The organism is Nocardia transvalensis, assembly GCF_015477765.1.
Lineage (GTDB): Bacteria > Actinomycetota > Actinomycetes > Mycobacteriales > Mycobacteriaceae > Nocardia > Nocardia transvalensis_A.
Map to the genome: position 1 here is coordinate 115,074 of NZ_JADLQQ010000006.1, position 57,671 is coordinate 172,744.

Annotated in this window: 40 protein-coding genes and 1 pseudogene (2 of these 41 cut by a window edge); 25 read left to right on the top strand and 16 right to left on the bottom strand. The window is 67.8% G+C overall.

The annotated features are described in order from the left end of the window. From IU452_RS18540 to IU452_RS18560, 5 genes are all read left to right on the top strand, one after another. Window positions 1-19,857 carry the 3' end of a non-ribosomal peptide synthase/polyketide synthase gene (locus tag IU452_RS18540; protein ID WP_228818228.1) on the top strand. The gene continues 24,150 nt to the left of window position 1, outside the view, so 19,857 of the gene's 44,007 nt are visible here — the last part of the coding sequence; its start codon lies off the left edge, out of view; the stop codon is at window positions 19,855-19,857. Between the two features lie 199 nt (window positions 19,858-20,056). Next, the gene (locus tag IU452_RS18545) at window positions 20,057-20,824 is read left to right on the top strand and encodes an ABC transporter ATP-binding protein (RefSeq protein WP_195110348.1); all 768 of its coding nucleotides are present in this window, start codon (window positions 20,057-20,059) and stop codon (window positions 20,822-20,824) included. After that, on the top strand, window positions 20,809-22,386 hold the full coding sequence (locus tag IU452_RS18550) for a hypothetical protein (RefSeq protein WP_195110349.1): 1,578 nt from the start codon (window positions 20,809-20,811) through the stop codon (window positions 22,384-22,386). Before IU452_RS18545 ends, IU452_RS18550 begins: the two co-directional genes overlap by 16 nt. A gap of 56 nt (window positions 22,387-22,442) precedes the next feature. Then, complete coding sequence (locus IU452_RS18555) at window positions 22,443-22,916, top strand: MarR family winged helix-turn-helix transcriptional regulator (protein ID WP_195110350.1); 474 nt, start codon at window positions 22,443-22,445, stop codon at window positions 22,914-22,916. Window positions 22,917-22,988: 72 nt separating this feature from the next. Continuing rightward, entirely contained in the window at window positions 22,989-23,393 is a 405-nt protein-coding gene (locus IU452_RS18560; RefSeq protein ID WP_195110351.1) for a RidA family protein, read from the top strand. Here IU452_RS18560 and IU452_RS18565 read toward each other — a convergent pair. Next, window positions 23,390-24,340 carry a helix-turn-helix transcriptional regulator gene (locus IU452_RS18565; protein WP_195110352.1) on the bottom strand — a complete coding sequence of 317 codons (951 nt, stop codon included), beginning with the start codon at window positions 24,338-24,340 and terminating at the stop codon, window positions 23,390-23,392. The genes IU452_RS18560 and IU452_RS18565 overlap by 4 nt on opposite strands. Before the next feature lie 64 nt (window positions 24,341-24,404). Here IU452_RS18565 and IU452_RS18570 point away from each other — a divergent pair, with 64 nt between their 5' ends. After that, on the top strand, window positions 24,405-25,559 hold the full coding sequence (locus tag IU452_RS18570) for an epoxide hydrolase family protein (protein WP_195110353.1): 1,155 nt from the start codon (window positions 24,405-24,407) through the stop codon (window positions 25,557-25,559). A gap of 69 nt (window positions 25,560-25,628) precedes the next feature. Further along, window positions 25,629-26,078: a GNAT family N-acetyltransferase gene (locus IU452_RS18575; RefSeq protein ID WP_195110354.1), complete on the top strand. Its 450-nt coding sequence runs from the start codon at window positions 25,629-25,631 to the stop codon at window positions 26,076-26,078. A gap of 8 nt (window positions 26,079-26,086) precedes the next feature. On the opposite strand, the gene IU452_RS18580 is transcribed toward IU452_RS18575, so the two are convergent. Then, complete coding sequence (locus IU452_RS18580; protein ID WP_324192696.1) at window positions 26,087-26,857, bottom strand: alpha/beta hydrolase; 771 nt, start codon at window positions 26,855-26,857, stop codon at window positions 26,087-26,089. A gap of 132 nt (window positions 26,858-26,989) precedes the next feature. On the opposite strand from IU452_RS18580, the gene IU452_RS18585 reads away from it, so the two are divergent. From IU452_RS18585 to IU452_RS18595, 3 genes are all read left to right on the top strand, one after another. Further along, window positions 26,990-27,793, top strand: coding sequence for an SDR family oxidoreductase (locus tag IU452_RS18585; protein WP_228818232.1), 804 nt, complete (start codon window positions 26,990-26,992; stop codon window positions 27,791-27,793). 204 nt (window positions 27,794-27,997) lie between these two features. Then, the gene (locus tag IU452_RS18590; RefSeq protein ID WP_195110357.1) at window positions 27,998-31,000 is read left to right on the top strand and encodes an alpha-mannosidase; all 3,003 of its coding nucleotides are present in this window, start codon (window positions 27,998-28,000) and stop codon (window positions 30,998-31,000) included. Between the two features lie 96 nt (window positions 31,001-31,096). Further along, window positions 31,097-32,431, top strand: coding sequence for a hypothetical protein (locus IU452_RS18595; protein ID WP_228818235.1), 1,335 nt, complete (start codon window positions 31,097-31,099; stop codon window positions 32,429-32,431). Between the two features lie 5 nt (window positions 32,432-32,436). Here the strand turns inward: IU452_RS18595 and helR are convergent, their stop codons facing one another. Both helR and IU452_RS18605 read right to left on the bottom strand, forming a co-directional pair. Next, window positions 32,437-34,629 carry an RNA polymerase recycling motor ATPase HelR gene (gene helR, locus IU452_RS18600; protein ID WP_195110358.1) on the bottom strand — a complete coding sequence of 731 codons (2,193 nt, stop codon included), beginning with the start codon at window positions 34,627-34,629 and terminating at the stop codon, window positions 32,437-32,439. Window positions 34,630-34,855: 226 nt separating this feature from the next. Next, the gene (locus IU452_RS18605; RefSeq protein ID WP_195110359.1) at window positions 34,856-35,347 is read right to left on the bottom strand and encodes a PaaI family thioesterase; all 492 of its coding nucleotides are present in this window, start codon (window positions 35,345-35,347) and stop codon (window positions 34,856-34,858) included. A 190-nt stretch (window positions 35,348-35,537) separates the two neighbouring features. On the opposite strand from IU452_RS18605, the gene IU452_RS18610 reads away from it, so the two are divergent. Continuing rightward, window positions 35,538-35,759, top strand: coding sequence for an EF-hand domain-containing protein (locus tag IU452_RS18610; RefSeq protein ID WP_195110360.1), 222 nt, complete (start codon window positions 35,538-35,540; stop codon window positions 35,757-35,759). Between the two features lie 220 nt (window positions 35,760-35,979). After that, window positions 35,980-36,054, top strand: a pseudogene (locus IU452_RS39520) (pentapeptide repeat-containing protein); the annotation flags it as partial. 33 nt (window positions 36,055-36,087) lie between these two features. Here IU452_RS39520 and IU452_RS18620 read toward each other — a convergent pair. Then, the gene (locus tag IU452_RS18620; RefSeq protein WP_195110361.1) at window positions 36,088-37,260 is read right to left on the bottom strand and encodes an epoxide hydrolase family protein; all 1,173 of its coding nucleotides are present in this window, start codon (window positions 37,258-37,260) and stop codon (window positions 36,088-36,090) included. A gap of 103 nt (window positions 37,261-37,363) precedes the next feature. On the opposite strand from IU452_RS18620, the gene IU452_RS18625 reads away from it, so the two are divergent. From IU452_RS18625 to rox, 5 genes are all read left to right on the top strand, one after another. Further along, complete coding sequence (locus IU452_RS18625; protein ID WP_195110362.1) at window positions 37,364-37,924, top strand: CGNR zinc finger domain-containing protein; 561 nt, start codon at window positions 37,364-37,366, stop codon at window positions 37,922-37,924. A gap of 200 nt (window positions 37,925-38,124) precedes the next feature. Further along, window positions 38,125-39,240 (top strand): alpha/beta hydrolase family protein, encoded by a 1,116-nt coding sequence (locus tag IU452_RS18630; RefSeq protein WP_195110363.1) that lies wholly within the window; start codon window positions 38,125-38,127, stop codon window positions 39,238-39,240. Window positions 39,241-39,551: 311 nt separating this feature from the next. Next, complete coding sequence (locus IU452_RS18635) at window positions 39,552-39,887, top strand: hypothetical protein (protein ID WP_195110364.1); 336 nt, start codon at window positions 39,552-39,554, stop codon at window positions 39,885-39,887. Window positions 39,888-40,068: 181 nt separating this feature from the next. After that, window positions 40,069-41,304: an NAD(P)/FAD-dependent oxidoreductase gene (locus tag IU452_RS18640; protein WP_267467589.1), complete on the top strand. Its 1,236-nt coding sequence runs from the start codon at window positions 40,069-40,071 to the stop codon at window positions 41,302-41,304. A 304-nt stretch (window positions 41,305-41,608) separates the two neighbouring features. Next, window positions 41,609-43,033 carry a rifampin monooxygenase gene (gene rox, locus IU452_RS18645; protein WP_195110366.1) on the top strand — a complete coding sequence of 475 codons (1,425 nt, stop codon included), beginning with the start codon at window positions 41,609-41,611 and terminating at the stop codon, window positions 43,031-43,033. A gap of 107 nt (window positions 43,034-43,140) precedes the next feature. Here the strand turns inward: rox and IU452_RS18650 are convergent, their stop codons facing one another. Both IU452_RS18650 and IU452_RS18655 read right to left on the bottom strand, forming a co-directional pair. After that, the gene (locus IU452_RS18650) at window positions 43,141-43,527 is read right to left on the bottom strand and encodes a PPOX class F420-dependent oxidoreductase (RefSeq protein ID WP_195110367.1); all 387 of its coding nucleotides are present in this window, start codon (window positions 43,525-43,527) and stop codon (window positions 43,141-43,143) included. Window positions 43,528-43,561: 34 nt separating this feature from the next. Continuing rightward, window positions 43,562-44,131 carry a phthiocerol/phthiodiolone dimycocerosyl transferase family protein gene (locus IU452_RS18655; protein ID WP_195110368.1) on the bottom strand — a complete coding sequence of 190 codons (570 nt, stop codon included), beginning with the start codon at window positions 44,129-44,131 and terminating at the stop codon, window positions 43,562-43,564. A gap of 300 nt (window positions 44,132-44,431) precedes the next feature. On the opposite strand from IU452_RS18655, the gene IU452_RS18660 reads away from it, so the two are divergent. Both IU452_RS18660 and IU452_RS18665 read left to right on the top strand, forming a co-directional pair. Further along, window positions 44,432-44,599, top strand: a complete 168-nt coding sequence (locus IU452_RS18660; protein ID WP_195110369.1) for a hypothetical protein — start codon at window positions 44,432-44,434, stop codon at window positions 44,597-44,599. Window positions 44,600-44,920: 321 nt separating this feature from the next. Next, on the top strand, window positions 44,921-46,558 hold the full coding sequence (locus IU452_RS18665) for an MFS transporter (protein WP_195110370.1): 1,638 nt from the start codon (window positions 44,921-44,923) through the stop codon (window positions 46,556-46,558). Here the strand turns inward: IU452_RS18665 and IU452_RS18670 are convergent. From IU452_RS18670 to IU452_RS18700, 7 genes are all read right to left on the bottom strand, one after another. Beyond that, window positions 46,545-46,958 (bottom strand): NUDIX hydrolase, encoded by a 414-nt coding sequence (locus tag IU452_RS18670; RefSeq protein WP_228818237.1) that lies wholly within the window; start codon window positions 46,956-46,958, stop codon window positions 46,545-46,547. The two genes, IU452_RS18665 and IU452_RS18670, sit on opposite strands and share 14 nt — an antisense overlap. A 104-nt stretch (window positions 46,959-47,062) precedes the next feature. Further along, window positions 47,063-47,593 carry a hypothetical protein gene (locus IU452_RS18675; RefSeq protein WP_195110371.1) on the bottom strand — a complete coding sequence of 177 codons (531 nt, stop codon included), beginning with the start codon at window positions 47,591-47,593 and terminating at the stop codon, window positions 47,063-47,065. A 63-nt stretch (window positions 47,594-47,656) separates the two neighbouring features. Continuing rightward, window positions 47,657-48,457, bottom strand: a complete 801-nt coding sequence (locus IU452_RS18680) for a family 1 encapsulin nanocompartment shell protein (RefSeq protein WP_195110372.1) — start codon at window positions 48,455-48,457, stop codon at window positions 47,657-47,659. Continuing rightward, on the bottom strand, window positions 48,454-49,494 hold the full coding sequence (locus IU452_RS18685; protein ID WP_195110373.1) for a Dyp-type peroxidase: 1,041 nt from the start codon (window positions 49,492-49,494) through the stop codon (window positions 48,454-48,456). Before IU452_RS18685 ends, IU452_RS18680 begins: the two co-directional genes overlap by 4 nt. An 81-nt stretch (window positions 49,495-49,575) precedes the next feature. Next, window positions 49,576-49,902, bottom strand: a complete 327-nt coding sequence (locus IU452_RS18690; RefSeq protein WP_195110374.1) for a cupin domain-containing protein — start codon at window positions 49,900-49,902, stop codon at window positions 49,576-49,578. A gap of 123 nt (window positions 49,903-50,025) precedes the next feature. Beyond that, window positions 50,026-50,508 carry a dihydrofolate reductase gene (locus tag IU452_RS18695; protein ID WP_195110375.1) on the bottom strand — a complete coding sequence of 161 codons (483 nt, stop codon included), beginning with the start codon at window positions 50,506-50,508 and terminating at the stop codon, window positions 50,026-50,028. Window positions 50,509-50,577: 69 nt separating this feature from the next. Further along, a complete protein-coding gene (locus tag IU452_RS18700; RefSeq protein WP_195110376.1) occupies window positions 50,578-51,378 on the bottom strand; it encodes a thymidylate synthase in 801 nt (266 codons plus the stop codon). Between the two features lie 20 nt (window positions 51,379-51,398). Here IU452_RS18700 and cobF point away from each other — a divergent pair, with 20 nt between their 5' ends. The 3 genes from cobF to IU452_RS18715 all read left to right on the top strand — a co-directional run bounded on the left by cobF (window position 51,399) and on the right by IU452_RS18715 (window position 54,135). Beyond that, on the top strand, window positions 51,399-52,148 hold the full coding sequence (cobF, locus tag IU452_RS18705; protein ID WP_195110377.1) for a precorrin-6A synthase (deacetylating): 750 nt from the start codon (window positions 51,399-51,401) through the stop codon (window positions 52,146-52,148). Between the two features lie 85 nt (window positions 52,149-52,233). Then, window positions 52,234-52,920 carry a hypothetical protein gene (locus tag IU452_RS18710; protein WP_195110378.1) on the top strand — a complete coding sequence of 229 codons (687 nt, stop codon included), beginning with the start codon at window positions 52,234-52,236 and terminating at the stop codon, window positions 52,918-52,920. Window positions 52,921-53,268: 348 nt separating this feature from the next. Beyond that, window positions 53,269-54,135 carry an Fpg/Nei family DNA glycosylase gene (locus tag IU452_RS18715; RefSeq protein WP_195110379.1) on the top strand — a complete coding sequence of 289 codons (867 nt, stop codon included), beginning with the start codon at window positions 53,269-53,271 and terminating at the stop codon, window positions 54,133-54,135. Window positions 54,136-54,251: 116 nt separating this feature from the next. Here IU452_RS18715 and IU452_RS18720 read toward each other — a convergent pair whose 3' ends face one another. Beyond that, window positions 54,252-55,754: a carboxylesterase/lipase family protein gene (locus IU452_RS18720; RefSeq protein ID WP_195110380.1), complete on the bottom strand. Its 1,503-nt coding sequence runs from the start codon at window positions 55,752-55,754 to the stop codon at window positions 54,252-54,254. Window positions 55,755-55,770: 16 nt separating this feature from the next. Beyond that, window positions 55,771-56,016, bottom strand: coding sequence for a DUF2630 family protein (locus IU452_RS18725; RefSeq protein ID WP_195110381.1), 246 nt, complete (start codon window positions 56,014-56,016; stop codon window positions 55,771-55,773). Window positions 56,017-56,211: 195 nt separating this feature from the next. Between IU452_RS18725 and IU452_RS18730 the strand changes: the two genes are divergently transcribed. The 3 genes in view from IU452_RS18730 to IU452_RS18740 are tightly spaced (at most 2 nt apart) and all read left to right on the top strand, a layout consistent with a single transcriptional unit that may run on beyond the window. Beyond that, entirely contained in the window at window positions 56,212-56,595 is a 384-nt protein-coding gene (locus IU452_RS18730; protein ID WP_195110382.1) for a hypothetical protein, read from the top strand. Further along, window positions 56,576-57,199 (top strand): DUF3558 domain-containing protein, encoded by a 624-nt coding sequence (locus IU452_RS18735; protein ID WP_195110383.1) that lies wholly within the window; start codon window positions 56,576-56,578, stop codon window positions 57,197-57,199. The genes IU452_RS18730 and IU452_RS18735 overlap by 20 nt, the downstream gene beginning before the upstream one ends. A 2-nt stretch (window positions 57,200-57,201) precedes the next feature. After that, window positions 57,202-57,671: the 5' end (the start) of a PPE domain-containing protein gene (locus tag IU452_RS18740; RefSeq protein WP_195110384.1), read on the top strand. The gene runs 895 nt beyond the window's last position; 470 of the gene's 1,365 nt are visible here — the first part of the coding sequence; its start codon is at window positions 57,202-57,204; the stop codon falls past the right edge of the window.

Genomic DNA, 57,671 nt, shown 5'->3' on the forward strand with positions numbered 1-57,671 from the left:
CTGGCGCAGCAGCGCATGTGGTTCCTCAACCGCTTCGATCCGGAGTCGGCGGTCGACAATATACCTGCGGCCGTGCGGCTTTCGGGCCTGCTCGATCGGCAGGCGCTGCAGATCGCGGTCGCCGACGTGCTGGCCCGACACGAATCGCTGCGCACCCGCTACCCCGAGACGGGCGGCACCCCTCATCAGCAGATCGTGCCGACCGGCAAGGTCATCCCGGACCTCACGCCGATCGACGTCACCGAGGACGAACTGCCGCGGCGGCTTTCGGAGCTGTTCCTCACCGGCTTCGATGTCACCGCCGAGGTGCCGTTCCGGGCGCGGCTGTTCGAGATCAGCCCCACCGAGCATGTGCTCGCGCTGGTGGTGCACCACATTTCGGCCGACGGCTTCTCGATGGGCCCGTTGACCCGCGATGTGATGACCGCCTACGGCGCCCGCGTCGACGGCGGCGAACCCGCCTGGCAGCCGCTGCCGGTGCAGTACGCCGACTTCGCGCTGTGGCAGCGCGGGGTGCTGGGCTCCGAGGACGACCCGGAATCGGTGATCGCCCAGCAGATCTCGTACTGGCGCGAGACGCTGCGCGGGCTGCCCGAACAGCTGGATCTGCCGTCGGATCGGCCGCGGCCGGCCGTGGCCTCGGGCCGCGGCGCGACCTACGGCTTCCGCATCGACGCCGACACCCAGGCGCGGCTGGCCGATCTCGCCCGCACCCGCGGCGCGACCCTGTTCATGGTCACCCATGCGGCGCTGGCGGTGCTGCTGGCGCGGTTGTCGGGTGAGCAGGACATCGCCATCGGCACCCCGGTCGCGGGCCGCGGTGAGCGGGCCCTGGACGACCTGATCGGCATGTTTGTCAACACCCTGGTGCTGCGGACCGAGGTCGACGCCGAGGTGACCTTCACCGATCTGCTGCGGTCGGTGCGGGCCACCGACATCGCCGCGTTCGGGCACGCCGATCTGCCGTTCGAGCGGCTGGTGGAGATCCTGAACCCGGCGCGTTCGCAGGCGCGGCATCCGCTGTTCCAGGTGATGCTGGCGTTCCAGAACCTCGGCCGGACCTCGCTCGAGCTGCCGGGCCTGACGGCCAGCGGCGTGGAGCTGCCGATCGATACCGCCAAGTTCGATCTGCAGCTGGTGCTCACCGAAGACGGCGCGGCGCAGGGCGGCATCGATGCCGAATTCATCTATGCCACCGATCTTTTCGACCAGGCGACCGTGGCGCAGTTCGCGCGTCGGTTCACCCGCCTGCTGAAGGCCATTGCGGCCACGCCGGATCGGCCGGTCGGCGACATTCCGCTGATGGATGCCCGGGAGGCGCTGCAGGAGCTGCGCGGCTGGAACGCGACGGTGCACCCGCTCGCCGCGGGTACGACCCTCGTGGAGCTGTTCGAGGCGCAGGTGCAGGCCACCCCGGACGCTGTCGCGGTGATCGACCGCGAGGCGGGGGAGATCCTGACCTACGCCGAGTTCGCGGCCCGCGTGCATCGGCTGGCCCGGCGCCTGGTGGAGGCCGGGGTCGGACCGGAAACCCTTGTCGCCCTGGGTCTGCGGCGTTCGCTGGATCTCGTGGTCGCCGCGTACGCGGTGCTGGAGGCCGGCGGTGGCTACGTGCCGCTGGATCTCGATCAGCCCGCCGAGCGCATCGGGTATGTGCTGGAGACGGCGAATCCGGTGTGCGTGCTGACCACGTCCCGCGACGATGCCGATCTCGAAACCGGTATCACCACGCTGCGCATCGACGATGTCGGGCGGGATGCCGCAACGGCGGAGGCGGCGAGCGCTCCGCTCACCGATGCCGAACGCCTTGCGCCGCTGCGCCCGTCGAACCCGGCGTACGTGATCTTCACCTCGGGTTCGACCGGCCGCCCGAAGGGTGTGGCCGTGCCGCATGCGGCGGTGGTGAACCAGATCCGCTGGATCACCGGCGAATACGGCATCGACGCCGACGATGTGGTGCTGTTCAAGACGCCCGCCACCTTCGACGTGTCGGTGTGGGAGCTGTTCGGACCGCTGTCGGTCGGTGCCCGCATGGTGATCGCGAGCCCCGACGGCCACCGCGATCCGCAGTACCTGGCGGAGGTCATTGCCGCCGAGCGGGTCACGATGACCTCGTTCGTGCCGTCGATGCTGACGGTGTTCTCCGGGAGCGTCGACGCGGACCGAATCGCCTCGCTGCGGGCGCTATTGGTGGCCGGTGAGGCGTTCACCTCCGATGCGGTGCAGCAGTTCCGGGCCGTGAGTTCCGGCGTCGCGCTGTACAACCTGTACGGCCCGACCGAATTCACCGTGCACGCCACCCACGCGCCGGTGGCCGCCGACGTGCAGGGTGCGGTGCCGATCGGTCTGCCGGTCTGGAACGCCCAGGCGTATGTGCTCGACGGCCGCCTGCACCCGGTGCCGCCGGGCGTCGCGGGTGAGCTGTACCTGGCGGGCGATCAGCTGGCGCGCGGGTACTTCGGCCGCGCGGACCTGACTGCCGATCGCTTCGTCGCGAACCCCTTCGGGGATGTGGCCGGGACCTCCGGTACCGGTTCACGCATGTACCGCACCGGTGACCTGGTGCGCCGTGCGGCCGACGGCTCGATCGTGTACCTGGGCCGCACCGACTTCCAGGTGAAGCTGCGCGGTCTGCGCATCGAACTCGGTGAGATCGAATCCGCGCTGACGAGCATGGCCGAGGTCGCCCAGGCCGTCGCCGTGGTGCGCTCCGATGCGCACACCGGCGATCGGCTGGTCGGCTATGTGGTGCCCGCCGGTGACGATGTCGACGTCGAGGCGCTGCGCACCCACCTGGCCGGACGGTTGCCGTCCTACATGGTTCCGGCCGCGATCGTGGTGCTCGACGCCATGCCGCTCAACCCGAACGGCAAGCTCGACCGCCGCGCCTTGCCCGAACCGGCCTTCGAGGCACGCGAATTCCGGGCGCCGTCGACCCCGATCGAGGAGATCGTCGCCGCCACCTTCGCCGAGGTGCTCGGCCTCGACGACCCGGTGGGCGTCGACGACGACTTCTTCGAACTCGGCGGCAACTCGCTGATCGCCACCCAGGTGGTGGCCCGCCTCGGCGCGGCGCTCGACACCCGGGTGCCGGTGCGGCTGCTGTTCGAGGCACCCTCGGTCGCCGCGCTGGCCGCCCGCGTGGAGAGCCATGCCGGTACCGGTCGCCGCCGCGAGCTGGTGGCCGGGCCGCGTCCGGAGCAGATCCCGCTGTCGCTGGCGCAGCAGCGCATGTGGTTCCTCAACCGCTTCGACACCACCAGCGCGGTCAACAACATTCCGCTGGCGGTCCGGCTCACCGGCGATCTCGATGTGGCCGCCCTGCGGGAGGCCGTGCGTGACCTCGTCGACCGGCACGAGGTGCTGCGCACCGTCTACCCGGAGACCGCGGACGGCCACGGCGTGCAGGTGATCCTGCCCGTGGGCACCGAGATCGCGGAGCTGGAACCCATTTCGGTGACCGAGGCCGAGATCGCCGAGCGCATCGGCGAAGTGGTGCTCACCGGTTTCGACGTGACCGCCGAGGTTCCGGTGCGGGCCAGGCTGTTCCACGTCACCGACACCGAACGGCCCACGCACGTCCTGGTTTTCGTGGTCCACCACATCTCCGGCGACGGCTGGTCGGTGCGCCCGCTCGCGCGCGATGTGATGATCGCCTACGCGGCGCGCTCGCGCGGTGAGGCACCGGGCTGGGCCCCGCTGCCGGTGCAGTACGCCGATTACGCGCTGTGGCAGCGCGACACGCTGGGTTCCGAGGACGATCCCGCCTCGCTGATCGCTCAGCAGGTGGCCTACTGGTCGCAGACCCTGGCCGGGCTGCCCGATCAGCTGGATCTGCCGTCGGACCGGCCGCGGCCGGCCGTGGCCTCGGGCCGTGGTGACGTGCACGAGTTCTCGATCGACGCGGACCTGCTGCGGGGGCTGCACACGCTGGCCCGCGAACACGGCGCCAGCCTGTTCATGGTGGTGCACGCGGCCTTCGCGGCACTGCTGGCGCGGCTGTCGGGTAGTGACGACATCGCCATCGGCACCGCCGTCGCGGGCCGTGGTGAGGCCGCGCTCGACGAGGCGATCGGCATGTTCGTCAACACTCTCGTGCTGCGGACGAATGTCGAGAGCTCAGCCTCTTTCACCGATCTGCTCGCCCGGACCAAGGATTCGGATCTGGCCGCCTTCGGCCAGGCGGACCTGCCGTTCGAGCGGCTGGTGGAGATCCTGAACCCGGCGCGTTCGCAGGCGCGGCATCCGCTGTTCCAGGTGATGCTGTCGTTCCAGAACACCGGCGAGGCGTCGTTCGAACTGCCCGGCCTCGAGGTGGCCGGGGTACCGCTGGATGTGGTCACCGCCAAGTTCGATCTGCATCTGAACCTCACCGAGCGGTTCGACGCGCAGGGCGTGGCCGACGGCATGACGGCCGAATTCGCCTATGCCACCGATTTGTTCGACGCCGGCACGGTCGCTGCGTTCGCGGATCGTTTGGTGCGGCTGCTGGCGACAATCGTGGCTGAGCCGACCACGCCCATCGGCGACGTAGACCTGCTCGATGCGACCGAGCGCCGCAAGGTGCTCGACAACTGGAATGCGACGGGCTACGACATCGATCGGGTGGTGCTGGGCCGTGCGGCGGGCAGCCGGGCGCTCACGCTCGCCTCGATGTTCGAACTGCAGGCCGCGCGCACTCCGGACGCGCCCGCGCTGACGTTCGAGGGGACGACTCTGTCCTACGGCGAATTCGCCGGACGGGTGAATCAGCTCGCCCGCGAGCTGATCTCGCGGGGTGTGGGTCCGGACGCGCTGGTCGCGCTGGGCATGCGGCGCTCGATCGAGCTGGTCGTCGGCATGTACGCGGTGACCGTCGCCGGTGGCGCGTATGTGCCGCTGGATCCGGATCATCCGGCCGAGCGCAATCAGTACGTCCTCGAGACGGCGCAGCCGGTGTGCGTGCTGACCACCTCGCGCGACGGGTTCCGGCCCGTCTACGACGGGGGGCGTGAAGGCGGGGTCGTTCTCGAGATCGACGGCCTGGACGTGACGGGCCACTCGACCGAGACGGTCACCGACGCGGATCGTCGTGCGCCGCTGCGTGGTTCGAATACGGCCTACGTGATCTTCACCTCCGGCTCGACCGGCCGCCCGAAGGGCGTGGCGGTGACCCATGAGGCCATCGTGAACCGCCTGGTGTGGATGCAGGACGAATACGACCTGTATGCCGACGATGTGGTGCTGCAGAAGACCCCGGCCACCTTCGACGTGTCGGTGTGGGAGTTCTTCTGGCCACTGCAGGTCGGCGCCCGCTTGGTGGTCGCCAAGCCGGACGGCCACCGCGACCCGGCCTACCTGGCCGAACTCATCGTCGCCGAGGGCGTCACCACCACGCACTTCGTGCCGTCGATGCTGTCGGTCTTCGTCGCCGAGGAAAAGACGGCGGAGTGCACCAGCCTGACCAACGTCTTCGCCTCCGGTGAGGCGCTGCCCGCCGCGACCGCGCAGCGGTTGATCGAGCTGACCGGTGCCCGCCTGCACAACCTGTACGGTCCGACCGAGGCCGCGGTCGACGTGACCTATCACGAGGTGACCGAGGCGGATACGACCTCGGTGCCGATCGGCCGCCCGGTGTTCAACACCCGGGTGTACGTGCTGGATTCGCGCCTGCACCCGGTCGCGCCGGGTGTCGCGGGTGAGCTGTATCTGGCGGGCGTGCAACTGGCCCGCGGGTACGTCGGCCGTCCGGATCTGACCGCGGATCGGTTCGTGGCCAATCCCTTCGGGGATGGCGGTGAGCGGATGTACCGCACCGGCGACCTGGTGAAGTGGTCCCCCCGCTCCGCGGGCGGAAGAGAAGTGCAGGTGCTGGAGTACCTGGGCCGCACCGACTTCCAGGTGAAGCTGCGCGGTCTGCGCATCGAACTCGGTGAGATCGAGGCGGCGCTGACGAGCCTGCCGGAGATCGCGCAGGCCGTCGTGGTGGTGCGTTCGGACGACCGCCTCGGCGATCAGCTGGTCGGATACCTGATCCCTGCCGGTTCGGGTGTCGTCGACCTCGACGCGGTTCGTACCGCGCTCGCGGAGGAACTGCCCGCCTATATGGTGCCGTCGGCCTTCGTGGTGCTGGATGCCTTCCCGCTCAACGCCTCCGGCAAGCTGGACCGCAAGGCGCTGCCCGCGCCGGTGTTCGAGGCCAAGGTGTTCCGGGCACCGGCGACGCCGATCGAGGAGATCGTCGCGGGCACCTTCGAGGATGTGCTCGGCGTGACCCGGGTGGGTGTGGACGACGACTTCTTCGAACTGGGCGGGAACTCGCTGATCGCCACCCAGGTCACCGCCCGCCTCGGCGCCGCGCTCGACATTCGGCTCGCGGTGCGCGATCTGTTCGAGGCGTCGACCGTCGCCGCGCTGGCCGCCCGGCTCGAACAGGGCGCCGGATCCGGCCGCGCCCGCCCGCGCCTGGTGGCAGGCGAACGGCCGGAACGGATTCCGCTCTCGCCCGCGCAGCAGCGGTACTGGTTCCTCAACCAGTTCGACACCGCCGCCTCCGCGGTCGACAACATTCCGCTGGCCGTGCGGCTGTCCGGCGCGCTCGATGTGGCCGCGCTGGAGCAGGCCATCGGCGACGTGTTCGCCCGCCACGAGGTGCTGCGCACCACCTATCCGGGCTCGCCGGAGGGGCCGCGGCAGGTGATCCTCCCGGCATCGCAGACCGCGCCGTCGCTCACGCCGGTGGAGGTCGACGAGGCCGAATTGCTGGACCGCGTCATCGAATTCGCGCTGACGACCTTCGATGTGACGGTCGAGGTGCCGCTGAAGGTGGCGCTGTTCCGGGTTGCCGGGGCCGATGAGCACGTCCTCGCCTTCACCGCGCACCACGTCGCCGCCGACGGCTCATCGATGGGCCCGCTGGCGCGCGATGTGATGGCCGCCTACGTGGCCCGGCTGCAGGGTGAGGCCCCGCAGTGGGCTCCGCTGCCGGTGCAGTACGCCGACTACGCGCTGTGGCAGCGCGCGGTGCTGGGTTCGGAGGAGGACCCGGAATCGCTGGCGGCCCAGCAGGTGTCGTACTGGAAGACCGCGCTGTCCGGGCTGCCCGATCAGCTGGAGCTGCCCACCGACCGGCCGCGCCCGCCCGCGCAGTCGTTCCGGGGCAAGGCGATTCGCTTCGATATCGACCCGCAGCGGCATGCACGCCTGCACGAGCTGGCACGCGCCAACAACGCGTCGCTGTTCATGGTCGTACATGCGGCGCTGGCCGTGCTGCTGGCGCGGCTGTCGGGCACCGACGACATCGCCGTCGGCACCCCGATCGCCGGCCGTGGCGAGCGCGAACTCGACGACCTGATCGGCATGTTCGTCAACACACTGGTGTTCCGCACCCGCATCGACGGCAATGCCACCTTCGCCGAGCTGCTGGCCGATGTGCGCGAACGCGACCTCGAGGCCTTCGCCAACGCCGACGTGCCGTTCGAGCGTCTGGTCGAGGTGCTCAACCCGGTGCGTTCGACCGCGCGCAATCCGCTGTTCCAGGTGGGTCTGTCGTTCCAGAACCTGGCCGAGACCACCTTCGAGCTGCCCGGCCTGTCGGTGAGCGCGGTCGACTTCGATTCGCAGCTGGCCAAGACCGATCTGCACGTCACGCTGTACGACCGGTACGACGACGACGGCACACCGGCCGAGATCGTCACCGAATTCGGTTACGCCGTCGACCTGTTCGACGAGGCCACGGTGCAGGGCTTCGCGGACCGGTTCGTGCGGGTGCTCGACGCGGTCATGGCGGACACCGCGGCGCGGGTCGGCGATATCGACCTGCTCGACGCGGACGAGAGCGCACGAATCCTGCAGGCGTGGAACGACACCGCGCATGAGCTTCCCGGCGAGGGCCGGGATCTCACCCTGGTGTCGCTGCTCGACGCGACGGTGGCGGCGCACCCGGAGGCGGTGGCACTGGTCGCCGACGAATCGGGTTCGGCCGCGCCGCAGCAGGTTCTGACCTACGCCGAGCTCGATGCCCGGGTGAACCGCCTGGCGCGGCATCTGATCGAGCGTGGCATCGGCGCGGAGGATCGGGTGGCGCTGGCCATCCGTCGTTCGGCGGATCTGGTCGTCGCCATGTACGCGGTGGCCAAGACGGGTGCCGCCTACGTGCCGATCGATCCGACCCAGCCGGCCGACCGCACCGACTACATCCTCGAGACCGCGACCCCGGCGTGCGTGCTGACCACCTCGGTGGACGGATTCGGCACCGCCGCCGCGGATGTCGTGCGCCTCGACGAACTGGACCTGTCCGGCTACGCCGAGACGCCGATCGCCGATGCCGAGCTGGTGCGTGGATTCACCGCGGCCACCACGGCCTACGTGATCTTCACCTCCGGTTCGACCGGCCGCCCCAAGGGTGTGGCCGTGCCGCACGGCGCGATCGTCAACCAGCTGCTCTGGGAGACGGACGAATTCGGGCTGACCTCGTCGGATTCGGTGCTGCTGAAGACGGCGGCCACCTTCGACCTGTCGGTCTGGGAGTTCTGGACCGCGGCCGTCTGCGGTGGCCGCTCGGTCGTGGCCGCCGCAGACGGGCACCGCGATCCGGCCTACCTGAACGAGCTCATGCGCACCACCGGAGTGACCACGCTGCACGTCGTGCCCTCGATGCTGGACGCGCTGCTCACCGACGCCGGTGGCACGCTCAGCGAGTCGCTGCGGCGCGTGCTGGCCATCGGTGAGGCGTTGCCCGCGGCGACCGCGCAGCGGGTCCGAGCTTCGAGCCCCCACCTTGCTTTGTTCAATCTGTACGGCCCGACCGAGGCGGCGGTGTCGATCACCAACCACAAGGTGACCGCCGCCGATGAGGTGTCGGTGTCGATCGGTGCACCGGAGTGGAACAGCCAGGTGTACGTGCTCGATTCGCGCCTGCGCCCGGTGCCGGTGGGCGTGCCCGGCGAGCTGTATCTGGCCGGTGCGCAGTTGGCGCGCGGCTACTTCGGTCGCCCGGACCTGACCGCGGACCGGTTCGTGGCCAACCCCTTCGGGGAACCGGGTGCTCGCATGTACCGCACCGGTGACCTGGTGGCGTGGAACGGCGACGGTGAGCTGGAGTACCGCGGCCGCACCGACTTCCAGGTGAAGATCCGCGGCTTCCGCATCGAACTGGGCGAAATCGAGGCGGCCATGCTCGCGCTGCCGGAGATCGCCCAGGCCGCCGTGCTGGCCAAGCACGACGAGCACACCGGTGACCGCCTGGTCGCGTATCTTGTCCCCGCCGACGCTCCCTCTGTTCCCCGCGACGTCCGCGCAGCGGGCGGCGCGGGGATCGACGTGACCCGCGTGAAGTCGGCCCTGTCGGAGGCCCTGCCGTCCTACATGGTCCCGTCGGCATACGTCGTCCTCGACGCCCTGCCGCTCAACGCGAACGGCAAGCTGGACCGCAAGGCGCTGCCGGAGCCGGAATTCGAGAAGGCCGTCTTCCGCGCGCCGGTGACCCCGATCGAGCAGATTGTCGCCAACACCTTCGCCGAGGTGCTGCGGCTCGAGAGCGGTACCGTCGGCCGCGACGACGACTTCTTCGCCTTCGGCGGAAACTCGCTGCTGGCAACGCAGGTCGCCGCTCGTCTCGGCGAGGCGCTGAATACGCGGGTGCCGGTGCGGCTGCTGTTCGAGGCGTCCACGGTGGCCGCGCTGGCGGTCCGGGTGGAGCAGCACGCGGGCGCGGGCGGCCGCAAGGCGCTGACCGCGGGCCCACGGCCGGAACGGATTCCGCTGTCGCTGGCACAGCAGCGCATGTGGTTCCTCAACCGCTTCGACACCCAGTCGGCCGCCTACAACGTGCCGATCGCGGTGCGACTGTCGGGCGAATTGGATATCGAGGCGCTGCGGGCCGCGATCGCGGACCTGGTGGCGCGCCACGAAATCCTGCGCACCGTCTACCCGCAGACCGCTGTGTCCGATGCCCCCAAACCCACCCTGGAGCCTGTCCAGGTGATTCTGCCTGCGGCGCAGGCGGTTCCGGAGCTCGAGATCCGCACGGTCGCCGCCGACGAGATCGAGCGGGCGGTCGTGGCGCTGACGAATACGATCTTCGACGTCACCAGCGAGGTGCCGATGAAGGTCGCGCTGTTCGAGATCGAGGGCGCACCGGGCGAATTCGTGCTGGCGATGGTGATTCATCACATCTCCGGCGACGGTTCGTCGGTCGGCCCGCTGACTCGCGACGTGATGACCGCGTATGCGGCCCGCTCGGTCGGCGAGGCACCGAACTGGGCGCCGCTGGCGGTGCAGTACGCCGACTACTCGATCTGGCAGCGCGAACTGCTCGGCGACGAGGACGATCCGGAATCGCTGGCCACCAAGCAGGTCGAGTACTGGAAGCAGGCGCTGGCCGGGCTGCCCGATCAGCTGGATCTGCCGTCGGATCGGCCGCGCCCGCCGGTGCAGTCGTTCGCCGGTGGCAAGGTCGAGGTGCGCATCGACGCCGACACCCACCGCGCGCTGGCCGAGTTGGCGCGCACCGAGGGTGCGACGCTGTTCATGGTCGTGCACACGGCCCTGGCGGTGCTGCTGGCGCGGCTGTCGGGCACCGACGACATCGCGATCGGCACCCCGATGGCCGGGCGCGGCGAGGCCGTGCTCGACGATCTGATCGGCATGTTCGTCAACACCCTGGTGTTCCGCACCCAGGTCGACGCCGCCGAACCGTTCGCGGATCTGCTGGCCCGCCAGCGCGAGACCGACATTCAGGCGTTCGCCAACGCCGACGTGCCGTTCGAGCGGCTGGTCGAGGTGCTGAACCCGGTCCGCTCGACCGCGCGGCACCCGCTGTTCCAGGTGGGTCTGTCGTTCCAGAACCTGGCCCGGGCCAGCCTGGAACTGCCCGGTCTGCGGGTGGCGGGCCTGGACTTCGACACCCAGATCTCGCAGTTCGATCTGCATCTGATCGCCACCGACCGCTACGGGGCGGGCGGGGAGCCCGAGGGCATCACCGGGTTCTTCACCTACGCCACCGACATGTTCGAGCGGGAGACGGTGCAGGGCTTCGTCGACCGGTTCGTGCGACTGCTCGGCGAGATCGTCGCCGCGCCGCGCACGCCGGTCGGGGACTTCGCGCTGCTGGATCCGGCCGAACGTGCCGCCGTGCTCGAGGGCCGCAACGCCACCGCGCACGCGCTTCCCACGGCTTCCGCCGAGGCGACCCTGGCCGCGCGGCTGGCCGCCACCGTGGCCGCGAATCCGACTGCCGTCGCGCTGATCGGTCCCGACGGTGCGGTGGTCACCTATGCCGAATTGGGCCGTCGGGTGAATCGCCTGGCGCGGCACCTGATCTCGCTGGGTGTGGGTCCGGAGTCGCGGGTGGCATTGGCCTTGCGCCGGTCGGTGGACCTCGTGGTCGCCATGTACGCGGTCTCGGCCGCGGGCGGTGCGTACGTGCCGGTGGATCCGGATCAACCGGCCGAGCGGACCGGCTACATCCTCGAGACGGCGGCGCCGGTGTGCGTGCTGACCAATGCCGCCTCCGATTTCGATACCGCCGCCGCACCGGTTGTCCGGATCGACGATTTCGGCCGAAAGCATGCCGGAATCATCGAAGGGGACAGCGCGGCGGCGATCACCGACGCCGAACGGCTGGCGCCGCTGCGGCCGGAGAACACCGCGTACGTGATCTTCACCTCGGGTTCGACCGGCCGCCCCAAGGGTGTCGCCGTGCCGCATGCGGCCGTGGTCAACCAGTTGCAGTGGAAGACGGCCGAATTCGGGCTGACCCCCGCGGACACCGTCTTGTTGAAGACCGCGGCGACGTTCGACCTGTCGGTCTGGGAGTTCTGGTCGGCCATCGTCTCCGGTGGCCGCCTGGTGATCGCCACGCCGGACGGGCACCGCGACCCGGCGTACCTGAACGAGCTGATGGCTCGCGAGGGTGTGACGACGCTGCACGTGGTGCCGTCGATGCTGGACGCACTGCTGGTGGAATCCGGTGGGGCGCTGCCGCGTTCGCTGCGGCGGGGGCTGGCCATCGGTGAGGCGCTGCCCGCGGCGACCGCGCAGCGGTTCCGCCGCAACAACGCCGCCGACCTGTTCAACCTGTACGGCCCGACCGAGGCAGCGGTGTCGATCACCAGTCACAAGGTGACCGGTGCCGACCGGCTCTCGGTGTCTATCGGTGCGCCGGAGTGGAACAGCCAGGTCTACGTCCTGGATTCCCGCCTGCACCCGGTCCCCGACGGCGTCTCCGGCGAGCTGTACCTCGCGGGCGCGCAGCTGGCCCGCGGCTACTTCGGCCGCCCGGACCTGACCGCGGACCGCTTCGTGGCCAACCCCTTCGGGGAACCGGGCGCTCGCATGTACCGCACCGGCGATCTGGTGGCCTGGAACGCCGACGGCGAACTGGAGTACCGCGGCCGCACCGACTTCCAGGTGAAGATCCGCGGCTTCCGCATCGAACTCGGCGAGATCGAGGCGGCACTGCTCGCGCTGCCGGAGATCGCTCAGGTCGCCGTGCTCGCCAAGCACGACGACCACATCGGCGACCGCCTCGTCGCCTACCTCGTCCCCGGTGACGCGGAACTCGATGTGGCCCAGGTGAAATCCGCACTGTCGGAGGCTTTGCCGTCCTACATGGTGCCGTCGGCCTTCGTTGTCCTCGAGGCGCTGCCGTTGAACGTGAACGGCAAGCTCGATCGCAAGGCGTTGCCGGAGCCGGAATTCGAGTCCACGACCTTCCGGGCTCCGTCGACTCCGATCGAGGAGGTCGTGGCCTCGGTCTACGCCGATGTCCTCGGTGTCGAGCGGGTCGGTGCCGACGACGACTTCTTCGCGCTCGGCGGTAACTCGCTGCTGGCCACGCAGGTGGCTGCCCGGATCGGCGCGATGCTGGACACCCGGGTTCCCGTGCGCGCGGTGTTCGAGGCGTCGACGGTTGCGGGTTTGGCCGCCAAGGCCGAACAGCAGGCCGGTGTCGGCGGCCGTCCGCCGCTGGTGGCCGGACCGCGGCCGGACCGGGTGCCGCTGTCGCTGGCCCAGCACCGGATGTGGTTCCTCAACCAGTTCGACACCTCGTCGTCGGTGGAGAACATCCCGGTCGCCATCCGGCTCTCCGGTGAGCTGAATGCGGCCGCGTTGCAGCAGGCGGTCACCGATCTGGTTGCGCGGCACGAGATTCTGCGGACCATCTATCCGGAGACTCCCGAAGGCCCGGTGCAACAGGTGCTGTCGCCTGCCGAGGTGCCGGTCGACCTGGAGCCGGTGCGCATCGGTGAGGATCGGGTGCTGCAGGAGGTGGCGGCGCTGGTCTCCGGCGGCTTCGACGTCACCACCGAGATCCCGTTCCACATCCGGCTGTTCCAGATCACCGCGACCGAATACGTCCTGGTGTTCGTGGCCCACCACATCAGTGCCGACGGCTGGTCGATGGGCCCGCTGACCCGGGACCTGATGGTGGCCTACGTGTCGCGCACCGGCGGCGAGGCACCCGCCTGGGCGCCGCTGCCGGTCCAGTACGCCGACTACTCCATCTGGCAACGCAATCTGCTGGGCTCCCAGGACGATCCGCAGAGCCTGCTGTCGACCCAGGCCGAATACTGGCGCAAGGCGCTGGCCGGTATTCCGGACGAGTTGAACCTGCCGACCGATCGTCCGCGGCCGACGGTGCAGTCGTTCGCCGGTGGACGCGTGGTCTTCCCGATCGGCACCGATCTGCACCAGGGTCTGCAGCGGGTCGCCCGCGAGCAGAACGCGACGCTGTTCATGGTCGTGCACACCGCCCTGGCGGTATTCCTGGCGCGCATGTCGGGCACCGACGACATCGCGATCGGCACCCCGATCGCGGGCCGCGGCGAGGCCGAACTCGACGACCTGATCGGCATGTTCGTCAACACGCTGGTGCTGCGCACCCACGTGCAGGGACAGCTGACCTTCGACGAACTGCTGGCCTACACCAAGGACGCGGACCTGCAGGCGTTCGCGCACGCCGACATTCCGTTCGAACGGCTGGTGGATCTGCTCGAGCCGGAGCGGTCCACGGCGCGGCATCCGCTGTTCCAGGTGGCGCTGTCGTTCGAGAACCTGCCGGAGAGCTCGTTCGAGCTGCCCGGATTGCGGGTGGAGGCCGTCGATTTCGATGTCGACACCGCCAAGTTCGATCTGTCGCTGACGATTCGGGAGTCCGCGGACGAGGCCAACGGCATGTACGCCGAGTTCTCCTTCGCCCGTGACCTGTTCGACGATGCGACGGTCGAGGTGTTCGCGCAGCGATTCACCCGCCTGCTGGAAAGCATCGTGGGCCGGAGCCGGACACCGGTCGGTGATCTGCCGATGCTGTCGCCGGACGAGTACGAGTTGCTCACCCACGTGCACGGTGACGAGGTCATGGCCACCGGCCTGCTGCCGGACCTGATGACCAACGGCCTGCGCCTGGGCGCCGAGCGGATCGCGGTCCGCTACAACGGCCGTTCGATCACCTACGGCGAGCTCGACGAGCAGTCCTCGCGGCTGGCACGGGTGCTCATCGAGCGCGGCGTCGGCCCGGAAAAGCTGGTGGCCGTGTCGTTCCCGCGCTCCTACGAGATGGTGCTGGCGGTCCTGGCGATCACCAAGGCCGGCGGCGCGCACGTGCCGGTCGACCCGACCTATCCCGAGGATCGGGTGCGGCACATGCTCACCGATTCGGCCGCGGTGCTCGGCATCACGGGGACGGCCTACGTCGAGGACCTGCCCGACGACGTGAACTGGCTGGTGCTCGACGATCCGGCGACCGACGAGCTGTGTGCGGCGCGGTCGGCCGATCCGGTCACCGACGCGGATCGGCTGGAGCCGCTGCGGATGTCGCATCCGGCGTATGTCATCTACACGTCGGGTTCGACCGGTAAGCCCAAGGGTGTCACCGTGACCCACGCGGGTCTGGGCGGCCTGGCCGACGTGGCGACCGGCCTGTACGGGCTGGAGCCGCAGCACCGGTTCCTGCACATCTGCTCGCCGAGCTTCGACCCGTCGGTGCTGGAATGGGTGTGCGCCTTCTACATCGGCGCGACCCTGGTGATCGTGCCGTCGCAGATCATCGGCGGCCCGGACCTGGCGGAGCTGTTGCGCACCGAGCAGGTGACGCACACCATCATCACCCCGGCGGTGCTGGGCACGATGGATCCGGCCGGGCAGGAGCAGCTGCTGGTCACCTCCGTCGGCGGTGACGTCACCACGCCGGAACTGCTGGCGAAGTGGCAGCCGGGCCGGAAGTACTTCAACGCCTACGGCCCGACCGAGACGACGATCATCTCCTCGTATGCGCGGCTGTTCCCGGGCCGGCACATCACCATCGGCACGCCGGTGCACGGGATGTCGGCGCTGGTGCTGGACTCGCGGCTGAACCCGGTCCCGCCGGGGGTGGCCGGTGAGCTGTACCTGGCCGGTGGTGCGGTGGCCCGTGGCTACCAGAACCGGACCGGGCTGACCGCCGAGCGGTTCGTCGCCAACCCGTGGGGTGCACCGGGCAGCCGCATGTACCGCACCGGTGACGTGGTGCGCTGGTACGCCGAACCCGAAGAGCGCCAGGGCAATCTGGCCTCGCCGTCGGTGCACTGGGAGCTCGACTACGTCGGCCGCTCCGACTTCCAGGTGAAGATCCGCGGCTTCCGCATCGAACTCGGCGAGATCGACGCGGTGCTCGGCAAGCATCCCGACGTCGAGTTCGCCTTCACCATGGGGCGCGAAACCGCCGCGGGTGCGACGATTCTGGTGTCGTACGTGCTGGGCGTGCCCGGCCGTGCGGCGGATCCGGCCCGGCTGACCGAGCATGTGGCGCGCATCCTGCCGCCGCATATGGTGCCGTCGGCGATCGTGGTGCTCGACGAGATTCCGCTGACGCCGGTGGGCAAGCTGGACCGCAAGGCGTTGCCGGAACCCGAGCTGACGCCGCGCGAATTCCGGGCGCCCGCCAGCGAGCTGGAGACGATCATCGCCGAGGTCTTCGCCCAGGTGCTGGGCGTGGAGCAGGTCGGTCTGGACGACTCGTTCTTCGCGCTCGGCGGCGATTCGATCCTGTCGATCCAGCTGGTGTCGCGGGCCAAGGCGCGCGGTGTCGTCTTCACTCCGCGCGACGTGTTCGAGCGGCGCAGTGTGGCCGCGCTGGCCGAGATCGCCACCCTCGGTGGGGAATCGGAGCGGCAGCGGTTGGCCGAACTGCCCGGCGGCGGGGTCGGCGAGATCCCGCTGACGCCGATCATGACGTCGATCCTGGCCAGTGGCTCGTCGTACCAGCGGTTCTCGCAGTCGATGGCGCTGCGGCTGCCCGACGGTATCGGCCGGGAGACTCTGATCGCGACTCTCGGCGCGGTGTTCGATCACCACGATGTGCTGCGGGCCCGATTGCGCGCCGCCCCGGCGGAGGCGACGAGCCCGGAGGCGGCAGGCTGGAAGTTCGAGGCGTTGCCGCGCGGTGCCGTCGACGTGGATGCCCTTGTGCATCGGGTCGAGGTGCCCGGCGACATCGACGACGCCGAGCTGTCGCGCGTGGCCAGTGCCGAATACGATGCGGCGCTGGGCCGACTCGATCCGGCGAATGCCGCGATGCTGCAGTTCGTGTGGTTCGCCTTCGACGGTGAAGGCCACCGGCACGATGTGCTTTTGATCGTGGCGCACCACTTCGTGGTCGACGGTGTGTCCTGGCGCATTCTGATTCCGGATCTGGCAGTGGCCTGGTCGCAGCTGGCCGCGGGCCAGTCGGTGTCCTTGCCCGCCAACGGGACCTCGATGCGGCGGTGGGCGAACGCCCTCGTCGACGCGGCGAAACAACCGGAACGGATCGCGGAACTGCCCTTCTGGCAACAGGTTTCGGCTACCCCCGACCCGCTGCTGGGTGCGCGCGAATTCGATCCCGCCGTCGACACCTTCGCCACCGTCGAACGGGTCGAGGTGACCGTCCCGGCCGAGGTGACCGATGCGGTGCTGACCGCCATCCCGGGCCTGTACCGCGGCGGCGTCAATGACGGCCTGCTGTCGGCGCTGGCGCTGGCGGTGAGCAAGTGGCGCGGTGCAACCTCCGGCGGGGCAGCCCTGGTCAAGCTCGAGGGCCACGGCCGCGAAGAGGATGTGGTCGCGGGCGCGGATCTGTCGCGCACGGTCGGCTGGTTCACCAGCGCCTATCCGGTGCGGCTGGATCTGTCCGGGGCCGATCTGGACGAGGCGTTCGCGGGCGGTAAGGCCGTGGGCGAGGTCGTGAAATCGGTGAAGGAGCAGCTGCTCGCCGTGCCCGACAAGGGTCTCGGCTACGGCCTGCTGCGCTACCTGAACTCCGAGACCGCGACGCAGCTCGGTGGTGCGGGCCAGATCAGCTTCAACTATCTGGGCCGAATTACCACTGGCGCGGGCTCTACATCAGACGGCAGCGATCTTGCTTCCCAGTTCGCAGAACTGGGGTGGGTGCCCGTCGCGGATCTGGGGCAGCTGGATGCCGATATGGATCCGGACATGCCCGCCAACGCGACCCTCGATATCAACGCGATCGTCACCGACGGCGCGGACGGACCCCAGCTGGGCGCCTCGTTCGCCTACCCGTCGGGCCTGCTGACCCGCGAGCGGGTGCAGGAGTTCGCCGACCTGTTCGTGGCGGCGCTCACCGCGCTGGCCGAACACGCCGGGCGTCCGGACGCGGGTGGTCTGACACCGTCGGATCTGCCGCTGGTCCGCGTCGACCAGTCGGATATCGAGGTGTGGGAACGGGATTACGCGCCGCTGGGTGATGTGTGGCCGCTGTCGCCGCTGCAGTCGGGTCTGTTGTTCCACGCCCTGATGACGCAGGCGACGGTCGACGTCTACACCATGCAGGCCGTGGTCGACCTCGGCGGTGCGCTGGATGTGGCGCGGTTGCGGGCGGCGGCGCAGGGCATCCTGGATCGCTATCCGAACCTGCGGACCGCCTTCGTCACCGACGCCGACGGCAATTCCGTGCAGGTGGTGCTGGACCGGGTCGAGGCGCCGTGGCGCGAGGTGGATCTGACGCATCTGCCGCAGGAGCAGCGGCTCGCGGAGCTGCAGCGACTGGTGGACGTGGATCGCCGGACCCACTTCGATATGGCCACGCCGCCGCTGATGCGGTTCACCCTGTACCGCACCGCGGAAGACCAGTGGCACCTGGGGATCACGACCCACCACATCCTGCTCGACGGCTGGTCCATGCCGCTGCTGATGCGGGATATGTTGGTGCTGTACGCGGTTCGCGGTGATCAGGCCGCGCTGCCGCGGGTGACGTCCTACCGCAACTTCCTGGGCTGGCTGGCCGGCCGGGACCGGGAGGCGTCGCTGCGGGCGTGGGCCAAGGCGCTGTCGGGTGTGGACGAGCCGACCGCTCTGGCGCCGGTGCAAAGAGGGGATGAAGGGTACGAGATCGGCAAGCTGATCACCGAGATCGACGCCGATCGCACCCGCCGCCTCACCAAGCACGCCGCCGAACTCGGCGTCACGGTGAATACGCTGGTGCAGGCGGCGTGGGGCATCCTGCTCGGCCGGCTCACCGGCCGCGGCGATGTGGTGTTCGGTGCCACCGTGTCCGGACGCCCGGCGGAGCTGCCCGGTGTGGAGTCGATGGTCGGTCTGTTCATCAACACCCTGCCGGTGCGGGTGCGCGTGGACGATCGGCTCACCATTCACGATCTGCTGCAGCGGCTGCAGCACGATCAGGCCGATCTGCTCGACCACCACTACGTGGGGCTCACCGATATCCAGCGGATCGCCGGTGCCGGAGCACAATTCGACACGCTGCTGGTGTTCGAGTCGTATCCGATGGACAAGGAGGCGATCGCCGCCGCCAGCTCCATCGACGGCATGTCGGTGACCGGTGTGGGCACCACCGACGCCACCCACTACCCGCTGACCCTGCTGGTGACCGCGGAGTCGACGATCGAGCTGACCTGGAAGTATCTGGGCAGCCGGTTCACCGCCGACGAGGTGGAGACCCTGTCCGGGCGGATGCTGCGGGTGCTCGAGGCGCTGCTCGGTGACCCGGACGCGCTCGTCGGTGATATCGACATCCTCGATCACACCGAACGCGCCCGTATCCTCGCCGAATCCGGCGTGGTGCCCGCCGCTGCCGCGTCGGGGACTGGAGGGGCGGCAGCCGGGGTAACCGGAGGGACGGCGGCGGCCCGGGTCGGTGCGCGGACGGTCGCCAAGACGCTGGGTGAGGTGGTCGAGGAGGATCCGCAGGCGCCCGCGGTGCTCGCCGATGGTGCCGAAATCCCGTACCACGTGGTGGATTCGCGCTCCTCGCAGCTGGCGCGGGTGCTGATCAGCCGGGGTGTGGGACCGGGCGATATCGTCGCCGTCGCGCTGCCGCGCTCGCTCGATGCGGTGGTGGCGCTGTGGGCGGTGCAGAAGGCCGGTGCCGCGGCGTTGTTCGCCGACGGGCTGTCCTTCGGCGAGATCGTCTCGGCCGGAGCCGGTTTCGGTATCGCCCTGGAACCGGCGGCCAAGTCGGTGCGCTGGCTGGTGCCGACCGATCCGAAGGTCCGGGCCGACCTCGCCGCCGCCCCGACCCACCCGGTCTCCTACGCCGACCGCGTCCGCCCGCTGCACGAAGACCACCCGGCCTTCGTCCTGCGCGACGCCGACGGCACCTGGTTCACCCTGACCCAGGACCAGGCCCTCGACCGCGCCCACACCCTGCGCGAAGTCAACGAGATCGACTACGAGTCGACCACGTACACCACGGCTTCCGCAGGCCCCGCGGCCCTGGCCGAATTCCTGGCCAGCGCCACGGCGGGCGCCCTGTCGGTCTTGCCCAGCGGGGAGGTCGCCGACGACCTGGGTGACGGAGAGGTCACCCACTGGTTCGTGACGGCCGACGAGGCGGTCCAATCGGGTGACGACGAGATCCGTGTGATCGTGGCGGAGTAGTGGATCCCCGCCTCCGGCCGCCCTGGGGGCGTCCGGAGGCGGGCACTCTCCGTTCGAGTTCGCCATCGACCCGATCGCCCGCTCCGCGCTGACGTCGCCTTTGTACTGGTGGGGTCGACACGCGGATCGTAGGTCCGGACGGGGAGATCGATTCCGTATGGTGGGCGGATGTCGTACGGTGGGTCGGAGGAGGGGAGTAATGGATATTGAGAGTTCCCCGGCGCTGCGGTTGACCGGGTTGTACAAGCGGTTCGGCGGGCCCTGGGTTGTCGACGGGGTGGACTTGGTGGTGCCGCCGGGGTCGTTCTTCGGACTGGTCGGTCCCAATGGGGCCGGTAAGACGACGACGCTGTCGATGGCCGTGGGGTTGTTGCGGCCCGATGCGGGGCAGTCGCATATCTTCGGGTTCGACGTGTGGTCGGACCCGGTGCATGCCAAGACCATCGTCGGCGTGCTGCCCGATGGCCTGGCGCTGCCGGAGCGGCTCACCGGGCGCGAATTGCTCACCTACACAGGGCTTTTGCGTGGAATGGCGCCCGCGACAGTGGCCGAGCGGACCGAGGAACTGCTGGCGGTCCTCGAGCTCACCGAGGCCGAGAACACCTTGGTAGTCGACTATTCCGCCGGTATGCGCAAGAAGATCGGCCTGGCCACCGCCCTGCTGCACGCGCCGAAGCTGCTGGTGCTGGACGAACCGCTGGAGGCCGTGGATCCGGTGTCGGCCAGGACGATTCGCACCATTCTGCAGCGCTTCGTCGCCGCCGGCGGGTCGGTGGTGCTGTCCAGTCACGTGATGGCCCTGGTGGAGAACCTGTGCGACAGGCTCGCGGTGATCAACCGCGGCCAGGTGGTCGCCGCGGGCACCGTCGCCGAGATCCGCGGCGAGGGCGCCCTGGAGGAGGCATTCGTCCGGCTGGTCGGTGGCCGGATCGGCGGCGACGAGGGGCTGGCGTGGTTGGCGTCCTGATCCGCATGCGATGGCGGCTCACCGTGCGCTCGATGAGCAGCGGCCGGGCCTCGGTGGCGTTCTGGCTCGGCCTCGTCCTCGGGCTGGCCGCCGCGATCATCACCGCACTGCTCATGGCGCTGGCCGGAGCCCACTGGGATGTGCGCGCCGCGACCAATGCCACCGCCGCGCTGTATGCCGTCTGGACACTGGGCTGGATCTGCGGCCCCGTCCTCGCCGGTAGCAGCGACGAAACCCTGCAGCCCGAACATTTTCGGCTGCTGCCACTGAGCTATCGCGAGCTGGCCGCGGGGCTGCTGGCCGCCGCCTTCGCGGGCCCGTCGGCGGTCGTGAACCTGATCGCCTTCGGCGGCCTGGTCCTGGTGGGCCTCCAATTCGGAGTTCTGCCAACCCTTTTCGCGGTAGTCGGCGCCATCCTGCAGCTGGCTTTCGTGGTCGTGCTCTCGCGCGTGCTGCTGGCCTGGATCGGCGCGGCCATGCGCTCGCGCCGCGGTAAGGATCTCGGGGTGGTGCTGGCCGCGATGACCGGTCTGGCGTACTACCCGCTGCAACTGCTGGTGACCTTCGTGGCGCCCCGGTTGCAGCATGCGTCGCGACCGGTGGAGTTGGCGCTGCGGATTCCGCCGTCGGGCTGGGCGCCGTATGCCGTCGAGGCCGCCGCGCGCGGCCGGTGGTGGTTCGGCCTGCTCGCCCTGGCCGGGCTGGTCGTGTTGTCGGTCGCGCTCTGGCAGGCGTGGGCGATCTTGCTGCGTCGGCGGCTCACCACCCCCGAGGCCGCCGCCGGACAGGTGCGCGGCCGCGTCGGCGAGGGTCTGCTGGATAGATTCATTCCGGCCGACCCGCTGGGTGCGGTGATCGTCAAGGAACTGCGCACCTGGTGGCGGGACGGCCGCCGCCGCGCCGCGCTGCTGCCGCTGATGTTGATCGGCGTCGTGCTGCCGATGTTCTGGGCGATACAGGGCAACGGGGGAGCCCTGCCGTTCACGGGTGCGTTCGTCGTGTGGGTGGCGGCGATGGCCAGCGCCAATATGTACGCCTTCGACGGCACGGCACTGTGGCAGACGCTGGTCACCCCCGGAGCGACCCGAGCCGACGTGCGCGGTCGGATGCTGGCGTGGCTGTTGATCGTCGGGCCGTTCGGGTTGCTGCTCACGCTGGTCCTGCCCGTCGTGGTCGGCCTGCCCAAGCTGTATCCGTGGGGTCTGTCGATCTTGCCGGTGGTGCTCGGTGTCGGTATCGGCACCGCCATGCTGCTGTCGCTGTACGCGGCGTATCCGCTTCCGCAGCAACGGGGCAACCCGTTCGCCGGTGGCGGGGGCAATCCCGGTTGTTCCCGCGGGCTGGTGCAGTTGGCGGTCGGCTTCGGTCAGCTGCTGCTGGGCGTGCCGGTCTTCGCGATCCTGGGAGTCGGTGCCTACCTGCACAATTGGCTGGTGCAGTGGTGCGCGGTGCCGGTCGGTATCGCCATCGGTCTCGCCACCGCGGCGGTGGCCGCCCGGCAAGCCGAGAAGCGCCTCGACGCTCGGGGACCGGAGTTGCTCGCCGAGGTCAAGCCGCGCTGAAGGTAGTATTCCGCGTGTCAACTATCCTCGCGGCAAGGGATTGTTAGAGTGCTCACATGCACGATGCGGATCTGTTCGACGACCCTCGGCTCACCGAGGTCGGACTGCTGTTCGAGGCCGGCCGAGGACTGCGGATGAAACTCGAGACGACGTGGACGGCGAACGGCCTGTCGCTGCTGGACTTCACCGCGCTGATGCGGCTGAGCCGTTCGCCGGGCACGCGGCTGCGCATGACCGATCTTGCTGCGCAGAGCCAGCTTTCGACCAGCGGCGTGACCCGCATGGTCGATCGTCTCGAACGCAACGGGCTGGCGCGGCGCGAGCCCGATCCCACCGATCGCCGCAGCTCCTATGCGGTCCTCACACATGCCGGGGCCGCCCGCATCGCCAAGGTGCTGCCCGAATACCTGGATGTGGTGGATCAGTGGTTCAACGGCTTGCTCACCACGCAGCAGCGCGCGGACCTCGTCGCGGGGCTGCGGATCATTCGCGACGCCACCGTTCCCGAGGCGGCGCGCGTCTCCGGCTGACACGTGCCGAAACCGTTGCCCCCCGCCTCGAACTCCGCGAACGCCACCGGCGCGAGCGGTTAGGGTGCGCCCATGACGGTTGCGACCTACTTCAATCCCGGCAATTTACCGACCAACCCGGCCTACACGCAGGTGGTGCGGGTCTCGGCCGGGGCGGACACCATCTACGTCGGCGGGCAGAACGGTGTCGACGGTGCCGGTCGGCTCGTCGGGACCGACCTGAAAAGCCAAGCCCGCCAGGCGTTCACCAATGTGCAGAGCTGCCTGCGGGCGGCCGGGGCGAGCATCGAGCACGTGGTGAAGTGGACGATCCTGGTGCAGGAAGGGGAGCCGCTGCAGGACGGTTTCGCGGCATACCGGGAGGTATGGGGGCAGCGTCCGAATCCGCCCGCCCTCACTGTCGCCCGGGTGTCGGGTCTGGCGGTACCCGGCGCCCTGGTCGAGATCGACGCCGTCGCCGCCGTTCCGGCGAGCTAATCGATCGCCGCGCTGAGGCGCTGGATCAGCCCCCGCAGGTGATCGACGAGTTCGGGTGGCTCGTGGACGCGGAACGGAAAGCCGAAAAGCCCGACGTAGACGGCAATTTCGTCCAGTGAGTTCGATCCGGTGTGCAGCAGGCAGCTGTGCTCGTCGACCGCCTCGATGACGCCGATGGTGGGTGGGATGCTGTCGGCCGCCACCGCCGCCGGCACCTCGAGGATGATGCGCGCCTGATAGCGATACGGAGCCGTGCTGATTCCCCGCGAGACGAAACCGGCCACATCGATATCGGGTGTCTCGCGCGGGGTGAACCGCGGCCCGTTGGGAATTCGCGGATGCAACCGGTCGACGCGGTAGGTGCGCCAGTCCTCGCGTTCGACGTCCCAGCCCACGAGATACCAGTGCCTGCCGGTGTGTACGAGTCGATGCGGTTCCGCGGTGCGGCGAATCTCGGCCCCGTTGTGGGTGCGGTAGTCGAACCGCACTTGCTCACGGTCGCGGATGGCGGCGGCGATCGCGGTCAGCACCTCCGGATCGACGGCCGGGGTTCCGGCCGACATCGGCACCGTCGCGGTCTGTAATGCCGAGACCCGGCTGCGCAGCCGGGTGGGCAGGATCTGCTCCAGTTTGGCGAGCGCGCGCAGCGAGCTCTCCTCGATCCCGGCGATGGTGCCGCCCGCGGCCGTGCGCAATCCGAGGGCGACGGCGACCGCCTCCTCGTCGTTCAGCAGCAGGGGCGGCAATTTCGTGCCCGCACCCAACCGGTATCCGGCCACGCCCGCGACGGCATGGACGGGATAGCCGAGGTTGCGCAGTTTATCGATGTCCCGGCGGACCGTGCGCACGTCGACGTCGAGGCGCTGGGCCAGTTCGGCGCCGGTCCAGTCCCGGGGCGTCTGCAGCAGTGACAAGAGTTCGAGTAGTCGCGCCGAGGTCTCCAACACACCGCGCATTCTGCCTCAGCGCCTAGGGCAGTAATCGTCCTAGGTCCTTCCTACCGTCGTTCTCATGAGCACAGAGATCAGCCCCTTCCGGATCGACATCCCGCAGCAGCAACTCGACGACCTGCGTGCGCGGCTCGACAGCGTGCGCTGGCCCGAGGCGTTGCCGGGCGACGATTGGGACACGGGCGTGCCGACGCACTGGCTGCGCGAACTGGTCGAATACTGGCGCACCGACTACGACTGGCGCGCGGCCGAGGCACAGGTGAATTCCTTCCCGCAGTTCACGACCGAGATCGACGGGCAGCGCGTCCACTTCCTGCACGTGCGCTCGGCCGAGCCGGATGCCGTGCCGCTGCTGCTGACCCACGGCTGGCCGGGATCGATCGTCGAATTCCTCGATGTGATCGGCCCGTTGACCGATCCGGTCGCGCACGGCGGCCAGGCCGCGGACGCCTTCCACGTGGTGATTCCGTCGCTGCCGGGGTTCGGATTCTCCGGTCCCACCAAGGATTCCGGCTGGACCGCCGAACGCATCGCGCGCGCCTGGGCCGAACTGATGCGGCGGCTGGGTTACGAGCGCTACGGCGTGCAGGGCGGTGACATCGGTGCGGGGGTGAGTCCGGCGGTGGGTCGGGTCGCACCCGAACAGGTGATCGGCGTGCACGTCAACGGTGGGCTCGACCAGATTACGCAGGTGCCGCTGCCGGAGGAGGAGTTGGCCCAGCTCACCGACCTCGAGCGTGACAGGGTGCGCCGAATCGAGGCATTCATGCGGGAGGAGTTCGGCTACATCGCGATCCAGTCGACCCGTCCGCAGACCCTGGCCTACGGTCTGGTGGATTCGCCGGTCGGTCAGCTGGCCTGGATCATGGACAAGTTCCGGGAGTGGACCCACCCGCGGAATGTCCTGCCGGACAAGATCATCGACCGCGATCGGCTGCTGACCAACGTGATGATCTACTGGCTCACCGGCACGGCCGGATCGGCGGCCTACGTCGGCTACGCGCAAGCCGAGGGCTGGGGCATGCAGCCCGCGAATTCCGGCGTGCCGACCGGCGCGATCGTCTTCGCCCACGACGTAGGCATCCGTCGTTACGCCGAAGCCGCCAACACCATCACGCACTGGGTGGATGTCGATCGCGGCGGCCACTTCGCGGCCCTCGAGGAGCCGGACCTGCTGATCGCCGACGTCCGCGAATTCTTCCGCGGCCTGCGTTGAGCAGTCGCAGCGCGGCGGCCGAACCGCTCGGCCGCCGCGCATGATCGACTGAGCGGCAAGACTGTAGGGATGACGATCCGCATCCGGCAAGCGCATCCGAACGACACTGCGGCAGTGTCGAAATTGGTCCGCACGGCCTACGCCCACTACGTCGAACGAATGGGCCGGGAACCGACGCCGATGACCGCGGATTACGCCCGGCTGATCGAGGCGGGCGAGGTGTGGGTGGCCGAGCAGGCGAATGTCATCGTAGGCATTCTCGTGCTCGAGGTGCACCCGGACCATCTGCTGCTGGAGAACATCGCGGTATCGCGGGATGTCCGCGGCACGGGCCTCGGTCGCCGACTACTCGAGTTCACCGAAAGCTTTGCGCGACAGCATAACCTGAGCGAAATCAGGCTCTACACCAACGAGGCCATGACCGAGAACATTGCCTACTACCCCCGCCGCGGATACGTCGAGACCCACCGCGCGATCGAAAACGGCCGCCGCAGAGTGTTCTTCACCAAACACCTGTGACGATCCGCTCACCCCGCACAGCGCTCCAACGCCGACACCACGGCGGGCCAGGCGGTCGAGGCGGGTTCGATCAGTTCCCGGTGTGCGATACCGGGAAGTTCGATCAGTTCGGCGCCGGTCCTCGCGCAATAGGACCGGGCTATGTCGATAGGCACGTCCTCGTCCTGATCGCCGTGGACGACGAGGGCACGGGCGGCGAGGGAACCCAGGACGGCCGGATCGGCGGCGGCGTATCGGTCCGGAAACTCTTCCGGACCGCCGCCGATCAACGCGGCCGCGGCCCCTCTGCCGCAACCCAAGCGATGGGTCATCGCCAGATCGGCGGCCGGAGCCAGCCCGAGAACGCCGGTGACCCGCGGCGGCGCCTCGGTCCGCCACGGCGCATCCGCGGGCAGGTGATGGCGGGCGGCGGCCCACAAGGCGAGGTGTCCGCCCGCCGAATGTCCGGCGTAGACGATACGTCCGGGATCGATGCGGCCGGGCAGCTCGTGGTCGATCAGATCGGGCAGCGTGTCGGCGGCCTGAGCCACATCGGTGAAGGTCAGTGGCCACCCACCGCTGTCTCCGATGCGCCGGTATTCGACGTTGGCCACCACATAGCCGAGCGGGGCGAGCGCCTCCGCGACCGGTTCGGTGATCTTCCGGTCGTAGGTGCCCGCATACCAGAAGCCGCCGTGCAGCAACAGCACCAGCGGGGCCGCGCCCGCGTCGGCGGGCAGATAGACGTCGGCGACGTTATCGGCGTCCGAGCCGTAGGAGAATGTCCTGGTAGGCGGCACGTTCCGATTATTCAAGATCATTGAGGTGATCGGGTATAACGACGCTCACATCCTCGCTGTCAGGAGTAGATATTCTCCTTTTCTTTCTCGACTGAATTCTGTTGGCTATCGGCTATGTCGTACTCACGCGATTTGTCCGGACGTGTTGCCGTCGTCACCGGGGTAAGTCGGCGACGGGGGATCGGTTTCGCGGTCGCCCGTCGACTGGCGGCGATGGGCGCACAGCTCTACATCACCCACTGGGTTCCCCACGACGAGGCCCAGCCGTGGGGCGCCGACGACATCGACTCGGTACGGCAGGAACTATCGGCGGCACCTCGGCTGATCGACCGCGGCATCGATTACGCCGATCCCGCCGCGCCCCAACGCGTCATCGACGACGCGGTCGCGGAGTTCGGGCACGTCGACATCCTGGTCGCCAACCACGCTCGCAGTGGTGGCGACGGGTCGTTGTTCGATATCGATGCGGCGATGCTCGACGGTCACTGGGCCGTTGATGCGCGCTCGGTGTTGCTGCTGACCCAGGCCTTCGCCAAGCAGTACCGCGCCGACCGCGGCGAGGTGCCGGACAGGGGCCGCGTGATCTGGATGACGTCGGGCCAGCATCTGGGCCCGATGCGGACGGAAGTGGCCTACGGGTCCGCGAAGTCGGTACTGGCAGGAATGACCGCAACGATCGCCGCGGAGTTGATCGATCGGGGCATCGTTCTCAACACCGTCAACCCCGGTCCGGTCGACACCGGATTCCTCTCGGCCGACACCACCGACCGCGATCTCGCAGTGATCGAGGAAGTCCGCGCGGCGTTTCCGCGTGGTCGGGTGGGACAGCCGGACGATCCGGCACGCTTGATCGCCTGGCTGGTATCGGACGATGCGCGCTGGGTCGTAGGCCAGGTCATCGACTCCGAGGGCGGATTCCGCAGGAGCCGATGGTAGGACCCCGATGCCTTGCCGGTGATCGCCGCCCACCCGAAGGCGCCGAGCACAATGGTCCCGATCAGGCGATTCCGCGCTTCCTGGATTTCATCGGCAACCACGATCGGATTCGAGCCTGAGCATGTCGGCTGGGGTGGCCGTCGGCACGGCGCGGAGAATGGGGGTAATTCGTCGATCACGACCGGGCCGATGGGAGCTGCCGCTATGCATGATGATCGTCGGTTGGTCGAGGACCGTCTCGGGCGGGTGCTCGGGCGGATCACTCCGGCGATCTATCCGGAGTCGGTGCCGCTGAGCACGTCCATCTGGGTTGCGCCGGATGAGCCGGTGCCGATTGCCGAGGGGTTGGCCGCGCCCCGGACGCCGATCCGGTCCGGCGACAGGTGGGGCGCGCCGTGGGGGACCAGCTGGCTCACGGTCGAGGGGACGGTGCCTGCCGCGTGGGCGGGCAGGACGGTCGAGGCGATCATCGACCTCGGTTTCGATCAGAACATGACGGGGTTCCAGTGCGAGGGACTGGTTTACCGGCCGGACGGGTCGCCGGTGAAGGGGCTGCATCCGCGTAGTCCGTGGGTGCGGGTGGCCTCACCGGCGGTCGGCGGCGAGCACGTGGTGTTGCACGTCGAGGCGGCGTCGAACCCGGTCATTCCCTTCTTCTCGCCGACCGGGCTCGGCGACAAGGCCACTGCCGGAACCGAGCCGCAGTACCGGTTCGGCCGGCTGGATCTGGCGGTCTTCGACGAAGAGGTCTGGCAGCTGGTGCAGGATCTGGAGGTGCTCGGCGAGCTGATGCACGAGATGCCCGAGGATTCGGCCCGCCGCTACGACATCGTGCGTGCGATCGAGCGCGCACTCGACGCCGTGGATCTGCAGAACGTGAACGCCACCGCCGCGGCGGCGCGCTCCCACCTGGTCGACGTACTGGCCAAGCCTGCGGTGCCGTCCGCGCACAGAATCTCCGCGGTCGGGCACGCGCACATCGACTCGGCGTGGCTGTGGCCGCTGCGTGAGACGGTGCGCAAGGTCGCGCGCACCACCGCGAATATCACCGCGCTGCTGGCCGACGAGCCCGAGTTCATCTTCGCGATGTCCCAAGCGGCACAATACGACTTCATCAAACGGCACCGGCCCGAGGTCTACGCGAAGGTGAAGCAGGCGGTGTCGGAGGGACGGTTCGTGCCGACCGGCGGCATGTGGGTCGAGTCCGATACGAATATGCCGGGCTCCGAGGCGATGGCGCGGCAATTCGTGCACGGTAAGCGGTTCTTCCTGGAGGAGTTCGGTATCGACAACCGGGAGGTATGGCTGCCCGACACCTTCGGATTCGCCGCCGGGCTGCCGCAGATCATCAAGGCCGCCGGATCCGAATGGCTACTGACACAGAAGATCTCCTGGAGCCAGATCAACCGGTTCCCGCACCACACCTTCCTCTGGGAGGGGATCGACGGAACCCGGATCTTCACCCATTTTCCGCCGGTCGACACCTACAACTGCTCCATGCATGGCCGCGAGATCGCGCATGCCGCAAGGAATTTCAAGGACAAGGGCCGCGCATCGATGTCGCTGGCGCCGACCGGCTGGGGCGACGGCGGCGGCGGGACGACGCGGGAGATGGTGGCCAAGGCCGCCAGGATGAAGAACCTCGAGGGCTCGCCGAAGGTGTCGTGGGACAAACCCGCCGACTTCTTCGCCCGCGCCGAGGCCGAGTACCGGAATCCGCCGGTGTGGGTGGGGGAGCTGTACCTCGAGTTGCATCGCGCCACATTGACGAGTCAGGCGAAGACCAAACAGGGTAACCGCCGCAGTGAGCACCTGCTGCGGGAAGCCGAGCTGTGGGCCGCGACGGCGGCGGTGCGCACGGGCGTCGAGTACCCCTACGCGGAACTGGACCGGATGTGGAAGACGGTGCTGCTGAACCAGTTTCACGACATCCTGCCGGGCTCGTCGATCGCGTGGGTGCATCGGGAAGCGGAGCAGACGTACGCGGCGGTGGCCGAGGAGCTGACGGCGATCATCGAGCGGGCCCAGTGGGTGCTCGGCGGTGAGCGGGTGGGACCCAACATCTTCAATCCGACGCCGCACACGTGGCGATCGGTTCCCGCCGGTGGAGCCGCGCCGGCGGAGCCGGACACACCGTGCTCGGTGGCCGAACGGGTCGACGGCGGGTTCGTCCTCGACAACGGCCTGGTGCGGGTCGAAGTGGATGCGCGTGGGCTCGTCGTGTCGGTGTTCGACCTCGTCGACGAGCGTGAGACGCTGCCGCCGGATTCGGCCGCGAACCTGCTGCAACTGCACCAGGACCTCCCCAATTCCTGGGACGCATGGGATGTCGACCTGTTCTATCGAAACCGGGTCACCGACCTCGACGAAGCGGATTTCGTTGTAGCGGAGCATGATTCGTCCGCGGTCCGGATCGGCCGCTCGTTCGGGTCCTCCAAAATCGAACAGACCCTGGCGCTGCGGGCGGGAGAGCGCAGCCTCGATATCGAGACCACTGTCGACTGGCACGAGACCGAGAAGTTCCTCAAACTGGCCTTCCCCCTCGACATCCACGCCGACCGCTATGCCTCCGAGACCCAGTTCGGACATCTGTTCCGGCCCACCCACACCAACACCAGCTGGGAGTACGCGAAGTTCGAAGCCTGCAACCACCGGTTCGTCCACTTCGCCGAGCCGGGCTGGGGTGTGGCGCTGGTCAACGATTCCACCTATGGCCACGACGTCACCCGCACCGTCCGGGCCGATGGCGGGACGACGACGACACTGCGGGCTTCGCTGTTGCGGGCGCCCCGATTTCCCGATCCGAAAACCGATCACGGGACGCATCATTTCCGGCATTCGCTGGTCCCGGGCGCCTCGATCGGGGACGCCGTGCGTGCCGGGTACCGCATCAACCTCACACCGCTGCGACCGGGTGTCGCCGAAGCCGTCGAGCCGCTGTTCACCATCGATAACGATGCCGTGGTGACCAGCGCTGTCAAACTCGCCGACGACGGCAGCGGCGATGTCGTGCTCCGCGTCTACGAGGCGCACGGTGGCCGGGCCTCGGCGCTGGTGGCGCCCGGTTTCGAGGTCGACGGGTTCCAGGTCTGCGATTTGCTGGAACGGCCGTTGCCCGGGGACGGCGCCGCGGTCCCGGAGGGCACGGGAGTTCGTTTGCGGCTGCGGCCTTTCCAGCTTGTCACACTCCGGTTCACCCGTCGATAACGGCAGTGACAAATACTTCCGTCTGGTAGATCTGACGTATGCGTTGGGCCACGTTGTGGCCGAGCTGGGTTCGTTGATGCGCTGGGAGGAACGTCGTTGCTGAGCACTATCCGCAGGAGACTGGCGACTGTTGTCATACCGCTGATCGCGATGGGTGTGCTCGGCGGGCCCGCGGCAGCCGTGTCGGCCGGTGGCGACGGCACCATGGAACCGGTCCCCACGGCTGACTGCATCGATGAGTCGATCCCGCTCGGTCCGGAGGAAGCGCGGCTGCACAGGCCCGAGCCGGGTGAGCTGATCGAAGGCGGTGGCTTCACGGACCTCGTGCGGTCGTTCGTGTCGGATCTTTGCGCGACGACGGACTATGCTTCGGCGCTCGAACTGGCCACCACCGATGCGGGACGGCTGTGGCGCCACGCGGTGGACCGGGCCCAGGGCAGGGTTCCGAGCGGCTCATTGTCCGCCAGCGATGATCGGCCCCTGTATTGGGCGCGGCTGGCCGAAGTGGCAGCGGTGCAGCAGTGGCAGTCCTCGTTCGGATTGTCCCCACGCCAACGCGCCGATCTCGTCGCGGCCATCGACCGAACCGGCCGCGGCCGGGATGCCATTGCCTTCTCGACACCCCGCTCGACCACCCGGCACGTCCTGGTCACCGGCTTCGACCCCTTCAAGCTGGACGCGGACATCAGAAATGGAAACCCGTCGGGTGCGGCAGCTTTGGCGCTGGACGGCCGAGTCGTCGAAACCGACCAGGGCCGAGTCGAATTCGCCACCGCGCTGTTCCCGGTCCGCTGGCGCGACTTCGGCAACGGCATCGTCGAGCAGACCCTGCGGCCGTGGCTGACCGACGGCCCCGACCAGGTCGACCTCTTCGCCACGGTCAGCGTAGGCAGCCCGGGCGAATTCGACCTCGAGCAGACCAACGGAGCCTGGCGCGGCGGAAAGGTCGACAACGAATCCGCCTGCTACCTGGGCCAGATCCCCAACACCGCGGCTGCCGCGGGCGCGGAACCGCAATGGACGCGATCGACATTGCCGCTGCCCGACATGGCGGCCGTTCCCGGCCCGTTCGTGGTCAAGGTGAACACCACTGTGGATATCGCCCCACCCTTCTTCCCTCCACTGCCGGTCATCACGACCTGTGACTTCCCCGCCTTGCCGAGCATCCCCATGCCCGACGGCCCGCCGCCGGGCTCGATCGCCCGAGCGGGCGGCGGCGGTACTTATCTCTCCAACGAAATCGCTTACCGCGCAACTCTCTTACGCGATGTGGAAGCGGCCCCCATCCCCGGCGGCCACATCCACGTCCCGGTCCTCCAGGGCCTCCCCGAATTCGGCCTGACCGGGCCGGAATTCGACAACAACCGCGACGCGATCATCACCCAGCTCACCACCCTCCTCACCACCGCCGCGGACTTCAACAGAACCTGAATCGCTCACACCGACCGTCGATTCCCGGCGTGGGCGGGTGTGCCGGTTTCGATGAGGCCGGTGAGGCAGGAGGGCAGCGGGTTTCGGTGCAGGACGCCGAGGCGTTGGGTGGCGCGGGTGAGGGCGACGTAGAGTTCGGCGGCGCCGCGGGGGCCGTCGGCGAGGATTCGTTCCGGCTCGACGACGAGGACCGCGTCGAACTCCAGGCCCTTGGTCTCCGATGCGGTCACCGTGCCCGGCATACCCGGCGGGCCGATCACGATGCTGGTGCCTTCGCGGTCGGCCTCGTCGCGGACGAATTCCTCGATGGCCGTGGGTAGTTCGTCCTCGGTGACCCGTCTGGACCAGGGCTGGACGCCGCAGGCGCGGACCGACTCCGGTGGGTGGACTCCCGGGGCGAATTCGGCGAGCAGGGCGGCGGCGACGGTCATGATCTCGGCGGGGGTGCGGTAGTTCACCGACAGTGAGCGGTAGAGCCAGCGGCCGGGCACATACGGGTCCAGCATCGTGCCCCATGATGGTGCTCCGGCCACCGATCGGCGTTGGGCGAGGTCGCCGACGACCGTGAAGGATCGGCTGGGGCAGCGGCGCATCAGCACCCGCCAGTCCATTTCCGATAGCTCCTGCGCCTCGTCGACGACGATATGCCGATAGGTCCAATCACGGTCTGCGGCAGCGCGTTCGGCGAGTTCACGGGTGTCGCGCTCGAGGAAGCGGTCGGCCAGGTCCTCGGCGTAGAGCAGGTCCTGGGCGAACAGGTGGTCCTCGTCGTCCATCATGTCCTCGCGGCCGACCATGAGGTCCAGCACGCCCGCGGCGTACTCGGCCTGGGCCGTGCGCTCCCGCTCGGCGCTCTGGTCGGCCGGCTTGTCGCGGCCCAGCAGATCGACGAGTTCGTCGAGCAGCGGCACGTCCGAGACCGTCCAAGCGTTGCCGTCGGCGCGGTACAGAGCCCGGTCGGCACCCGCCGCGCGCAGCCGCTCAGGAGACGAATACAACTGTGCCAGGAGCGTTTCCGGCGTCAGTATCGGCCAGAGTTGGTCGAGCGCGGCGGTGAACTCGTGGTTGTCCGCGAGTTCCTCGAGCAGGTCCGCCCGCAGCTGTTCCCAGGCCTCGCGGTCCGCCCGGGTCAGCCAGCCCCGGCCGATCCGGGCTATCGCCCGTTCGGTGAGTACGTAGGTGACGATCTCGCGGAACACCGCGCGGGCCTCGTTGTGCGGGAGCCCGCTCGCGCGCGCCTCCTCCCTGGCCCACTCCGCGGTGTCGGCGTCGATCCGCAGCGTAAGGTCCGCCAGTTCGATCGGCAGCGGATGCTCCGGTAGCCGCTGCCGATCGGCGACCGCCGCCGCGAGTACGTCCAGGATCTTCAGCGAGCCCTTGAGACGTGCGGCATCGGGAGTGTCCTCGGCGGTGACGCGCAGACCGGGCACGAAGTCGCCGGGGGTCATGAACACCACATTGGACTCGCCCAGCGACGGCAGCACGCGATCGATGTGGTTCAGGAATGCCGGATTGGGCCCGACCACCAGGACACCATGGCGTTCCATCTGCTTGCGCCGGGTGTAGAGCAGGTACGCGACGCGGTGCAGCGCCACCACGGTCTTCCCGGTACCCGGGCCACCCTCGATCACCAGCACCCCTGGATGATCGAGCCGGATGATCTCGTCCTGTTCGGCCTGGATCGTCGCCACGATGTCGCGCATCCCCTCGCCGCGTGGCGCATCGACCGCCGCGAGCAGGGCCGCATCGCCCCGCTCGCCCCCGCCGGGGCGGCCGAGCACCTCGTCGGTGAAATCGACCAATCGTCGTCCGCGGGTGTGAAATTGGCGGCGGCGGCGCATGTTCTCCGGGCTCGCGGCGGTGGCGACGTAGAACGCGCGCGCCGCCGGTGCCCGCCAATCGAGCAATAACGGTTCGAACTCGTTCTCCTCGTCGAAGATGCCGATCCGGCCGATGTAGGAGCGTTCGCCCGACACGGTGTCCAATCGGCCGAAGCACAGCCCGTTGTCGGCCACGTCGAGCCGCTTCACCTCCTTGGCCAGGGCACGCACCTCGGCATCTCGTTCCACGAGCGCCGCGTTGCCTCGCAGCGCCGCGCTGTACCTGCCCTTCACTCGCGCGCGCTCGGCGTCGAGGCGGGCGTAGAGCCCGGCCACGTAGCTCCGCTCGGACCGCAATTCGTTTTCGTAAGCCGACATATGCCCCTCCCGTCCGTGGTTCGCGGATCCCGTGTGATTCATGACTCCCATTTCCGCAGGTTCAGGCTTCGGCCAGCGATTTTGCGCCATGACCCGGGTCTTGCCGCAAGCCCCCGGGTGCGCTATATGTTGAAAGGGAAAGGAGTAGGTACTCCTTTCCCTTTCTTTTTCCGGGCTGCTGAACCCGAGATTCGGGAGTTTCCCGCATTCGGCGGGGAGTGGGAACCTATGTGGCGCGCTGCCGCTGCATCAGGTCGGCGACGGCGCGGTCGGGTGTGATCGTCGCGGTGGCTTGGGCGGCCAGGGTGCCGTCGGGATCGAACAGTCGGCCGTTGGCCACCATCCGGCGCTGCCCGGGGTGGACGAGCTCGCCGTGCGCGCGGTAGGTGCGGCCGAGACGGACCGGCTTCAGATAGTCGATATTCAGGCTCAGCGTGAGCATGGGGTAGCAGCGGTCGGCCTGGCTGGCGCCCGCACTACAGCAGAGTTGATCGAAAACCATTGCGATATAACCGCCGTCGACTCCGCCGACGGCGTTGCGCACCGCATCGGTTGGCTCCCAGTCCATCTCGATTCGCCCGGGTTCCGCACCACGAATACGCAGACCGAGTAGGTCGTATTGCTCTCGGAACCAGAATGGGATACGGCCATCGACCACAGCCCGGAGCATCTCCGCGCCGGACAGCTCGTTCCACAGGGCGAGCACTTCGTCCGGCATGGCAAAAAGTGTTCCGACTTCCGTCATGGTCTCCTCCGTCTCGTCGACCGGCAGAGCCAATGATCAGCCCGCCTTCCCCTTCGGTCGATTACGCGTGGAGTAATTGCCCTCGAACTGCTGCTGCGCGCGAACGGATGGCCTGCGATCTGCCATACTCCGAACTTTGCAGGCTCGAAGAGGGGAGTAGCAGATGGCTGCCGATCACGACTATGAGACGGTTTTCCGGATCTTCGATCGTGACGGGAGCGGCTCTGTCGACCGGAGTGAGCTCGAGGCCATGCTGCGAGCGCTCGGAGCGCAGGGGCCCGACGCCGAGCGGCTCATGGCCGAGAGGGACCTCGATCGGAACGGCAAGCTCACCTTCTCGGAGTTTGCGAGCGTGTGCAAAGAGCTGTTCTCGTCCGATTCGTAGGCTGGATCTCCCGCGCGATGGACTGGAGACAGAGGTGGACGCGGCGACGGTGGCCGAGGTGATGGCCGAGCTCGCGCGGTCGTCTCTCTCAATGCGGATCGCAGGAACGGGCCGATCCCTGCGCAGGCCCGAACCCGTTCGCCGATGTCGTGGGCGATGTTGCGCCGCCCGATCACCGTGATCGCGGTTTGCGCATCGTATTCCAGTCGGCCACGCCAATCTGACCGGCGCGACCCTCGAACGGGCGAACCTGTCGAATGCCCGCCCGGACGAGGCGGACCTCACCGGCGCAAACCTGCTGGGCGCGGCGCCCAAATCGACAATTGGGCTACGGATTAGCGGCCAGCACTGCCGCGAGGCCTTCTTGCAGGTCCTTGACGAAATACTCGGGAACCTCCAGCGACGGGAAATGTCCCCCCTTTTCGGGCGACCTCCATCGGACGATCTGTCGGTACCGCTCCTGTGCCCAGGGGCGCGGGCACTTCTCGACGTCGCGGGGATACATAGTGAGTGCTGACGGGACGTCGACCCGAAGTTCGGGGTCGAGCGAGTTGTGGCTTTCGTAGTAAATGCGGGCCGCCGATGCGCCGGTCCGCGTCAGCCAATACAGGGTGACGTCGTCGAGAACGCGGTCTCTGGAAATCGTCTCGAACGGGCTGTCTTCGGTATCTGTCCACTCGGCGAATTTGTCGAGGATCCAGGCAAGAAGCCCGACCGGTGAGTCGACGAGCGAGTAGCCGATGGTCTGCGGTCGGGTCGCCTGCTGTTTCGCGTACGCCGCGCGATGGCGCCAGAAATCGCGGGTTTCCTCGGTCCACTTGCGCTCGACCGCCGTCAGCCCGTCCGTTGTCAATCCGGGCGGCGCCTCCGCGAACGTTGTGTGGATGCCGAGAACGTGCGCCGGGAACCTGCCGCCGAGCACGGTGGTGATATTGCCTCCCCAATCGCCGCCGTGGGCTGCGAACTTGCCGTAGCCGAGCCTTCCCATCAGTTCCACCCATGCGGCCGCGATCTTTTCGGTTCCCCACCCGGTGGTGGCCGGCTTATCGCTGTAACCGAAGCCTGGTAGCGACGGGACCACGACGTGGAACGCCGGCGCGTCTGCATCTTTCGGATCTGCCAGCTCGTCGACTACATCGATGAACCGAGCAATGCTGTCCGGCCAGCCGTGCGTCAAGATCAGAGGAGTGGCATCTGCACGCGCGGATCGGCGGTGCAGGAAGTGGATTCCCAGATCATCAATGGTCGTGCGGAACTGGCCGATCCGGTTGAGGCGCTCTTCGAACGGCCGCCAGTTGTACCCGGTGCGCCAGTAGTTCACGACGTCGACGAGGTCGGCGAGAGGAACGCCCTGTTCCCATCGGCGCGGGTCGGGCGCGGCGCGATAGACCGTCTCGGCCTCCGGTAGCCGCGCCGCGGCCAATCGCGCGCGCAGATCGTCGAGGTCGGCGTCGGTTGCGTGGGCTTCGAATGCTTGCACGTCGCTGGTTGGACGGAGCATGAGACCTCCTGGCCATCGGGGAACCGGCTACGACCTTCCGTGAACCGGCTTAGACGGTTCTAACATGTCTTCATGCCAGCGTGCAACCAGCTAAGGTGGTTCCATGCGTGCTGGGTTCCCTGACTTTCGCCTCGGTAGCGTGCTGGCGACCAGCTTCACGGCGACTCTGACGGAGCGTCAGGGCAACGCTGTGGAGCGCATTCCCACGCCGCAGCGACTCGTCGACTGGCTGGCAGTGAACGGTCTCGCGGTGGAGTCCTGCACCACCGCCCAGCTCGAACGCGCTCGCGAACTGAGGGAATCAATTCACGCCGCCGCGACAGCGGCCGCGATCCGAGACGCTCTCCCCGCGTCTGCTGTTCAAGTCATCAATGACTGCAGCATTCAGGGTCGGGCCGCGGCTATCCTGACGCCCGAGGGCAATCGTCAATGGCGACTCAGTTGCGTAGAAGATGCCCTAGGCGTAATCGCCGCCGACGCGATCAGCATCATCGCAGGCGAACGAGACGGAAAATTGGCCTTGTGCGCATCGCCAACCTGCCGAGCCGCCTTCTTCGACACCAGTCAAAGTCGCACCCGCAAATGGTGTGACATGAACACGTGCGGGAACCGTCAGAAGAAGGCGCGCTTCAATGCCAACCAGCGCAAGCACACCAGAGGCTGACTGCAGCCGACGACAGTCGCGGTGCCATCCATGCGGGGATTTGGGCTAGGCTGAGCCGGTCGAAGGCGAGCACCGTCGAGGCCTGGGAGGGGATTGTCTTGTTGGGCAGGGTATTTCGTTGTCTATTGATTGTGCTGCCGGCCTCGGCCTCGGTTGGCGTCGTTGCCCGAGCCGAACCGGTGCCATCGCAACAGGTATCGGTGGTCGTTACCCTGCCTGAGCCGACCGGCGACGATGCGATCGGCGTGGTGGATCTGCATCTGGTCGATCCGTCTCGTCACGATCCGTATGTCCCGGCTCGTGCACGCGAGTTGATGGTCAGCATCTGGTACCCCGCCGCCGATCGGGCGGCAATGCCGGTGCGGCCCTGGTTTTCCGAACAGGTGGCCCGGGCCTACGCAGACGGCTTGGCCGAGATCGGCCCGCCGACCGCGGGGTCGTGGACGTTGGCGCCCAGCCATGGTCGGGTCGATGCGGCTGCGGACAGCGCCGGTGGGCGGCGGCCGATCGTGTTGTTCTCCCCCGGCATGGGCATGCCGCGGGAGGCCAGTACCGCGCAGGCCGAGGATCTCGCCAGTCACGGATTCGTCGTGGTCGCCATGAGCCACACCTACGAATCGCTGGCGACCGAATTCCCCGGCGGACGGCTCGAAAAGAGCGTGCTGCCGCAGGCCGAGGATACCGATCAGGCCAAGGCGCAGATCGGACAGGCGATGCAGGTCCGCGTCGCCGACACGCGATTCGTCCTCGACCGGCTGGCCGACCTCGGCGCCGGCGCCGACCCGGACGCCGACGGGCATCCGCTGCCCGCGAATCTCGCCGGAATACTCGATCTGTCGAAGATCGCGATGTTCGGGCATTCACTCGGTGGCGCCACCGCGGCCCAGGTGATGCACGATGATCGGCGCGTCGCCGCCGGGGTGGATCTGGATGGCTCCCTGTGGGGTTCGGTGCTCACCGACGGATTGGACCGCCCGTTCGTACTGATCGGCGGTACCGATCACGGACGAGCCCAGGACCCCAGCTGGCAGCAGTTCTGGGCCGCCGCTCGCGGACCGAAACTGGAATTCCGGCTCGACGGCTCGCAGCATCACTCGTTCTGCGACAACCAGCTGATCGTTCCCGCCCTGGCCGCCGCGGGCATCGTGCCCGCCGATTTCGCCGCCGAGATGGTCGGCACCATCGACCCGCGGGCCTCGCTCGATCTGCAGCGCGGCTACCTGCGCACCTTCTTCGACACGACACTCGGTCGATACGACGATCTCCCGAAGGCCCCCGCCACCTTGCTGCACCCGGAAATGATCCCGGTTCCGTAGGCGCTCGCCCGACCGACCAGGCTCGAGAAAGCAAATCCTGACATCGCCGGACGTCGGCCGGAGAATGCTCGAGTTCTTCCAGCCGAGCTGAACGGAGTCGATCGCCTCGCGGGGACGTTACCGCGCCTACCACTAATAATCTTGTGGTACAACGTATTTCGTAACCCCACGCCAGCATCGGGCTGATACCATCGGTCTCGTCGACGTCGACTGGCCAGGCCGATATCACCCTCCTGGCGCGGCCCACAGGCGGTCCGGGAGAGATCACGTTTCCCGAGATGTGTGAGTGCAGATTCGACGAAGGGCAGACCATGAAACACATCGGTGGCAAGTTGGCTGCGGCCGGTGCGGTTCTCGCCTCGGCCTTCGGCGGGGCAGCCTGCGCCGATGCCGATCCCGACCCGTCCAACACGGACATGGCGAAGGGCATCTTCACCTACACCCACCACGATGACCCGCAGCGGCTGCCCGATCCCCGCAACAACCACTGCTACCGCATCGAGGGGCGAGGGCTTGTCGAGAACAACACCGATCGGCAGGCGCTACTGTTCCGCGGCGACGACTGCGACGGGAAGATCGAGCGCGACATGGCGCCCGGAGGGCGTGAGAGCCATGTCGAATTCCGTTCCGTGATCTTCATTCGATAACTTCCCCGGTCGGCCCCGCCTATTAGCTCCAAGCTGGCCATATACCAAAACGTGAGTACTACTCACGTTTCGGGATCCGCGGAAAATTGCCATATGCGAGCAGAGGTGCGAGTCGGCTAGGGTCGGTTCCATCCCGAGGGCCCCGGGGTATCGAAATATCACTCGACCCTTAGGAAAAATGATGTCCGATCATTCCGACGTCGTCGTCATCGGTGGCGGAATATTTGGGTGCACAATGGCCTTGCACTTGCTCGAAGCCGGCGCGGGAAGTGTTCGGCTGCTCGAACGCGACGGGCTCTTTCAAGGCACCAGCGCAGCCGGTGCCGGGTTCCTGGCGAGCTGGACTCCCTTCGAGGCGGAGCAGGCCGTGACCCGCTACGGACTGGAGTACTACGCCGGACTCCAAGCCGAAGGCCGCGATATCGACCTGCGTTGCAACGGCATTCTGTGGCTGGACGTCCGCGCGTCCTCCTTGCGAGAAATCAGCGACAACCGCGGGCAGTACGGCGAGTCGGCCACTGTCCTGGATGCGGCCGCGGTCGAGGCACTGACCCACGGCCTCGTCACGGGCAGTGCCATACACGGCGGGCTGTTCGAACCCGGTGGCGCGCAGGTCTTCGCCCCGAAGGTCGGGGCGGCCCTCGCCGAGCGGCTGCACCGTCACCCGGGTGTGGTCGACTCGCGGCGACCGGTCACCGGGCTGCGTACCCGTGGCGGCCGGATCGTCGGCGTCGAGACCGCTACCGGAACCATCGACTGTGATGCCGTCGTGGTAGCCGCGGGCGCCTGGAGCAACGGACTGCTCCGGTCCCTCGGCGTATTCCTGCCCACCGCACCGCAGATCACCTCGCGGATCATCACCGAGAACCTCGACCTGCCCAGCACCCTGCCCGCCCTGTTCCTGTCGGGCCTGATTCCCGAGGAGCCCGACGGCGGAACACTGCTGTGGGTGCGCTGGCACGACGGTGGCCTGCTCTGGGGCGGCACCTACGACACATACCCGCGCAATATCCTCCTCGACGCCCCGGTGCCGGAACGACTCGATGAAATCCCCTACGACGGTGTGCGGGAACTGTTGCGAGTGGCCGCGCGCGCCGACACTGCCATGCCGGTGCTGGCCCGGCAATCGAGCATCTCGATCAAGCACGGCGCCCCCTGCTACACCCCCGATTGGCGGGCATTGGTCGGGCCGATCGCCCGCGTCGATGGCCTCTACGTCCTGGCCGGAGACAACGAAGCCGGGCTCACCCACGGCCCCGGCTACGCCAAGGTCCTCACCGACATACTCCTGCACGGAACCAGCAACCTGACCCCCGCCGACGACTGGAACCCCGACCGCTTCGGCGATCAATACACCACCGAAGCCTCCGTCATCGAGGCTTACCTCGGGTACCAGAACTCCTTCACCGCCACCTAGAACCGACTACGAGCGACGACCGACCACCAGCCAGACGTTGGTGCCGACGGTGGAGGCAACCCACCGTCGGCACTCTGTCCCAGGGGACCCGGGGGTGGAGTCGGCGGCACGACGAGAACCGCCGCGGTAGCGAATATCAACTCGACATATTTCGCTTGCGGCAAGATGCGGGGTGCCGCACAATGGGCGGCCGATGCCAGGACCTGCGGAAATTCGGAATCAGCGAGACGCGTGCACACGCGGCCGCGCCTGACGACGGGGGCGCACGACGACTGGGTATGAGAATTCGGCGAACGGGCGGTTCATGTTCGATGTGATCATTGCCGGGTGTGGGCCGACCGGTGCGATGCTGGCCGCCGAACTGCGGCTGCACGATGTGCGGGTTCTCGTTCTGGAGAAGGAAACCGAACCCGTGTCGTTCATCCGCATAGTCAGTCTGCATATGCGCAGCCTCGAGCTGATGGCGATGCGCGGACTGCTGGATCGCATTCTCGAACGCGCCAGACGGCGTCCGGTCGGCGGTATCTTCGCCGCCATCGCCAAACCCGCGCCCGAGGGACTGGATTCCGCGCACGCCTATCTGCTGGGCATCCCGCAGCCGGTCATCAATCAGCTGCTCGAAGACCATGCGATCGAACTGGGTGCGCAGGTCCGAAGCGGTTGTGCGGTGACCGGTTTCGAGCAGGGCGACGAGGGCGTGACCGTCGAGTTGGCCGACGGACAGCGGCTGCGGTCGCGTTACCTCGTCGGCTGTGACGGCGCGCGCAGTACGGTGCGCAAACTGCTCGGCGTCGAATTCCCCGGCGAGCCCTCGCGAAACGACACGTTGATGGGCGAGATGGAAGTGGGTGTGCCGCAGGAGGAGATCGCCGCCAAGGTAGCCGAAATCGGCGGGACCACCAAGCGAATCAGTCTCCGGCCCTTCGGCGAACGGGTCTACAGCGTCGTGGTCCCCGCCGCGGGAGTCAGCGATCGCGCCGAACCGCCCACCCTCGAGGATTTCGAACAACAGTTGCGCGCCATCGCCGGAACCGATTTCGGCGTGCACTCCCCGCGCTGGCTGTCCCGCTTCGGCGATGCCACCCGGTTGGCCGAGCGGTATCGAGTCGGTCGGGTGCTGCTGGCCGGCGATGCGGCGCACATCCACCCGCCCATCGGCGGTCAGGGCCTGAACCTGGGCGTGCAAGACGCAGTCAACCTCGGCTGGAAACTGGCCGCACAGATCCGCGGCTGGGCGCCGGAAACATTGCTGGACACCTACCAGACCGAACGTCATCCGGTCGCCGCAGACGTACTGGACAACACCCGCGCCCAGATGGAACTGCTGTCCACCGAACCGGGCCCGCAGGCCGTGCGCAGGCTGCTCACCGAACTGATGGACTTCAACGAGGTGAACCGCTATCTGATCGAGAAGATCACCGCTATCGACATCCGCTACGACTTCGGCTCAGGCCCCGACCTTCTCGGCCGCCGCCTGCGCGACATCGACCTGAAACAGGGCCACCTCTACGCCCAACTCCACCGGGGCCGCGGCCTGGTACTCGACCGCACCGAACGCCTGACCGTCGAGGGCTGGTCGGACCGAGTCGACCTCATCGCGGATCCCACTGCGGCACTGGATGTTCCGGCCATCCTGTTACGCCCCGACGGCCACGTCGCCTGGATCGGCGAGCACCAGCAGGACCTGAACGACCACCTCTCCCGCTGGTTCGGCAAGCCCGCCCACTGAACTGGGAGTGGCGAACGGCCGGTATGCCGATTGTCGAGCAAAGACTTTCGTCGAACAGGTCGCCAGCCGGGCTCACGGTGAACGGTCGCGACGGTAACAAACACGTCTCATCCGAGACGGAGGACATGGTCAGGCGTGATGCGGATAGTGACCCGTTGCGAGCCGGGCGGGTCTTGGGCTTTCTCTACATCGTATTTTTCCGCCAACCGGTCCAGCACGGCGTCCACTCCCTGATGCTCGAGCCGTGCATTGCCGGAGATACTCACGTAGTGGAAAGGGTTGGAAGGGTCCACAACGCTCACCGCGGCCCGCGGATCCCGGCGTACGTGGCGCTCCTTGGCGCTGCCTACGGTCGCGCTGATGAGAATGTCATCGCCGTCGATTTCCAGCGCGACCATGGTGTTGTGCAGGCTTCCGTCCGGGCGGATGGTGGTAACCCAGCCGTAGATCGGCCGGGAGAGGAGCTCGCGGGCGGCGGCGTCGAGCTGTGCCATGCTGACCTCCTCCGGTTGCCGTTGTAGTCGTGAATCAGCGCGGTAGGTCTGTGAGGACTGCGCGGATCCGGTCGACCGGCACGCTGACGCAAGGATCGATGATGCTGGAGTCGATGGTGAGTTGCCCGTTGAACGTGGTGATGATGTAAATACTACGGACGTTCGGCGGATGAAGTATCGGTGCCATGTGTGGGTTCATCATGTAGCCGGTAGGTACGAAATCCTCGATGGTCAGACCCTGGGGGGTGCGCAGCGGGGGGATTTTTCCCCAGTTCGTCGCATCGAGCTGCACGGCGGAAGGTGTGGTCTGCTCGCCGGGGGCGCGCAGGGCGGATCGCTGAATGATCCCGGCGGCGAGGTCGTGGGCGAGTTTTTCGGTGACGGCGTGCGCAAGTGGCGCAAAGCTTGTATCGGTGCCGGCGGCGGCGCCGAACTGGGAGGACAACACCGGATAGGACTGTTGCAGAGCCCGAAACGCTTCCGATAGGGCAATCCGATCCAGACGGCCACGGACTCGGACCGTGAAACCGGAGTAGACGCCGACCGCAGCGAACCGTGCTTCGCTGGCAGCGGCAGGACGTATGACGACAGCCGATGACTGCATAGCCGCTCTCCAATCTTTCTGCCGGTTCGGTCGGTTGGATGGCTTGGACGCTCAGGACGTGGCAGAAGACGGTTGCGCGCCTCCCGGTTCCGATAGCCAGCATGTTGCGGTGCCGAGTCCGGGGGAAGGGAGAGTTTTTCCTGGTAACGCCAGTCCCACCCTCGCCGTCTGACCAGAAGAATGACGAGGCGGAACCGAGGGATCTCCATGTCCAGGGCGTCGCTGTCCGGAATCGGCGCCAGGAATCTCGACGCGCGAGATCAGCATTGAATCGAACATATGTTCGTATACCCTCTAGGTGTGGTCGAAGTCGGTGATCTTGTGCGGACCCTGCAGGGTGGGGTCTTGATCTTCCGGGTGGTCGAGCGCGAAGACGATGAGCATGTGTTGATCGAGCCTGTTGAGGATCTGCCTGGGAAGTATCCGTTCTCGTTTCCTGTGCGGTATCTCGTGCCTGTGGGGGATTGAGTTCGGGCGTGGGTGGCCAGTGCGGTGGTGCGTCGAACGTGGTGGAGGGCAACAGGGTTGGTTGTCGCCAGGCCGTAGGTTGCTTTCGGGCTCGGTGTTGGTGAGCGGAGAGGGGACGTTGGGCGGCTGTGCTGGCCAGGGGAGGCTGGGGGCGGACGGTTTCGTTGGCGTGGAGGGGTGTACTCCGGAGGGAGATCTGCTGTAGCAAACCCCTCGTAAACTCGGGGAACGGGGTCTGCGGGAACTCGGGGAACGGGATATGCGGGCGCTTGGAGAGTGGATCTGCTCGGCAGCTATCGGGCTCGACGACGGGAGCGGCGGATGACCGGTACGGAGCAGGACGTGGCTGTGCGGCTGGGGAGTCGGCGGTGGTGGGCGCTGGGCGTGCTGGCGCTCGGATTGTCGATGGTTGTGCTCGACGGCACCATTGTCGGTGTTTCGTTGCCGGTGATCATCGACGATCTGGGGTTGAACTTCACGCAGGCGCAGTGGGTCAACAGTATCTATGCGGTGGTCTTCGCGGCCCTGCTGATCACGGCGGGACGGCTCGGGGACCGGCTCGGGCGGCGGCGGGTCTTCGCCTTCGGCGTGGTGGTGTTCGTGGCCGGTAGCCTGCTGGCCGCCGCGGCGCACGAACCGGGCACGCTGATCTGGGGGCGCATCGTGCAGGGTGTAGGTGGGGCCGCCGTGCTGCCGGGCACGTTGTCGACGGTGAACGCGGTGTTCCGAGGCCGGGATCGGGTGATCGCCTTCGCGGTGTGGGGGTCGGTCATGTCCGGGATGGCGGCGATCGGTCCGCTGCTCGGCGGATGGCTCACCACCTCCTTCACCTGGCCGTGGATCTTCCTGGTCAATGTGCCGATCGGGGTGGTGGTGCTGATCGGCATCGCCGCCGTCGTGCCCGAGACGCGCGCGCCCGGTCATGCGCACGGCGTGGATGTCGACGGATTCCTGCTCAGCGCGGCGGGTTTCGCGCTGGTGGTGTTCGCGCTCATCGAGGGGCAGACCTACGGCTGGTGGCGACCGCTGCGGGAATTCGAACTGCTCGGGCTCACGTGGTCGACCCGGGCGGCGAGTTCGCCGATCCCGTTGCTGCTGATGCTGGGCGTGGCCCTGCTGGTCCTGTTCGTGCGCTGGGAGATGCACCGAGCCCGGGTGGAACGCTCTGCGCTGCTTGACCTTTCGCTGTTCGCCATACCGGCGTTCCGATGGGGCAATACGGCGGCGTTCGTCGTCGCGCTCGGCGAGTTCGGATTGCTGTTCGTGTTGCCGCTGTTCATGGTCAACGTCCTCGGGCTGTCGACCCTGAGCAGCGGTGTCGTGCTGGCCGCCATGGCGGTGGGTGCCTTCGTGGCCGGTGGTGCCACCGAGGGGTTGGCCCGCAAGCTCGGCCCGGTTCGCATCGTGCGGCTCGGGCTGGGGATCGAGGCGGTCGCCGTCGCGGTGACGGCGCTGTTCGTGTCGCCGCACATCTCGCCCTGGCTGCTGGCGGCGCTGCTCGCCTGTTATGGCGTGGGACTGGGCTTGGCCTCGGCGCAGCTGACCGGAACCGTGCTGGCGGGCGTCCCACCCGCGGCCTCCGGCCAGGGTTCGGCGACCCAATCCACCGTCCGCCAGGTCGGTTCCGCACTCGGCGCGGCGGTTCTCGGCGGGATTCTGTCGGGGTTTCTCGGCCGCTTCCTGCCGCATCGTCTGTCCGAGGTACCGGGCCTGTCGGACGATGCCGCCGACCAGGTCGCCACCGCCACTCGTGCCTCCGCGGGCGGTGCCATCGCCGGGCTGCGGTCGCATCATGGCGTCGAACAGGTCGTCGACGCCTTGTCGCGCGCCTTCACCGACGCCACCCGACTCAGCATGCTCGGGGCCGCGCTGTTTCTGCTCCTGGGATTCCTCGCGGTCACCCGAATCCCGTTGGGCGCCGGGCGGACCGACGACGGCGGCGAGGTTACCAGTCGATGAGGTCGCGCTCGTGCAGGTGACGGAACACCAGCATCGAACCCGGGGCCACCCGCGGCATGGCGGCGTATTCACTGCCGGTGAAGTAGCGCAGCTCCGCGATCTCGCTCGTGGGACGGGGATCGCCGGTCAGATCGGCGGTGAAGCACGTCATGTGCAGCTGCACACCCGGCGGCTGCCCGTACGCCTGACAGTGGAAGACGCCGAGTTCGCTGTAGGAGGCCACCTCCACCCCTAACTCCTCGCGCACTTCGCGATGCAATGCCTCGACAGGCGTCTCACCCGGGTCGATCTTCCCGCCCGCCATATAGAACGCATCCTTACCCACCGACCGCGCCTGCAGGAGCCGCCGGTCACGCACATAAGCCAGCGTCGCAGTCCGGATCACGGTCGTCGTCTCCAACAGCTCATCCTCTCAGCACAGTCGTCGCGGGTAGTCTTCCGCATTGCTCCGGGCATTCTCCCGGCGCGGCCCCTCGTCGCCCCGGCCGCCCGCCGGAGGGCGGGTCAGCGGACCGAGGGGGCCAACTTCCAGTAGTCGTGCAGGGCCTGGGCGATTTCCGGCAGGATCGTCACCGGGACCTGCTTGTGGCGCAGCATCTTCCGGATCTGGATCACCTGTTCGCGCTTGCGGTGCTCGTAGGCGTTGGAGATCGGGCGCACCACCGGCGGGATGCTGAGCAGCACCAGCTCGCCGTGCGGTTCGTCGCCGCCGGCGAGGTCCAGCGCCAGCGACCAACGGCCGTGATCATCCAGCGCGAACCGGCCCGCCACCACTCGATCCCAGTCGACACGGGTCTCCGACAGCGGGGTGCGCCGGTAGATGGCCTCGTCGGTGAGCATCACGACATCGCGCCCGAACAGCGCCACCACCAGCGCGATGCCCGCCACCATGCCCGCGAACAGCCCGGTGACCACGCGACTGATTCCGAATGCAGCCACGATCGCGCCGCACACGATCGCGATCGTGAGCACTCCCGACGAGCCGTAGATCAGCGCTCGCCGCCCGGGCACCAGGCCCGCCCGCACCATCCCCATCTCGACCTCCTGCGTACCGCGCGCCACCACCGTACCGGGCGACCGGTCCGCCGAGCGGGCGGATCAGGATTGCAGCGCGACCGACGCCTCGGCGGTGTAGACCAGGAACGTCAGACTCTGCTGGAAGTACAGCTGCACCGTCTCCGCGTCATGGGACAGATAGCCGATCGACAGATCCTGCCCCACCTGCAGATCGAAGTCGCCGCCGCGAGTGGTGAGCACGAATGCGCCGTCGATGGCGGGCGCCCAGATGATCTGGCCCTCCGGAATCAGCCGCTCGATATGGGTGCGAATCGGATGTCCGTGGTCGGAGGTCTCGCTCACCTGGGTATACAGGTCGGCGCTGAGCAGCACCGAATACGGCCCGTCCACACCGGCGAGGCGCAGCTCGCTCAGTGCCTGCGCGACCGCCTCGGGCACCAGCCGCGGATCGCTGGGCAGCGTGATCGGCTGATTGGACGTACTGGCCCGGATGCCGGTGATATTCGCGGCCGGATACCCCTCGAAGATGGCCCGATCCTCGGCGAAGGCGATCTTCTTCGCCGCATCCTTCACCGGATCCAGATCGGAGTCCTGGGCCCCGCGCTCGACGTTGTCCAGTTCCTCGCGCGACAGCGTGAACGGCACCCGCAGTTCGACCAGCGGCGCGACCAACCGCTGACGGGCCTGGACGCCCTCGTCGGGCGCGTTGATCGGGCTGGTGCGGCCCAGGCCGACCGCCGAGTAGTCGGTGCCGTGTGGACCGGACACGTCGACGACGCGGCGACCGGCGATATGCCGTTTGAACGTGCGGGTCGCCTCCTCCTCGATCGCCGACCAGGCTTCGGAGGTGATCGGCGCGAGTTCGCGGTGCAGGTTGTTCATGCCTTACTCCTTTTCAGCGTGCCGATACCGAGGGAGCCGTCGCCCGGGGGCACGGCACCGGACGAACCAATGACGTTGACGGCCAGCGGTTCCCGAGCCGCATCTGCCTGCGGCGGGTCGGGCAGCTCGTCGAAGAAATCCAGCGACGGGACGAAGAACAGCGTGCCGGTGACGGCGGTGGAGAAGTCGAGGATGCGGTCGTAGGCGGCCTCGTCGCTGCCGAGGAACATCCGGACCAGCATGCGTTCGGGGACGCTCGGGGTTGCGGCGTAGGCGACGTAGTACGTGCCGAATTCGCCCTCGCGCACGCTGCCGAAGGGCATGTTGGCACGCAGGATCTCGCGCTCGGTGCCGTCGGGATCGATGAGGGTGTTCACCGCGACATGCGAATCCGCGGGCTTGTCCTCATCGGACAGTTCGAAATCGCTGAGCTTGGTGCGCCCGATGACCCGCTCCTGCTCTTCGACCGGTAGCGCATTCCAGGCGTCCAGATCGTGCAGGTATTTCTGCACGACGACGTAACTGCCGCCGGCGAAGTCCGGATCCTCGTCGCCCACCAGCGTCGCCTCGGCGGCCGAGGGGCCCTCCGGATTCTCGGTTCCGTCGACGAAGCCGAGCAGATCGCGCTGCTCGAAGTAGCGGAAGCCGACCGTCTCGTCGATGATCGTGGCCGCGCCGCGCAGCCGTGCGCCGATCGTCATCGCCAATTCGAAGCAGGCGTCCTGAGATTCGGCCTTGATGTGGAACAGCAGATCGCCCGGTGTCGCGGGCGCCTGGTGGCGCTCGCCGTGATATCCGGGGAACTCGTGCAGCTCAGCCGGTTTCGGACCGGCGAACAGCCGATCCCATGCGGCGGAGCCGATGCCCGCCACCACCCCGAGATCGGTGCCGGGCAGCCGGAACCCGATGGAGCGGCGCAGGCCCTGCAGGTCGGCGAGCAGGTCGCGCACGACCGGCTCGCCCCCCTCGTCGATGGTGGCGACCAGGAAGATCGCGGCCCGCGTGAGCGGGTCGAGGATCGGCTGCGGCTCACCCATGATCAACAGCCTACGGGGCATCACCGACACATCTGCCGTGCGGTTGCCGGATGTCCGCTCGACCTGCTGGTTACCGTCGCGCTACTTCGCGACGGTCAGCAGGAACGCCACATCGTCGATGGCCTTGACGCTGTGGCGCGCGTCGGGGATCACCAGCAGGTCGCCCGGCGAACCCTTCCACTCGCGGGAGCCGCTGATCAGCGTCAGCGTGCCACTGAGCACCTGCAGGGTGGCCTCGCCCGGGTTCTCGTGCTCGGCCAGGCTCTGGCCCGCGGCCAGCGCGATGACGGTCTGCCGCAGGCTGTGGGTATGGCCGCCGCAGAGGGTCTGGGAACTGCGTCCGCTCGAGGCGGACGCGGCCAGCTTCAATTGCTGGCGGGCAACCGCGGTCAGCGATTTCTTGTCCATGGACAACCTTTCACGGATCAGCCGGGAGGCGGGCTGTGGTCGCGGGCTGAATATTCGTGAGTATGCCGGACGACTACCCGCAGATCCCGTGCTTTGACTGTTGCGATTTCGCTTCGGACGCGATCACCGCGTGTACCGCAGGAACCGGAAGCGCAATCCGCTCGACGATTCCGACCACGGCTCTTCTTGTGTGAGCGACCATTCGTCCCCGATCTCGGGCGCGTACGCATCACCCTCGACCGCGGTATCCACCTCGGTGACCATCAACTCGGTGGCGTATGGCATTGCGGCCCGATAGATCTCACCGCCACCCGCCACCCACACGGTATCCGCATCGGCCAGTTTCAACGCCTCTTCGACCGAACCCGCCCGCTCGGCCCCGTCGGCGCACCAGTCCGCCTGCCGCGTCACCACGATATTGCGGCGCCCGGGCAGCGGCCGGAACCGCGCGGGCAGTGAGTCCCAGGTGCGCCGCCCCATCACCACCGGATGCCCGCCGGTGACGGTCTTGAAATGCGCCATATCCTCGGGCACCCGCCAGGGAATGGTGTTGTCCACACCGATCACGCCGTCGGGCGTCTGCGCCCAGATCAGCCCGACCCTCATGCTGGATCGAATGCGGTGTGAACGGGGCCCTACGTGGTTACGCAAGCTGCCTCCTCCGGGCCTGACCGCTCACACCGCTACCGGTGCCTTGATGGCCGGATGATGCTGGTAGCCGACCACTTCCACATCCTCGTAGCGGTAGTCGAACAGGCTCGGCGCCGGATGCAGTCGCAGTTCGGGGAACGGGTAGGGCTCGCGGCGCAGCTGTTCACGCACCTGCTCGACATGATTGTCGTAGATGTGGCAGTCGCCGCCGGTCCAGATGAAATCGCCCGGGATCAACTCGGTCTGCTGGGCGACCATGTGGGTGAGCAGCGCATAACTCGCGATATTGAACGGCACGCCGAGGAACAGATCGGCGCTGCGCTGATACAGCTGGCACGAGAGCTTGCCGTCGGCCACATAGAACTGGAAGAACGCATGGCACGGCGCGAGCGCCATCTTGTCCAGGTCGGCCACGTTCCAGGCCGAGACGATCATGCGCCGCGAATCCGGATTCGTGCGCAAGGTGTGCAACACCTGGTCGAGCTGGTCGATGTGGGTGCCGTCGGGGGCGGGCCAGGAGCGCCACTGCACCCCGTACACCGGGCCCAGCTCACCATCGGCGTCGGCCCATTCGTCCCAGATCGTGACGCCGTGCTCCTGCAGCCATCCCACATTGGAGTCGCCGCGCAGGAACCACAGCAGCTCGTAGACGATCGACTTCAGATGTACCCGCTTGGTGGTGATCAGCGGGAATCCGGCCGACAGGTCGTAGCGCAACTGGTGGCCGAAGATGCTGCGGGTGCCGGTGCCGGTGCGGTCCGACTTCGGCGTGCCGTTGTCCAGCACATGTCGCAGCAGGTCCTCGTACTGGGTATCGATCCCCATGGCTGGCAAGCTTACGCATCGTGCGAAAGCTCTTTGTGATCGGAATCGGGGCGGGGGACCCGGACCAGGTGACGGTGCAGGCCGTCAAGGCGCTGCGGCAAGTCGATGTGTTCTTCGTCATCGGCAAGGGCGAGCGGAAACAGGAGCTCGTCGATGTGCGCACCGCCATTCTGGCCGAGCACGTGGATCGCCCGTACCGGGTCGTGGAGATCGCCGACCCGCCCCGCGATCGGACGGTCGGCTCCGGGGACTACCGCGGGGTCGTCGAGGACTGGCACGAGCGGCGGGCCGCGCTGCTGGAGGATGCGTTCGCGCGGACCGAGGGGGTCGGCGCGATTCTGGTGTGGGGTGATCCGTCGCTGTACGACAGCACGCTGCGCATGGTGGACAAGGTGCTGGGACGGGGTGTGGTGCGGTTCGACTACGAGGTGATTCCGGGGATCACCAGCGCCCAGGCATTGGCGGCGCGCCATCGCATCGTGCTGCACGACATCGGTGAACCCGTGCACATCACCACCGGTCGGCGGCTGCGCGAGGAGGGCCTCGCCGCGGACGGATCGACCCTCGTCATGCTCGACGGCGAATGTTCCTTCGCGCAGATGCCCGGAGAGGGGCTGCGCATCTGGTGGGCCGCCTATCTGGGTATGGCCGACGAGATTCTCATCGAGGGCCCGCTCGGTGCGGTGCGGGATCGAATCATTCAGCAGCGCAACGAATTTCGGGAGAGGAAGGGCTGGGTCATGGATATATACCTGCTTCGCCGGGGATGACGGTTCTCGCGCCGGTTCGGTCCGGGCGGTGCTCTGATTCGAATCTCTTTCGAAGGCACAGGCATTCGATGAGGGAGGTCGACCCATGGCAGCGCAGCATTCGACGAGTTCCGGGCAGTGGCTCAGGCGCACTGGATCATTGCTGGTCATCGGGGCAGTGCCGGTGGCCTTCGCGCTATCGGAAGCCGCTCCCGCCGCGGCGGATACCACCGATCCCGCGGCCGTGGCGGACCGCAACGATCTCACCGTTCCCCGCCCGGTGCCCACCGGACCGCTCGCCCCGATCGATCCCGCGGCCTTGCACCCGCCCGTCCCCGCCCCCGCCGTGGCTCCGATCCAGGCCCCGGACAACACGATTCGCATCGGCTCGGCCATGACCGACCGCCCGGACTGGCTCGATCCCCAACAAGCCGCTCAGCTCAACGACGCCGCCGCAACCACGGAAGCCTCTCTCGCCCAAGGCCTGGACTCCGTGGGCTTCGCCCCCTCCCGCTCGGACCGCATCGCCGCCGACACCCTGGCCGGTGCCGCCACCGGCGCCATCGCAGCCGCCGCCCTCACCAGCCCGATCGCGGCCACCGGCGCCGTGATCGGCACGGTCGCGGGCTTGGTGGCAGGCCTGCCCTTCGCCCCCGCGGGCTTGGTCGTCCTCACTCCGCTGGGCGCAGCCGCCGGCGCCGCCACCATCACCGTCCCCTCCGCCGCCATAGGCGCCGCCCTCGGCGCCGCCGCAGGCGCCACCCAGGGCGCCCTGGCCCCTCCCACGCCTTGACCCTCCCGGCCCGCTGCGCCGCCGTCGCGCGTATGCCCTTCTCGTGGACGGGCACGGTCGTGGTGCATGGCCTGCTCGCGTGGTCGTGCTGGTCTCGGCGGTCGCATTGCGGTGCGTTCTGGGACGGGTTTCACCTGCTCGGGAGCGTGCCGCCGTGCTCGTGCTCGTCTTGGTGGGGCAGATGGGCGTGGGGCTCGTTCAGTCGGTGGCGCACCTGCCGGGGGGCCTTGATCTTCGTCCACGTGGTTGTCTCGGCGATGGTGGGTCGGTGCGGTGCGCGTGTATCTCGATACGAACGCCGGAGTTCGAGGGCCGGTGCTTGTCTGTGGCGCCCGGTAGGCTGCGAGTGTGCCCGAACTTCCGGAAATCGTGGCGCTCGAGCGGTTCCTGGCCGAGCACGCGGTGGGCGCGGTCGTCGGGCGGGTGGATGTCGCCGCACTCAGCGTGCTGAAGACATTCGATCCGCCGGTGACCGCGCTGTCCGGCCGTGACGTCACCGGGGCCGGGCATTGGGGCAAGCATCTGGGGCTGAACTGCGACGGGCTGTGGTTGATCACCCACCTGTCCCGCGGCGGCTGGCTGCGCTGGATCGATGAGCCGAGCGCGTCACCACCGAAGCCCGGCAAGGGCCCGCTGGCGCTCCGCGTGCACTTCTTCACGCCCGAGGGCGCCACTCCCGCATTCGACCTCACCGAGGCCGGCACCAAGAAGCGGCTGGCGGTGTGGATCGTCGAAGACCCCAAGGCCGTCCCCGGCATCGCCCGGCTCGGCCCCGACGCCCTGGAGATCACCGAACAGCAGTTCGCCGACCTGTTGCACGGCACCTCGCAGCGACTCAAGACAGCCCTCACCGACCAGGCGCTGCTGGCAGGCATCGGCAATGCCTACTCCGACGAAATCCTGCACACCGCGAAGCTGTCCCCGTTCGCCACCGCCGCCACCCTGGACGAGGAGAAGATCGCCCAGCTCTACACCGCCGTGCGCGAGGTCCTCACCGACGCCGTCACCCGATCGGTCGGCCAGGACGCCGCACGCCTCAAGGGCGAGAAACGCTCCGGCCTACGAGTCCACGCCCGCACCGGCCTCCCATGCCCCGTCTGCGGCGACACCGTCCGCGAGGTCGCCTACGCCGACAAGTCCTTCCAGTACTGCCCCACGTGCCAAACCAACGGCAAGATCCTCGCCGACCGCCGCATGTCCCGCCTCCTGAAATAACCGCGGCGCCGCCGACAGGCTCGTTGTCCCGGCGGGGGCCGGGGCCCAGCTGCACCCTCATCGTTACTGCGCCTGCTGAACGACCACCTGGGTTCCGGCCTCCGTGGGCGGGCGGGTCAGCCGAGGGCTGGGACCCGGACGCCTTCCCACGCGAGTCGTTTCGTGCGCTCGGGGTCGATCTCGACGCGGGTGGGGTGATCGATGATTCGGGTGTTGCGTTGTTGCTCCGTGTATTCGGGCCAGGCGGTCAGGGGCTTGCCGGTGCGGGCGAAAGAGAGCCAGTTGCCTTGGAATTCGCGTTGCACGGCGAGGAAGCCGCGGTATCCGCCGGCCAGGGTCAGCGAACGCCCGATCGGTGAGTCGACACCGCCGAAGACCGGAATCAGATCCAAACCGTGTGTGGCGTCGAATCCGGCCAGCCGTACCGCCCGCGGCGCGAAATCGTATCGGTAGACGTAGGTCGGTGCATAGCGGCTGTGGCCCTCCGCCGCCGTGATCGTCGGTCGCCAGAAGACGAAATCCCCGCCCATCCGCACCGCGACCTTGGCGGCCGGGTATCCGGGATACGCTGCGACGATACGTGATTCGACATCCTCGCCGCAGCGAGCCAGCGCCTTGTGCAGTTGCTGCGGGGTCGTGGGCAGGGTCCGATCGAACCGTGAGAACAGCGTGCCCTCGTCCCGATTGGTGCCGATGATCAACGGCACCGCATGTGCGCTCCCGACCGAGAGGGCGTCGAGCGGCGTGCGTGGCAGATACTCGCCGTCGACGACCGGCGCCGCCGGGAAACTCCCCGGCTGACTCCACAGCGCATCGCTGATGGCCCGATCCACCGCCTTGCGAATATCGTTGGAACCCGCGGAGGTGAGCGCCTCGACCGCGTCCTGCGTTGTGGCGCCGAGGTTTTCCAGGCAGCGCCGGGCGAACACCCGCGCCTGCTCGGCGTCGAGCGCCCAGTCCGCGGGTGGACTCTGCGCGATGCCGCGATGGAACAAACCGGCCGCCGCGGGCGTCGCCAACAGTGACACCACCGCATGCGCCCCGGCCGATTCGCCGAAAATGGTGACATTACCCGGATCTCCGCCGAATGCCGCGATATTGCGCTGCACCCACTCCAGCGCCGCCACCTGATCCCGCAACCCCAGATTGGAATCGAAAGGCCGTGTGGGAGTGGAGAACTCACTGAAATCGATATAACCGAACGCCCCCAGCCGATAGTTCATCGACACGACAACCACATCGCCGCGCATCGCCAGCCGCGCCCCGGAATACAAGCTCACCGCCGAGGTGCCGATGACGTACCCGCCGCCGTGGATGAACACCATCACCGGCCGCGGGGTCGACGACGGCGTGACCGGTGCGGTGACATTGAGGGTCAGGCAATCCTCACCGGTCGGCTGGATCCGGCGCGGGCCGACCCGCGCCCCGGCACGATGCTGCATGGCCGCGAACCCGAATTCGGTGGCCTCGCGGACCCCCGACCAGGGTTGCACCGGCTGCGGCGCTCGGAATCTCAGGTCTCCGATCGGGGGAGCGGCGTACGGAATCGACCGCCAGCGCGAGACGCGGCGGCCTCGATGACCACGGACGACACCGTCAGCGGTCGCGACATCTACCATCTACAAATGGTAGTCCTCACTGCAGGTAGCCCTCGACCTGCTGTGCGGAATTGGGCTGTGCCTCATCCGGGTTGGCGCCCTGATCCATCCGCGCCCGCCGCTGCCGCAGCAGATCCCAGCACTGATCCAGCATCACCTCGAGTTCGGCCAACTTCCGCCGCTCGGTCTCCGGATCGAGTTCCTTGCCGACAGCCTTCGACCGCAGCCGATGCTCCTGTTCCACCAGGTCCTTGATGCGAGCCAGAATGTCCTGTTCGGTCATGGCACCATGCTACGGCCGTCGCGGGGAGTCACGGGTTGGCCACACCCGGCCGGTCGCGGCCGCCTCCCGTATCCGGCTGGCGAACTATTACCCCAGGTCAAGGGTCATACCGGACCTGGCGGCAGGTGGGGATGGAACCGGCGAGGGGTGACGTGCGTCGAAGTCGGTAGGGTGTGGCGGGACTGGGAGGTGGAGATGGCGAACGGGCGGCAAGCCGCGGCTGAGCTCTGGCAGGCGGCGTCGGGAGGGCAGTTCAAGCTCGATGACCGGACTGCGTATGAGCTGGCTGCGCACTTTCAGTGGTTTGCCGATGAGATGGTGAGGCGGCAAACCGAAGTTTCGAACCTCCAGGCGTTGGACGGTTTCGGAGGATTCGTTTCGGCTCAGCATCTGCAGCACGGCTTCGAGGAAAAGGCGGTCCAGGCCTTCAATGCGCTCAAGGCAGCCGAGGAGTCCGCGTACCGAATGAAAGCGGCAGTCCTTCAAGCAGCTGGCAAGGCGGGCGAGGTCGAAGCCGCCAACACGGCCGCAATCCAGGCAGCGAGTAGGAGTATTCCCGATGTTAAAAAGCCGTGGTAGTCGACTCGCTCTCGCGGCGGTTGTGATTGCTGCAATTTCCTCGTGCAGCTCGAATAGTAGTAACCCCACTCCCTCTACCACTGCTTCAACGGCTGCTACGTCGACCGGCTCGGCCCGTCCGACGCTGACTGCTTCGAAACTGCAGCCGCCCCCTCAGGACAACCAGTACACCCAAGAGGGTGGGCGACAGAAGGTTGTTTTCGATCCTTGCACGTGGATACCGGACGACGCGGTGGCAAAGCTCGGTTACGACCCGTCTACTCGTCGCCGGCTGTCCGACTTCGTTGCCGAGTACACCTTTTTGACCTGCCAGTTCAGCAACGCTGACACTGCCTTGAACCTAAATTCCGGAAACATCTCACTGGAAGAGGATAAGCAGCGGTACGCCGGGAAGACACAAGATGTGACCATAAATGGTCGCGATGCGGTAATCGTTCACAAGACAAGTGCAGACGATTGCGTTCTCGATATGCGCACGAAAGCCGGATATTTCGAAGTATTGCTCATCGTCAACACTCCGGGGCAATTGAAGGGGATCAAGCCTTGCGACCACATTGTCGAGGTCGCCACCGCCCTCGAGCCCTATATCGGTAAGGACAACTGACCATGGGGGACAACGACTCGAGCCCGAACTGGCAATTCCCGTCACCGGGGCAGCTGGCCGGGGCGATCGCGGCGGGAGATATCAATCTTCCCCCGGGGATGGTGCCGAAGAGTAATGCTGCGCTCGCCGCGCAGGAGTCGGCGCAGAGTGCGGCGGGGCTCGTCCGGACCGGTGGGCACGATCCGGATTACATTCCCGCCGGGGTCATGGAGTTGTTCGATTCCATGAAGCATGAGGACATCAAGGCGAACGTCGACAAGATGCTTCCCGGTGTCATGCACGAGGCGGCGAAGGGGTGGCGCAAGGTCTCCGACGCGGTCATGTTCAACAGCGCGGGCCTGTTCGGCAAGGTGCGTAAGACCATGGAGGGCGGCGGCTGGGTGGGCGAGTCGGCCAACGCGATGATGGCCGCGACGCAGCGTTTCACCGATGAGATGGCCGATCTGCACAACGTCGTGCAGAGCGTGACCTC

What these genes read in the sequence shown, in the direction of transcription:
- IU452_RS18570 (WP_195110353.1), top strand. Translation starts at nt 24,405, where the DNA reads ATGAGCACAGAGATCAGCCCCTTCCGGATCGACATCCCGCAGCAGCAA.
- IU452_RS18730 (WP_195110382.1), top strand. Translation starts at nt 56,212, where the DNA reads ATGGCGAACGGGCGGCAAGCCGCGGCTGAGCTCTGGCAGGCGGCGTCG.
- IU452_RS18655 (WP_195110368.1), bottom strand. Translation starts at nt 44,131, where the DNA reads ATGCAGTCATCGGCTGTCGTCATACGTCCTGCCGCTGCCAGCGAAGCA.
- IU452_RS18700 (WP_195110376.1), bottom strand. Translation starts at nt 51,378, where the DNA reads ATGGGGATCGATACCCAGTACGAGGACCTGCTGCGACATGTGCTGGAC.
- IU452_RS18665 (WP_195110370.1), top strand. Translation starts at nt 44,921, where the DNA reads ATGACCGGTACGGAGCAGGACGTGGCTGTGCGGCTGGGGAGTCGGCGG.
- IU452_RS18735 (WP_195110383.1), top strand. Translation starts at nt 56,576, where the DNA reads ATGTTAAAAAGCCGTGGTAGTCGACTCGCTCTCGCGGCGGTTGTGATT.
- IU452_RS18610 (WP_195110360.1), top strand. Translation starts at nt 35,538, where the DNA reads ATGGCTGCCGATCACGACTATGAGACGGTTTTCCGGATCTTCGATCGT.
- IU452_RS18640 (WP_267467589.1), top strand. Translation starts at nt 40,069, where the DNA reads ATGTCCGATCATTCCGACGTCGTCGTCATCGGTGGCGGAATATTTGGG.
- IU452_RS18685 (WP_195110373.1), bottom strand. Translation starts at nt 49,494, where the DNA reads ATGGGTGAGCCGCAGCCGATCCTCGACCCGCTCACGCGGGCCGCGATC.
- rox (WP_195110366.1), top strand. Translation starts at nt 41,609, where the DNA reads ATGTTCGATGTGATCATTGCCGGGTGTGGGCCGACCGGTGCGATGCTG.
- IU452_RS18560 (WP_195110351.1), top strand. Translation starts at nt 22,989, where the DNA reads ATGACGGTTGCGACCTACTTCAATCCCGGCAATTTACCGACCAACCCG.
- IU452_RS18675 (WP_195110371.1), bottom strand. Translation starts at nt 47,593, where the DNA reads ATGGGGATGGTGCGGGCGGGCCTGGTGCCCGGGCGGCGAGCGCTGATC.
- IU452_RS18690 (WP_195110374.1), bottom strand. Translation starts at nt 49,902, where the DNA reads ATGGACAAGAAATCGCTGACCGCGGTTGCCCGCCAGCAATTGAAGCTG.
- IU452_RS18635 (WP_195110364.1), top strand. Translation starts at nt 39,552, where the DNA reads ATGAAACACATCGGTGGCAAGTTGGCTGCGGCCGGTGCGGTTCTCGCC.
- IU452_RS18695 (WP_195110375.1), bottom strand. Translation starts at nt 50,508, where the DNA reads ATGAGGGTCGGGCTGATCTGGGCGCAGACGCCCGACGGCGTGATCGGT.
- IU452_RS18725 (WP_195110381.1), bottom strand. Translation starts at nt 56,016, where the DNA reads ATGACCGAACAGGACATTCTGGCTCGCATCAAGGACCTGGTGGAACAG.
- IU452_RS18720 (WP_195110380.1), bottom strand. Translation starts at nt 55,754, where the DNA reads ATGGTAGATGTCGCGACCGCTGACGGTGTCGTCCGTGGTCATCGAGGC.
- helR (WP_195110358.1), bottom strand. Translation starts at nt 34,629, where the DNA reads ATGTCGGCTTACGAAAACGAATTGCGGTCCGAGCGGAGCTACGTGGCC.
- IU452_RS18575 (WP_195110354.1), top strand. Translation starts at nt 25,629, where the DNA reads ATGACGATCCGCATCCGGCAAGCGCATCCGAACGACACTGCGGCAGTG.
- IU452_RS18555 (WP_195110350.1), top strand. Translation starts at nt 22,443, where the DNA reads ATGCACGATGCGGATCTGTTCGACGACCCTCGGCTCACCGAGGTCGGA.
- IU452_RS18620 (WP_195110361.1), bottom strand. Translation starts at nt 37,260, where the DNA reads ATGCTCCGTCCAACCAGCGACGTGCAAGCATTCGAAGCCCACGCAACC.
- IU452_RS18605 (WP_195110359.1), bottom strand. Translation starts at nt 35,347, where the DNA reads ATGCCGGACGAAGTGCTCGCCCTGTGGAACGAGCTGTCCGGCGCGGAG.
- IU452_RS18590 (WP_195110357.1), top strand. Translation starts at nt 27,998, where the DNA reads ATGCATGATGATCGTCGGTTGGTCGAGGACCGTCTCGGGCGGGTGCTC.
- IU452_RS18710 (WP_195110378.1), top strand. Translation starts at nt 52,234, where the DNA reads ATGGCAGCGCAGCATTCGACGAGTTCCGGGCAGTGGCTCAGGCGCACT.
- IU452_RS18680 (WP_195110372.1), bottom strand. Translation starts at nt 48,457, where the DNA reads ATGAACAACCTGCACCGCGAACTCGCGCCGATCACCTCCGAAGCCTGG.
- IU452_RS18625 (WP_195110362.1), top strand. Translation starts at nt 37,364, where the DNA reads ATGCGTGCTGGGTTCCCTGACTTTCGCCTCGGTAGCGTGCTGGCGACC.
- IU452_RS18545 (WP_195110348.1), top strand. Translation starts at nt 20,057, where the DNA reads ATGGATATTGAGAGTTCCCCGGCGCTGCGGTTGACCGGGTTGTACAAG.
- IU452_RS18650 (WP_195110367.1), bottom strand. Translation starts at nt 43,527, where the DNA reads ATGGCACAGCTCGACGCCGCCGCCCGCGAGCTCCTCTCCCGGCCGATC.